This window comes from Geodermatophilus sp. SYSU D00766 (assembly GCF_054049915.1).
In genome coordinates, this window is record NZ_JBJGYI010000005.1 from 165,964 (window position 1) to 210,517 (window position 44,554).

Annotated in this window: 39 protein-coding genes (1 of these 39 cut by a window edge); 16 read left to right on the forward strand and 23 right to left on the reverse strand. The window is 76.2% G+C overall.

The window, feature by feature from the left end; all coding sequences use genetic code 11:
• Positions 1 to 1,598 carry the 5' portion of a LuxR C-terminal-related transcriptional regulator gene (locus tag ACI8AD_RS06990; protein WP_456869802.1) on the reverse strand. Its footprint begins 1,045 nt before the window's first position, so 1,598 of the gene's 2,643 nt are visible here — the first part of the coding sequence; its start codon is at positions 1,596 to 1,598; its stop codon lies off the left edge, out of view.
• 390 nt (positions 1,599 to 1,988) lie between these two features.
• Here ACI8AD_RS06990 and ACI8AD_RS06995 point away from each other — a divergent pair, with 390 nt between their 5' ends.
• Positions 1,989 to 2,192, forward strand: coding sequence for a hypothetical protein (locus tag ACI8AD_RS06995; protein WP_456869803.1), 204 nt, complete (start codon positions 1,989 to 1,991; stop codon positions 2,190 to 2,192).
• Between the two features lie 33 nt (positions 2,193 to 2,225).
• On the opposite strand, the gene ACI8AD_RS07000 is transcribed toward ACI8AD_RS06995, so the two are convergent.
• Entirely contained in the window at positions 2,226 to 4,847 is a 2,622-nt protein-coding gene (locus tag ACI8AD_RS07000) for a LuxR C-terminal-related transcriptional regulator (protein WP_456869804.1), read from the reverse strand.
• Between the two features lie 287 nt (positions 4,848 to 5,134).
• Here ACI8AD_RS07000 and ACI8AD_RS07005 point away from each other — a divergent pair, with 287 nt between their 5' ends.
• The 5 genes from ACI8AD_RS07005 (at position 5,135) to ACI8AD_RS07025 (ending at position 9,363) form a co-directional block, all read left to right on the forward strand.
• A complete protein-coding gene (locus ACI8AD_RS07005) occupies positions 5,135 to 5,620 on the forward strand; it encodes a DUF1269 domain-containing protein (protein ID WP_456869805.1) in 486 nt (161 codons plus the stop codon).
• 70 nt (positions 5,621 to 5,690) lie between these two features.
• A complete protein-coding gene (locus ACI8AD_RS07010; protein ID WP_456869806.1) occupies positions 5,691 to 6,365 on the forward strand; it encodes a GAP family protein in 675 nt (224 codons plus the stop codon).
• The gene (locus ACI8AD_RS07015; protein WP_456869807.1) at positions 6,352 to 8,100 is read left to right on the forward strand and encodes a SulP family inorganic anion transporter; all 1,749 of its coding nucleotides are present in this window, start codon (positions 6,352 to 6,354) and stop codon (positions 8,098 to 8,100) included. Before ACI8AD_RS07010 ends, ACI8AD_RS07015 begins: the two co-directional genes overlap by 14 nt.
• A complete protein-coding gene (locus ACI8AD_RS07020) occupies positions 8,097 to 8,810 on the forward strand; it encodes a GAP family protein (RefSeq protein WP_456869808.1) in 714 nt (237 codons plus the stop codon). The genes ACI8AD_RS07015 and ACI8AD_RS07020 overlap by 4 nt, the downstream gene beginning before the upstream one ends.
• Positions 8,811 to 8,889: 79 nt before the next feature.
• Positions 8,890 to 9,363, forward strand: coding sequence for a DUF7144 family membrane protein (locus ACI8AD_RS07025; protein ID WP_456869809.1), 474 nt, complete (start codon positions 8,890 to 8,892; stop codon positions 9,361 to 9,363).
• Between the two features lie 38 nt (positions 9,364 to 9,401).
• Here ACI8AD_RS07025 and ACI8AD_RS07030 read toward each other — a convergent pair whose 3' ends face one another.
• The 3 genes from ACI8AD_RS07030 to ACI8AD_RS07040 all read right to left on the reverse strand — a co-directional run bounded on the left by ACI8AD_RS07030 (position 9,402) and on the right by ACI8AD_RS07040 (position 12,270).
• Entirely contained in the window at positions 9,402 to 9,782 is a 381-nt protein-coding gene (locus ACI8AD_RS07030; protein ID WP_456869810.1) for an ATP-binding protein, read from the reverse strand.
• A 289-nt stretch (positions 9,783 to 10,071) separates the two neighbouring features.
• A complete protein-coding gene (locus ACI8AD_RS07035; protein WP_456869811.1) occupies positions 10,072 to 10,392 on the reverse strand; it encodes an anti-sigma factor family protein in 321 nt (106 codons plus the stop codon).
• A 51-nt stretch (positions 10,393 to 10,443) separates the two neighbouring features.
• The gene (locus ACI8AD_RS07040) at positions 10,444 to 12,270 is read right to left on the reverse strand and encodes a glycoside hydrolase family 15 protein (RefSeq protein ID WP_456869812.1); all 1,827 of its coding nucleotides are present in this window, start codon (positions 12,268 to 12,270) and stop codon (positions 10,444 to 10,446) included.
• 115 nt (positions 12,271 to 12,385) lie between these two features.
• On the opposite strand from ACI8AD_RS07040, the gene ACI8AD_RS07045 reads away from it, so the two are divergent.
• Genes ACI8AD_RS07045 through ACI8AD_RS07055 form a run of 3 tightly spaced genes read left to right on the forward strand, consistent with a single transcriptional unit; the run spans position 12,386 to position 16,796 of the window.
• Positions 12,386 to 13,786, forward strand: a complete 1,401-nt coding sequence (locus tag ACI8AD_RS07045) for a dihydrolipoyl dehydrogenase family protein (RefSeq protein WP_456869813.1) — start codon at positions 12,386 to 12,388, stop codon at positions 13,784 to 13,786.
• Positions 13,787 to 13,799: 13 nt separating this feature from the next.
• Positions 13,800 to 15,065 carry a cation:proton antiporter gene (locus ACI8AD_RS07050; protein WP_456869814.1) on the forward strand — a complete coding sequence of 422 codons (1,266 nt, stop codon included), beginning with the start codon at positions 13,800 to 13,802 and terminating at the stop codon, positions 15,063 to 15,065.
• 15 nt (positions 15,066 to 15,080) lie between these two features.
• Positions 15,081 to 16,796, forward strand: a complete 1,716-nt coding sequence (locus ACI8AD_RS07055; protein WP_456869815.1) for an MOSC domain-containing protein — start codon at positions 15,081 to 15,083, stop codon at positions 16,794 to 16,796.
• Between the two features lie 122 nt (positions 16,797 to 16,918).
• Here the strand turns inward: ACI8AD_RS07055 and ACI8AD_RS07060 are convergent, their stop codons facing one another.
• From ACI8AD_RS07060 to ACI8AD_RS07075, 4 genes are read right to left on the reverse strand one after another with little or no spacing between them, the layout of a single operon-like run.
• Positions 16,919 to 18,532 carry a GMC oxidoreductase gene (locus ACI8AD_RS07060; RefSeq protein ID WP_456869816.1) on the reverse strand — a complete coding sequence of 538 codons (1,614 nt, stop codon included), beginning with the start codon at positions 18,530 to 18,532 and terminating at the stop codon, positions 16,919 to 16,921.
• Between the two features lie 12 nt (positions 18,533 to 18,544).
• Positions 18,545 to 19,474 (reverse strand): cyclase family protein, encoded by a 930-nt coding sequence (locus ACI8AD_RS07065; protein ID WP_456869817.1) that lies wholly within the window; start codon positions 19,472 to 19,474, stop codon positions 18,545 to 18,547.
• Positions 19,471 to 20,292, reverse strand: a complete 822-nt coding sequence (locus ACI8AD_RS07070) for a glucose 1-dehydrogenase (protein WP_456869818.1) — start codon at positions 20,290 to 20,292, stop codon at positions 19,471 to 19,473. Before ACI8AD_RS07070 ends, ACI8AD_RS07065 begins: the two co-directional genes overlap by 4 nt.
• Positions 20,289 to 20,969 carry a hypothetical protein gene (locus ACI8AD_RS07075; protein ID WP_456869819.1) on the reverse strand — a complete coding sequence of 227 codons (681 nt, stop codon included), beginning with the start codon at positions 20,967 to 20,969 and terminating at the stop codon, positions 20,289 to 20,291. Before ACI8AD_RS07075 ends, ACI8AD_RS07070 begins: the two co-directional genes overlap by 4 nt.
• A 194-nt stretch (positions 20,970 to 21,163) precedes the next feature.
• Here ACI8AD_RS07075 and ACI8AD_RS07080 point away from each other — a divergent pair, with 194 nt between their 5' ends.
• Positions 21,164 to 23,425 (forward strand): LuxR C-terminal-related transcriptional regulator, encoded by a 2,262-nt coding sequence (locus ACI8AD_RS07080; protein WP_456869820.1) that lies wholly within the window; start codon positions 21,164 to 21,166, stop codon positions 23,423 to 23,425.
• A 17-nt stretch (positions 23,426 to 23,442) separates the two neighbouring features.
• On the opposite strand, the gene ACI8AD_RS07085 is transcribed toward ACI8AD_RS07080, so the two are convergent.
• The 7 genes from ACI8AD_RS07085 to ACI8AD_RS07115 form a co-directional block, all read right to left on the reverse strand.
• A complete protein-coding gene (locus ACI8AD_RS07085; protein ID WP_456869821.1) occupies positions 23,443 to 24,180 on the reverse strand; it encodes an SDR family NAD(P)-dependent oxidoreductase in 738 nt (245 codons plus the stop codon).
• Positions 24,181 to 24,230: 50 nt separating this feature from the next.
• Entirely contained in the window at positions 24,231 to 24,920 is a 690-nt protein-coding gene (locus ACI8AD_RS07090; protein ID WP_456869822.1) for an RNA polymerase sigma factor, read from the reverse strand.
• A gap of 87 nt (positions 24,921 to 25,007) precedes the next feature.
• Positions 25,008 to 25,586 carry a YetF domain-containing protein gene (locus ACI8AD_RS07095; protein WP_456869823.1) on the reverse strand — a complete coding sequence of 193 codons (579 nt, stop codon included), beginning with the start codon at positions 25,584 to 25,586 and terminating at the stop codon, positions 25,008 to 25,010.
• A gap of 24 nt (positions 25,587 to 25,610) precedes the next feature.
• Positions 25,611 to 26,159, reverse strand: coding sequence for a redoxin domain-containing protein (locus ACI8AD_RS07100; RefSeq protein WP_456869824.1), 549 nt, complete (start codon positions 26,157 to 26,159; stop codon positions 25,611 to 25,613).
• Positions 26,156 to 27,763, reverse strand: a complete 1,608-nt coding sequence (locus ACI8AD_RS07105) for an SMP-30/gluconolactonase/LRE family protein (protein ID WP_456869825.1) — start codon at positions 27,761 to 27,763, stop codon at positions 26,156 to 26,158. Before ACI8AD_RS07105 ends, ACI8AD_RS07100 begins: the two co-directional genes overlap by 4 nt.
• Before the next feature lie 26 nt (positions 27,764 to 27,789).
• Positions 27,790 to 28,992 carry a heme-binding protein gene (locus tag ACI8AD_RS07110; RefSeq protein WP_456869842.1) on the reverse strand — a complete coding sequence of 401 codons (1,203 nt, stop codon included), beginning with the start codon at positions 28,990 to 28,992 and terminating at the stop codon, positions 27,790 to 27,792.
• Between the two features lie 5 nt (positions 28,993 to 28,997).
• Entirely contained in the window at positions 28,998 to 29,963 is a 966-nt protein-coding gene (locus ACI8AD_RS07115) for an SMP-30/gluconolactonase/LRE family protein (protein ID WP_456869826.1), read from the reverse strand.
• Positions 29,964 to 30,267: 304 nt separating this feature from the next.
• On the opposite strand from ACI8AD_RS07115, the gene ACI8AD_RS07120 reads away from it, so the two are divergent.
• The 3 genes from ACI8AD_RS07120 to ACI8AD_RS07130 are packed head-to-tail and all read left to right on the forward strand — an operon-like array spanning position 30,268 to position 31,864.
• Entirely contained in the window at positions 30,268 to 30,459 is a 192-nt protein-coding gene (locus ACI8AD_RS07120; protein WP_456869827.1) for a hypothetical protein, read from the forward strand.
• Complete coding sequence (locus ACI8AD_RS07125) at positions 30,456 to 31,046, forward strand: DM13 domain-containing protein (RefSeq protein WP_456869828.1); 591 nt, start codon at positions 30,456 to 30,458, stop codon at positions 31,044 to 31,046. The genes ACI8AD_RS07120 and ACI8AD_RS07125 overlap by 4 nt, the downstream gene beginning before the upstream one ends.
• Before the next feature lie 26 nt (positions 31,047 to 31,072).
• Positions 31,073 to 31,864 carry a DUF427 domain-containing protein gene (locus ACI8AD_RS07130; RefSeq protein ID WP_456869829.1) on the forward strand — a complete coding sequence of 264 codons (792 nt, stop codon included), beginning with the start codon at positions 31,073 to 31,075 and terminating at the stop codon, positions 31,862 to 31,864.
• Between the two features lie 25 nt (positions 31,865 to 31,889).
• On the opposite strand, the gene ACI8AD_RS07135 is transcribed toward ACI8AD_RS07130, so the two are convergent.
• The 7 genes from ACI8AD_RS07135 to ACI8AD_RS07165 all read right to left on the reverse strand — a co-directional run bounded on the left by ACI8AD_RS07135 (position 31,890) and on the right by ACI8AD_RS07165 (position 38,869).
• Positions 31,890 to 32,273 (reverse strand): VOC family protein, encoded by a 384-nt coding sequence (locus ACI8AD_RS07135; protein WP_456869830.1) that lies wholly within the window; start codon positions 32,271 to 32,273, stop codon positions 31,890 to 31,892.
• Positions 32,274 to 32,379: 106 nt separating this feature from the next.
• The gene (locus ACI8AD_RS07140) at positions 32,380 to 35,652 is read right to left on the reverse strand and encodes a heavy metal translocating P-type ATPase (protein WP_456869831.1); all 3,273 of its coding nucleotides are present in this window, start codon (positions 35,650 to 35,652) and stop codon (positions 32,380 to 32,382) included.
• Between the two features lie 98 nt (positions 35,653 to 35,750).
• The gene (locus ACI8AD_RS07145; RefSeq protein ID WP_456869832.1) at positions 35,751 to 36,221 is read right to left on the reverse strand and encodes an N-acetyltransferase family protein; all 471 of its coding nucleotides are present in this window, start codon (positions 36,219 to 36,221) and stop codon (positions 35,751 to 35,753) included.
• 94 nt (positions 36,222 to 36,315) lie between these two features.
• Complete coding sequence (locus tag ACI8AD_RS07150; protein ID WP_456869833.1) at positions 36,316 to 36,759, reverse strand: hypothetical protein; 444 nt, start codon at positions 36,757 to 36,759, stop codon at positions 36,316 to 36,318.
• 28 nt (positions 36,760 to 36,787) lie between these two features.
• Positions 36,788 to 37,021, reverse strand: coding sequence for a heavy-metal-associated domain-containing protein (locus ACI8AD_RS07155; RefSeq protein ID WP_456869834.1), 234 nt, complete (start codon positions 37,019 to 37,021; stop codon positions 36,788 to 36,790).
• A gap of 61 nt (positions 37,022 to 37,082) precedes the next feature.
• The gene (locus tag ACI8AD_RS07160) at positions 37,083 to 37,217 is read right to left on the reverse strand and encodes a hypothetical protein (RefSeq protein WP_456869835.1); all 135 of its coding nucleotides are present in this window, start codon (positions 37,215 to 37,217) and stop codon (positions 37,083 to 37,085) included.
• A gap of 122 nt (positions 37,218 to 37,339) precedes the next feature.
• Positions 37,340 to 38,869: an MFS transporter gene (locus ACI8AD_RS07165; protein ID WP_456869836.1), complete on the reverse strand. Its 1,530-nt coding sequence runs from the start codon at positions 38,867 to 38,869 to the stop codon at positions 37,340 to 37,342.
• 155 nt (positions 38,870 to 39,024) lie between these two features.
• Here ACI8AD_RS07165 and ACI8AD_RS07170 point away from each other — a divergent pair, with 155 nt between their 5' ends.
• From ACI8AD_RS07170 to ACI8AD_RS07180, 3 genes are all read left to right on the forward strand, one after another.
• Positions 39,025 to 41,748 (forward strand): helix-turn-helix transcriptional regulator, encoded by a 2,724-nt coding sequence (locus ACI8AD_RS07170; RefSeq protein ID WP_456869837.1) that lies wholly within the window; start codon positions 39,025 to 39,027, stop codon positions 41,746 to 41,748.
• A 72-nt stretch (positions 41,749 to 41,820) separates the two neighbouring features.
• Positions 41,821 to 42,237, forward strand: coding sequence for a hypothetical protein (locus tag ACI8AD_RS07175; protein WP_456869838.1), 417 nt, complete (start codon positions 41,821 to 41,823; stop codon positions 42,235 to 42,237).
• Positions 42,238 to 42,281: 44 nt separating this feature from the next.
• Positions 42,282 to 44,554 (forward strand): AAA family ATPase (locus ACI8AD_RS07180; protein WP_456869839.1); only part of this gene is annotated, 2,273 nt, incomplete at its 3' end.

Sequence of the window (44,554 nt, forward strand, 5' to 3'; positions counted from 1 at the left end):
GCCGAGGCGATCCGGCCGGCCGTCGTCAGCTCGCGGTCGGCCTCCGCCAGCTTCCCCTCCATGAGGAGGACCGCTCCGCGGCTCTCCCTCAGCAGCAGGGTCACGTCGTCGTCACCGGTGACGCGGTCGCTGGCGTCGAGCGCCGCCGACGACAGCCCCAGGTCCACGTGGCGGGCGCGCTCGAGCGCCTCCAGGGCGCGCAGGCGGCTGCCGGTGGGCTCCTCTCCCTCACCGGTGGGCTCCTCGCGGGCGCCCGGCCGGGGCCCGGGGAGCACAGCAGCGGGGTCCCCCAGGGCCAGGTGCGCGAGGTTCTCCAGCCGGCGGGCACCAGGGGAGCTGCGCACCCCCGGATCCGCGCCGGCGACCAGGCGCTGCAGCGCACGGGCCCGGCCGTCCGCCAGCAGCGTGGGGCCGTGCCGGATGAGCATCCGGACGGCGAGGTCGCCGTCTCCACTGGCGAGCGCGTGGGTGAGCGCCCACTGGACCTGGTCGTGCTCGGCGAACCAGCAGGCGGCACGCGCGTGCGCCTCCGCGAGCCGCCCCGGGTCGGTCCGCTGCATGCCGAGCAGCAGGTGGCTTCGCAGCAGGGCGTGCACGCGGTACCGGCGTCCCGGGCCGGCCAGCCGCACCACGAGGGCGTTGCTGCGGTAGAGGTCCTCCAGCACCTCGGCCGCGGCGGGTTCGCCGCTCAGGGCGACGGCCAGCTCCGGCGTGAGCTGCTCGGGCACCGCGCAGACGCGCAGCACCGCGCGCTCCACCGGGCCGAGCCGGCCCAGGACCTCTGCGGCGAGGTAGTCGGCGACCGCCCGGTCGTCACCGGCGAGGTCCTGGACCACCGCACGGGGATCGGCGGCGCCCGCGAGGGTCAGCGCGGCGAGGCGCACGCCCGCCGCCCAGCCCTCCGTCCGCTCGACGAGCAGGCTGAGCCGGGCCTCGTCGAGGACGACGCCGTGGTGGCCGAGCAGCTCCCGGACCTCGCTCCGCTCGAGCGCGAGGTCCGCCGCCCGGATCTCGCGCAGCTGCCCCGACAGGAGCAGCCGCTGCAGGGCCAACGGAGGGTCGCGGCGCGTGGCCAGGACCAGCCGCAACCCGCTCGGCCTCCCGCGGAGGAGGTCGTCGAGGTCCGCGAGCACGTCCGCGGCGTGGATCTCCTGCACGTCGTCGAGGAAGAGCCACAGCGGTGGCCCCGACGGGTCGAGCAGCTCCTCGAGCCGGACGAGCGGCGGGACCTCGCCGAGCAGGACGGTCGACGCCTCGTACGTGGCCGCGGTCAACTCGTCCGGCGAGTCCCCGACCGCGGTGCGGACGGCGGCCAGGACCCCGGTCCAGAAGACGACCCGGTCGTTGTCGTTGCCGTCCAGGGACAGCCAGGCGACCCGGTGACCGCTCCGGGCACGGTCCTTCGCCCACGTCGACATGAGGGTGGTCTTACCGGCGCCGGCGGGCGCGGCCAGGAGGGTCACCGGTGGCTCGAGCCGCTCCTCGTCCGCGGTCCCGATCGAGGACGGCCGGGCCGGGGCGAGCTGGAGCAGCCACGTGCGGTCGATCACCGAGCGACCGACGCGCGGCCGACGCAGCTTGCTCGCCGGGATCCGCATCGGCCCGACCTCTCCTCGGTCGTGTCCGGTGGGCGCAGGCGCGGGGCCTCGTCGGCCTGCGCCCGGTCCGCCTCGGCGGATCGTCCCGGGTGTCCCGGGGGCCCACTTCACCCGTCACGGGCGAGTCCGGGCGGGCACGCCGACGGGTGAGCGCCGGGGCACCCCGGGCGGGGTCCCTGACGGCCGCCCACCCCGCGGGTGTGCTCGAGCGGGGAGGAGGACGTCCGCCGGGCCGTGCCGGTGGGGCGGTCCTCATCCGGTGCGGGTGATCCGGTGGCGCGGGCCGACGGCCGAGGCTGCCCGACGTCACGGGGGCCACGGAGCCGACCGGGAGCCGGCCACCGCCCCCGACGGCGCAGCCCGCCGGGCCCGAGTTGCGGAGGGAAGACCGTGACGCGCTACGAGTTCCTGCTTCCCGGCCGGCTGTCGGACGACGTGTGCGCGGCGTTCCCGGAGCTGACCGCGCGGCCGGGGAGCACCGGTGGCACCGTGCTGTTCGGGCCGGTCGGGGACAGCTCCCACCTGCACGGCCTGCTGGCCCGCTTCCAGTCCCTCGGACTGACCCTCGTCGAGCTGCGTCAGCTGCCCGACTAGCCCGGACCGACGCCCGCGAGGGTGCGAGCGGCCTCAGAGCAGGCCGCGGCGCCGGGCGGTGGTGACAGCCTCGCGCCGGCTGGACGCGCCCAGCTTCTGGTAGATCGAGCGGACGTGCGTCTTGACGGTGTTGACCGACACCTGGTGGCGGGCGGCGATCTCCTCCAGGGTCAGCGGCGCCGGCAGGTCGGTCAGGAGCGCCAGCTCCCGCGGCGTCATCGGCACGAAGGGGTGGTCCGGCCGGGTGCGGGCCGCCGTGCGGATCCGCTCCACCACGGGATCGAGCCGGCCGAACCGGCCGGCGTGCTCGTCGAGCAGGGCGGGGATGCCGGGCACGTCGAGGAAGCCGCGGAAGGCGTTCATCTCCACTCCCGTCGTCAGTGCCTCGGTCAGCGCCTCGTGGCTGCGGGCCGACTGGCCGGCGACGGCGGCGAGCTGTGCCTCGAGCAGCCACGCCTGCTGCTGGAAGATCGGCATGAGGCACCGGAGCCTGCCGTCGAGGACCGGCGCCAGCCGGCGACGAGCAGCGTCGTGGCGGCCGCGCACCAGGTGCTCGAGCGCCTGCAGCGTGGCCAGCTCCCCGCCGGGTCCGGCGTGGTGCCCCAGGTGCTCCAGCGCCTCGGCCGCCCACTCGGGACGGCCTGCCAGCCAGGCGCAGCGGTGCTGGTGGAAGGCGAGGTGGATCGCCACCAGCGGTGAGAGCCGCTCACCGCCCGCACGGACCCAGCACGCGCCCAGCCGGCGGGCCGCCTCCAGCGGGTCCCCGCCCGACTCGAGGTCGACCACCGCGCTCAACCAGCGGATGGACAGCTGCATCGTCAGGTTCGGCGAGTCGTGCAGGACGGCCGCCGCCCGGGCCGCGAGGTGCCGGGCGCCCGCGCCGTCGAGGCGCTGCCGGGCGCAGCGCGCGGCCATCACCAGGACCGCCCCGACGTCGGCGCCGCGCAGGCTGCCCAGGCGTGCCGCCACCCGGACGGTCTCCTCGGCGTGCTCCCAGGCGGCCTCGAACCGGCCGCTGGTGGTCTCGAGCGCCGTCAGTCCGGTCAGCGCACGGACCAGGGCGTGTCCGTTGCCGGTGCTGCGGGCCAGGTCGGCCGCCTCCCGCCAGCCGGCTCCGGACTCCTCCACCCGGCCGGCCAGGTACAGCACCCGCGCACGGACGAGCAGCAGGAGCAGCCGCAGGTCGGGGTCGGCGACACCGGTGACCTCGGTCGTGGCATCGAGCGCGGCCGGTGACAACGCGAGGTGGTGGCGGGCCTGCTGCAGGGCGACGAGCGCGTCCAGCGGGTCGGTGTGCGGGCCGGTGGGGGCACCGTCGGCCGGTACCGGTGCGGTCAGCGCGGGCGTGTCCTCGACCTCCAGGGCGGCGAGCACGGCCAGCCGGGCCACGGCCGCGTCGGAGCGCAACGCCTCGGGAGCCGAGCGGATCAGCCGGTGAAGCACGGGCCCCCGACCGTCGGCGAGCAGTGCCGGCCCGTGCACCGTGAGCATCTCCGCGGCCAGGGCGGCGTCGTCGGTCTGCAGGGCGTGGCCGATGGCCCAGACCAGGTGCCCGCGCTCGGCGCACCAGACCGCCGTCCGGCGGTGTGCGACCGCCAGCGCCACCGGGTCGCTGCGCCGCAGCCCGGCCAGCAGGTGACCGCGCAACAGGCCGTGCACCCGGTACCAGTCGCCGTCCTGGGCCAGCCGGACCACCAGCACGTTGTCCCGGTGGAGCCGCTCGAGCACCTCCCCGGCGCTGCTGTCCCCGGTGAGGAGGACCGCCAGCTCGGCGGTCAGCTGCTCGGGCACCGCACACAGCCGCAGGACCCGACGTTCGGCCTCGCCGAGACCGGCGACGACCTCGGCGGCGAGGTAGTCCGCGACCTGGCGCTCGTCGCCGGCGAAGCGCTGCACCGCCACGTGCGGGTCCGGGGCGTCGGCGAGGGCGAGCGCGGCGAGCCGGACTCCTGCCGCCCAGCCCTCGGTGCGCTCCACCAGCAGCCGCAGGTCGTCGTCGGCCACCTCGACACCGTGCTGGCCCAGGACGCGGCGCACCTCGTCGGGGCCCAGCGCGAGGTCGGAGGCGCGGATCTCGCGCAGGCCGCCGGCCAGGCGCCACCGGTGCAGGGACAGGGCCGGGTCGCGCCGCGTGGCCAGGACGAGGTGCAGCCCGTCGGGAGGACGGCGGACGACCGCGTCGAGACCGCCGAGGACCTCTGGGTCGTCGACCTCCTGCAGGTCGTCGAGGAGCAGCCACAGCGGTGCCGGTGCCTGGGCGATCAGGAGCTCGAGGCGGACCGCCGGGGGCGGCCGCCACGTGCCCGCACCGGCAGGCGCGACGCCCGCCGCGTCCCGGGGCGACGTGGCGGTCGTGCCGCGGACCGCCTCCATCACCGTGGCCCAGAAGACGTCCGGGTCGTTGTCCCCGCGGTCCAGTGACACCCATGCCACGCGTGCGCCGTGGTCGGCGCGGTCGCGCGCCCAGCTCGACATCAGCGTCGTCTTCCCGGCGCCGGCCGGTGCCGAGAGCAGCGTCACGGACGTGTCCGCCGCCCCACCGCCGTCGCCGTCGCCGTCGTCGCCCGGCGCCCGGGGGCGGTGGAACAGCCAGGTCCGGTCCAGGACGGCCTGGCTCAGCCGGGGACGGCGCAGCTTGCTCCTCAGCACCCGCATCCCGTTCGACCTCTTCTCGATCGATCCGGTCCGTGAGGCCGCCCCCCAGCCCCTGTCCCACCTTTCGACACGACTTCGTGTCGGGGGAAGACCTCGGATGCACGGTCGGTGAGCACACGCGGCGCCGGGCGGCAGCGCACCACGCAGCGTGAGGGGTCACTGACTCCGGGCAGGGCCCGGTCCGGCCCGCGGTGTGGGCGCCGTTCATCCGCCACAGGTGAGGGAGCGGCGGGGGTGTTTTCCCAGGGTGTGGGCACCCGACGTCCCCACCCCGAGGAGAAGGCGACATGGCCACGCTGACCGTCTGGCGGTTCGACTCGCCGCAGGGCGCCGACATGGCGCTCGACACCCTGACCGACCTCCAGAAGCAGGAACTGATCACCGTGCACGACGCGGCGACCGTCTCCTGGTACCCCGACCAGAAGAAGCCCAGGACCCACCAGGCCAACAGTCTCGTGGGCGGCGGCGCCCTCGGCGGTGGTTTCTGGGGACTGCTGCTGGGCCTGATCTTCTTCGTCCCGCTGCTGGGCGCTGCGATGGGTGCCGCCTTCGGGGCGCTCGCGGGGGCGATGGGGGACGTCGGGATCGACGACGACTTCATCCGGGAGGTCCGCGACCAGGTCACCCCGGGCACCTCGGCGCTGTTCGTGATGACCTCGGACGCCGTCCGGGACAAGGTGCGGGCCGCGTTCGAGCCGCACCACCCGCACCTGATCACGACCAACCTCTCCGGCGAGGAGGAGCAGCGGCTGCGCGCCGCCTTCGCCGACTGACCTGCTCCCGCACACCGGTGCCTGGATCCGCCGGGCGCCGGTGTGCCTTCCGCGGTGGAGGAGGTGGACCGTGGGCGAGGTGCTCGGGCAGCTGCTGCCGTACGCGGTGGGTGTGGCCATCAGCCCGGTGCCGGTCATCGCCGTCATCCTGATGCTGCTGGCCCCGCACGCCCGGGGCGCCAGCGCCGGGTTCCTGCTCGGCTGGGTGGCCGGCATCGTCGTGGTCACGACGCTGTTCGTGCTGCTGGCCGGCGTCGTCGAGCCGGCCGACGGTGGACCGTCGCCGCTCGTGTCGTGGGTGAAGGTCGTGCTCGGCGGACTCCTCCTGGCGGCCGGGGTCGCGCAGTTCCGTGCTCGTCCGCACCGCGGTGAGCAACCGGCGCTGCCGAGGTGGATGAGCGCGATCGACGAGGTGACGACGGGCCGTGCCCTCGGTCTGGGCGCCGTGCTGTCCGGGATCAACCCCAAGAACCTGGGGCTGTGCCTCGCCGCCGGGTCCACCGTCGGCTCCGCGGGCCTCGGCGCTGGGGGAGCGGCGGTGGCGGTGGGGGTCTACACCGTCCTCGCCGCCTCGACCGTGGCCGTGCCGGTGCTGGCCTACGCGGTGGCGGCCGAGCGGATGCGCAAGCCGCTCGACGGGCTGCACGGCTGGCTGGTGCAGGAGAACACCGTGATCATGGGCACGCTGCTCACCGTCATGGGCGCCGTGGTGGCCGGGCACGGGATCGCCGGTGTCGCGGCGTGAGCCGGGGTCCCGGCGGCTGGGCGTGCTCGTGCCGGCCTCACTGGCCGGGTACGAGGCGCGGTGGCTGCGCGCCGACGTCACCGCCGGCCTGACCGTGTGGGCGGTGCTGGTCCCGGAGTCCTTCGCCTACGCGACGATCGCCGGCGTCCCTCCGGTGGTCGGCCTCTACGCCGCGGTGCCGGCGCTGCTGCTGTACGCCGTCCTCGGCAGCAGCCGGCACCTCGTCGTCGGCCCGATGTCGGCCACCGCCGCGCTGTCGTTCGGCGTCGTCGCCGCCTTCACCGAGCCGGGCGGGGAGGACTTCGTCGCGTTCACCACGGGGCTCGCCCTCGTCGTGGGGCTGCTCGGTGTGCTCGCCGGCCTGCTGCGCCTGGGGTTCGTGGCCACCCTGATCAGCGAGCCCGTGCTCAAGGGCTTCGTCGTCGGACTGGCCCTGACGATCATCGTCGGCCAGCTGCCGGCGCTGCTGGGCGTCGAGGGCGTCTCGGGGGAGTTCCTCCCCAAGCTCACCGGTGTCCTGGGTGGTCTCGGCGACGTGCACCTGCCGACGCTGCTGGTCGGGGTCGGCAGCCTGGCCGCCGTCCTCGCGCTGCGCCACTGGCTGCCGCGCCTGCCGGGGTCGTTGGTCGTCGTCCTGGCCGGCGTGCTGCTCATGACCGTCTCCGACCTGCCCGACCGCGGGGTGGAGGTGGTCGGCGCGATCACGCCGGGCCTGCCGCAGCTGGGGCTGCCGGCCGGTCTGGACCCGGCCGACTACGCCGACCTCGTCGGGCCCGCGCTCGGCGTCCTCGTGGTCGGGTTCGCCGAGGGGCTGGGCGCGGCCAAGACCTACGCCGCCCGACGGGGCTACGACGTCGACACCGACCGCGAGCTGCTCGGCCTCGGTGCGGCCAACGTGGGCGCCGGCCTCGCCTCGGGGATGGTGGTCAACGGCAGCCTGTCCAAGACCGCGGTCAACGGTGCCGCCGGTGCCCGCTCCCAGCTGTCCGGCATCACCTGCGCGGTGCTGGCCCTGCTCACCCTCCTCTTCCTCACCGGGTTGTTCGAGCAGCTACCCGAGGCGACCCTGGCCGCCGTCGTGGTGGCCGCGGTCGTCGACCTGGTCGACGTGGCCGCCCTGCGGCGGCTGTACCGGGTGTGGACCGGTCAGCGCGCCGGCCGGCCGCGGTGGCTGACCGCCCGGACCGACTTCGCGGCGGCGGCCACCGCGCTCCTGGGCGTGCTGCTGTTCGGCACGCTGCCGGGCCTGTGCATCGGGGTGGGCGTCTCCCTGCTGCTGGTCCTGGCCCGGTCATCCCGGCCGCAGGTGACCCGTCTGGGCCGGATCGGCGGCGAACGGGGTGGATCGTGGGTGGACCTCGAGCGGCACCCCGGCGCCGAGGAGGCTCCCGGCACGGTCGTGTTCCGCCTGGAGTCCGGCCTGTTCTTCGCCAACGCCGACCACGTGCGCGCCGCCGTGCGGGCGCTGCGGGACCCCGGCGTCGAGCGGGTCGTCTTCGACGGGCAGACGACGCCGTGGATCGACGTGACCGGCGCCGAGACCCTGCAGCTGCTGCGCGGGGACCTCGCGCGCGACGGTGTGCACCTGGTCGTCGTCCACCCGGTGGGACAGGTGCGCGACGTCCTGCACCGCGCCCTGGCGGAGGCGGAGCGTCCCGTGGTGTTCGACAGCGTGGACGGCGCCGTGGCCGACGGGCAGGCCACCGCCTGGCCGCGGACGGGGTCGGCCCCGTGACCGGCCTGCTGGGCGCGCTGGTCGCCCAGGGCATCGGCGTGGCGATGAGCCCGCTGGCCGTCGTGGTGCTCCTGGCGCTGCTGGGCACCCGCAATGCTCGGGTCAACGGGCCGGCCTTCGTCGCCGGCTGGGTCGCCGCCACCGTCGCGGTGCTGCTGGCCGGCGTCGCGCTGGTGAGGGCGTTCGGCGGAGGACGACGAGGCGGGCCGCCGGCCTGGCTCGGCCCGCTGCACCTGGTCCTGGCCGCGCTGCTGGTGGCCGGTGCCGTGGTCGTCTGGCGTCGGGGCCGGGCGAAGGTGCTGCAGGCCGCGTTCGCGCCCACCGCGGGTGCCACCGTCGTCGCCGCACCCGCCCTGCCGGCGTGGCTGGCGTCGGTCGAGCGCTTCCGACCGGGCCGCTGCGCCCTCATCGGAGCGGCGGCGTTCCTGCTGAACCCGGTCGACGTCTCCTGCACGGTCGGCGCCGCCGTCGACGTGGCCACCATCGACGTCGGCGCGGTCGGGGCGTGGATCGCCGCGGCCGTGTTCGTGGTCATCGGCAGCGCGGCGGTCGCCGGCCCCGTCGCCTGGTACCTCGCCGTGCCCGACCGCGCCGCGGCGTCACTGCAGCGGTTGCAGGCCTGGATCGCGCGCCGCACGCACGTCGTCAACGCCGTCGTCATCGGTCTCATCGGCGTGATGCAGCTCGGCAAGGGCGTCAACGCACTCTGACGGCCCCTCGCGGCGCCCGTGCACCGCGCTCGCCCGCGATGGGTGAGGCGCCGGCCGCAGGCGTTCCGACGATGGGCGCATGACCACCAGTCAGCACTCCGGTCCGCGCACGGACACCGGCACCTCCGGCACCGCGCGGACCCCGGTCGGTACGCGAGGCACCACGGCCTGGGTCGGCATCGCCTGGTTCGCCGGCGCGATGGCGATGATCAGTGGCCTCGCCAACGTCATCAACGGCCTCATCGCCATCTTCGACGACGAGTACTACACCGTGACGGCCGGCGGCGAACTGCTCGTCTGGGACTTCACCGTCTGGGGCTGGGTGCACCTCCTGCTCGGTGTGGCGCTGTTCGCCCTCGGCGCCCTGCTCGTCGCACGGCCGACACCCGGCGTCCGGGTGACCGCGGCCTCCCTGGCCGGCCTGAACGCCGTCGCCCAGCTGGCCTACCTCGGCGTCTACCCCGTCTACTCGATCGTCGTCCTCGCGCTCGACGTGCTGGTCATCTGGGGACTGCTGGCCCACGGCCGGGACATCGAGGAGTCCCTCGCCTGAGCCGGTGCCGTCGGACGGCAGCCCCTCGGGCTCGGCGCTCAGGCCGCCTGCACGCAGGCCCAGACGTGCTTGCCGTCGTCCTCCACGGTCCAGCCGCGGACCCGGCACAGCCTGGCCACGAGGTGCAGGCCCAGGCCGCCGTCTGCCGGATCGCGGTCGACGGCGGGCACGGGCGGCTGCTCGACCGCGGCGTCGATGACGTCGACGAACCACCCTCGGCCGGTCGCGGTGGTGCGGACGTGCACCGGTGACCGGCCGTGCCGCAGGCCGTTGGAGGTCAGCTCCTCGTAGACCAGGAGCAGTCCGTCGAGGTCCACCGGCGCGCGGCGTCGCAGCCAGTCCGTGCCGACCATCCTCCGCAGACCGTTCCGCCCCAGCGTGAGGTCGATGGGCGTGCGCAGCTCCACGTCCCAGGTCACGGGCGGACACAGGGGGGCCAGGGGGAGCGGCTGTCGCGGCCACCACGTCTGCTCCATGGGTCACCCTCGGCTCGGGTCGTGCGCGGCTCGGGGCGTGAGCGCCCCGGCGCCGGGCGGACGGTCCGGGTGGGGGTCAGGACCGCCCACACAGGCCGTTTCTGTTCCGGATCAGGAGCGTAACCCCCCGTTGCTCGGGGTCACCTCGCGTTCGGTCAGGACACCGAGAGGCGTGACGCCGCGACGACGACCGGTGCCGGACGGTGACCACCGAGCCGACCGGCCCGCCTCGTCAGGACGGCGAGGACGACGGTGAGGAGCCCGGCGGCCACCCGTCGCCGTGCAGGGCGGTGAACACGTCGAGCAACCGCTCCCGGGCGGGCGCGGGGAGGGTGGGGGTGGGCAGCGCCCGCGCCGCGGCCGTGGTCGCGCGGATCTGCTCGAGGTAGACCCGGCAGGCGTCACAGAGCTCGAGGTGTTCGGCGACGGCGCGCTCGACCTCCGGGGGCAGGGCTCCCTCGAGGTGGTCGGTGACGAGCTCCACGAACTCCCTGCAGGCGACCTCCACGACGTCAGGTCCGGCGGCCGGTCGGGGTGCCGGGGGTTCAGCCACGCTGCTCTCCTTCCCCCGCGGCGTCGCGGTACACGGTGCGGGCGGGGGACGTCACCGGGCCTGCTCGGCCTGGTGGATCGCCCACGCCGCGTTCACCAGCCCGATGTGGCTGAAGGCCTGCGGCACGTTGCCGAGCTGCTCGCCGGTGACCGGGTCGACCTCCTCCGACAGCAGGCCGAGGTCGTTGACGAACGCGGCGGCCCGCTCGAACACCTCGCGCGCCCGCTCCACCTGGCCGGACAGCGCCAGCGCCTGGGCCAGCCAGAAGGTGCACAGCAGGAACGTGCCCTCCTCCCCGGCCAGGCCGTCGACGCCCTCCTCGGTGCGGTAGCGGTAGACGAGTCCGCGCTCGTCGGTCAGGCGCTCGGCGACGGCGTCGATGGTGGCCAGCATCCGGGGGTCGTCCGCGGGCAGGAAGCCGACGATCGGCAGCATGAGGTTGGAGGCGTCCAGGGCCGTGCCCCCGAAGTACTGGGTGAAGGCGCCGGCCTCCTCGTTCCAGCCCTGCTGCAGCACGGTGTCGGCGATCTCCTCGCGGACCTTCGCCCACTCGTCGACGCGGTGCTCGCAGCGCAGCTCGGGAGCGAGCGCGATCGCCCGGTCCAGGGCCACCCAGCACATCACCTTGGAGTACAGGAAGTGCTTCGGTTCGCCGCGCACCTCCCAGATGCCCTGGTCGGCGTCCCGCCAGCGGACGGCGGCGGTGTCGGCGCACGCGGCGAGGAACCACCGCGTCTCGTCGTCGAGCGCCGGCAGCTGGTCGGCGAGGCGGGCGGCGGCCCCCAGCAGCTCGCCGTAGACGTCGACCTGGCGCTGGTCCCACGCGCCGTTGCCCACCCGCACCGGGCGGCTGTCGCGCCAGCCGCGCAGGTGCCCCAGGGTCCGCTCGCTGAGGTCGTGCTCGCCGCCCACGCCGAACATGATCTGCAGCGACATGTCCGGGCCGATGCCGCCGGCGCCGGCGGTGGTCATGAACGCGAAGAAGTCCTCGGCCTCGTCGGGGCAGGCGGCGACCCACAGTGCCTCCATGGTGAAGCTGGCGTCGCGCACCCAGGCGTAGCGGTAGTCCCAGTTGCGCTCCCCGCCCACGCCCTCCGGGAGGGACGTCGTCCCGGCGGCGACCACGGCGCCGCTGGGCTGGTAGGACAGCCCCTGCAGCACGCGGCCGCTCAGGTGCACGAGGTCCGCCCACGGGCCGTCGTAGGACTGGTGCAGGTCGCACCAGGACTCCCACGACGTCAGGGTGCGGTCGAGCAGCCCGGCCAGCTCCTCCTGGGACCAGACGTGCGCGGCCACCTGGTCGCCGAGCGTGCTGCGCTGCAGCGCCAGGTGGACGACGTCGCCCTCCCGCAGGTGCAGCCGCGCCCGGGCGCGCCCGTCGGCCAGCGTGGCCTCGGTGGGCACGGTGAGCACCAGCCAGTCCGCCCCGCCCCGCGCCGCCACCCCGCCGTCCACGTGCGACAGCAGCGGTGCGATGAGCCCGTACTCCGGCCGCGGCCGGTAGTCGACCAGGACGTCGACCTCGCCGGAGGTGCAGGCCAGCCGGCGGACCAGCACGTGCGGGACGTCGGTGCCCAGCCGGTGCCCGTGGTTGTCCGGGCCGAGGCCGAGGGCGTCGGTGAGCTGCAGCTCGCCGCCGGCCGTCCGGAACGTGGTCTCCAGTGCCAGCGAGCGCCCGGCGTAGCGGCGGGTCGCCGTCCACTCCGCCTCCGGCTGCACCGACCAGTGGCCGGCGTCGTCGTCGAGCAGGGCGGCGAAGACCGCCGGACCGTCGAAGCGGGGGAAGCACAGCCAGACGACGGTGCCCGCCCGGTCGACGAGCGCACAGGAGTGCCGGTCGGACAGGAAGGCGTGGTCGGCGATCGGGGTCGAGCTCATGGGGGTCTCCCGGGGTCGGCGGTCTCACCGGTGCAGTCGTGCCGGACCGGCGGGCCGTTACGCGTAACGCCGGGCGCGGGGTGGCGGACGACGGCAGCGAGTCCGAGGAGGCCCGATGTCCGAGATCCGTCCCGCAGCGCTCGAGGTCGACGTCGTCGTGGTCGGGGGAGGCCCGGCGGGAGAGGTGGCCGCGGGCCGGTGCGCCGACCGCGGCCTCGACACGGTGCTGGTCGAGTCCGAGCTGGTCGGCGGGGAGTGCTCCTACTGGGGGTGCATCCCCAGCAAGACGCTGCTCCGGCCGGGCGAGGTGCTGGCCGCGGCCGGGCGGGTGCCGGGCGCCGCGGCGGCCGTGACCGGACCGGTCGAGGTGGCGGCCGCGCTGGCCCGGCGCGACCTCATGACCTCCGGCTGGATGGACCACGGTCAGGAGCGCTGGCTGGCCGACCACGGGGTCCGGCTGCTGCGGGGCACGGGGCGGCTCACCGGCCCCCGCCGGGTGTCGGTGGAGGGCGGCCCGACGGTGGCGGCCCGGCGCGCGGTCGTCCTCGCCACCGGCAGCGGCGCGGCGGTGCCACCGGTGCCCGGGCTGGCCGAGGTGGGCGCCTGGGACAACCGGGCGGCCACCGCGGCCAAGGCGGTCCCCGAGCGGCTGGTCGTGCTCGGCGGCGGCGCCGTGGGGCTGGAGCTGGCCCAGGCGTTCTCCCGGCTCGGCGCCGCGGAGGTGACCGTGGTCGAGGCCGGCCCGGCGCTGCTGCCCCGCGAGGAGCCCTTCGCCGGCGAGCAGGTCCGGGAGGCCCTCGTGCGGGAGGGCATCGCCGTGCACCTGGACACGCGGCTGACCGGGATCCGGCGCGACGGCGCCGACGGGCCGGTCCGCGCGACGCTGAGCACCGGGCGCGAGGTGACCGCCGACGAGGTGCTGGTGGCCACCGGCCGCCGGCCGCGGACGGCCGACCTCGGGCTGGACAGCGTCGGGCTCGAGCCCGGCCGGCCGGTGGCGGTCGACGACCGGCTGCGCGCCACCGGCGTCCCCGGCGGCTGGCTGTACGCGGTCGGCGACTGCACCGGCCTCGCGCCGCTGACCCACATGGGCAAGTACCAGGCGCGGATCGCCGCCGACGTGATCACCGGCAGGGACGTCCGCGACCGCGCCAGCCGCGACGCCGTGACCCGGGTGACCTTCACCGACCCGCAGGTGTGCGCGGTGGGGCTCACCGCTGCCGAGGCGCGGCAGCGGGGGATCGCCGTGCGGGTCCTCGACGTCGGCACCGGCGACGTGCCCGGCGCCTACGTGCTCGGCGACGGGCTGGGGGGCACGACGCGGCTGGTGGTGGACGAGGCGTCCGGCGTGCTGGTCGGCGCCACGATCACCGGCAGCGGCGTCCAGGAGCTGCTGCACTCGGCCGCGGTGGCGGTCGCCGCGCGCCTCCCGCTGAGCGAGCTGCGGCACGCCGTCCCGGCGTTCCCCACGGTGGCCGAGGTCTGGCTGCACGCCCTCGACGCGGCCGGTGTCTGAAGGGAGACCCCCGGTGCCCGACCTGTCGTTCACCAACCTGCTCGTCGTCGCCGCCGTCGCGGCGGCGGTCCCGCTGGCGCTGGGGTGGGCCCCGCGGCTGCGCATCCCGTCGGTGGTCCTCGAGATCGTCGCCGGGGTGCTGCTCGGCCCGTCGGTCCTCGGCTGGGTCGAGGCCGACGTCCCGGTGCAGGTCCTGGCCCTGTTCGGGCTCGCCTTCCTGCTGATGCTGGCGGGGCTGGAGATCGACCTGCGCGGGCTGCGCGGGCCGCTGCTCGCCCTCACCGGCCTGGGCTACGCGGTCGGTGCGGTGCTCGCCGTGGGGGTGGGGCTGGCGGCGCAGGCCGCGGGCTGGACGACGGCGCCGCTGTTCCTGGCCGTCGCCCTGACGGCGACCTCGCTCGGCCTCGTCGTCCCGGTGCTCAAGGACGCCGGCCGTGCGGGGGACGCCGTCGGGCAGACCGTCATCGCGGCGGCCTCGGTCGCCGACTTCGCCGCGATCGTGCTGCTGTCGCTGCTGTTCTCCACCTCCGGTGGGGGCGCGGGGACGACCGCCGCCGTCCTCGCGGGCTTCGGGCTCCTCGTCGTGGTGCTCGCCGTCGGTGTCGGCCGCGTGCGGATGTCGATGCGGCTCGGCGACGTCCTCGTCCGGCTGCAGGACACCACGGCCGAGATCCGGGTCCGGCTGGTCGTGCTGCTGCTGGTCGCCTTCGCCGCGCTCGCCGAGCGGCTGGGGCTGGAGGTGATCCTGGGCGCCTTCCTCGCCGGCGCGCTGGTGGGGCTGGTCGACCGGGACTCCTCGTCCCACCCGAGGTTCCGCGCCAAGCTCGACGCCATCGGCTACGGGTTCCTCGTCCCGGTGTTCTTCGTCAGCAGCGGCGTGCAGCTGGACCTGCGCGGCCTGGTCGAGGAGCCCGCCGCACTCCTGCGGGTGCCGGCGTTCCTCGTCGCCCTGCTCGTCGTCCGCGGGATCCCCGCGGTCCTGTACCGCCGCACGCTGGGAGGGGCCGGCTCGCTGGCCGCCGGCCTGCTCCAGGCCACCTCGCTGCCGTTCCTGGTCACCGCCGCGCAGATCGGCGTGGAGACCGGCCGGTTGTCGGCGACCACGGCCGCGGCGCTGGTGTTCGCCGGGCTGCTCTCGGTGCTGGTGTTCCCCGCGGCCGCGCTCGGCACACTGGGCCGTCCGTCCACGACCGCGGTCCCCGAGCCGCGTCCGGCCCCGGCCCGCGAGGCCGGCGCCGTGGACGCCGGCCCGGTCCGGGGAGGCCCGGCGCGGCCCTGATCGTCCGGAGGTCCCATGACCCCGTCCGGCCGGCTGGTCGCGGTGTCCGTCGGCCGCCCGCGCACGGTCCCCTGGCGGGGCAGGCAGGTCGAGACCGCGATCTGGAAGACCCCCGTCACCGGCCGCCGGTGGGTGCGCCGGCTCAACGTCGACGGCGACGCACAGGCCGACCTCGTCGGTCACGGCGGCGAGCACCGCGCCGTGTTCGTCTACCAGCGGGAGTCCTACGCCCACTGGGAGCGCCACCTCGGCCGGCGGCTGCCCGACCCCGGCACCTTCGGGGAGAACCTCACCGTCGAGGGGCTGGCCGACGACGAGGTCTGCGTCGGCGACCGGCTGGCGATCGGCGGCGCGGTCCTCGAGGTCACCCAACCCCGGGTCACCTGCCACAAGGTCGGGATCCGCCTGGACGAGCCGCGGATGCCGGCGCTGCTGACCGCGCACGGCCGTCCCGGCTTCTACCTGCGCGTGCTGCAGGAGGGCGAGGTCGGGGCGGGTGACCCGGTCCGCGTCGTGCACCGCGACCCCGCCGGCCTGACGGTGCGCCGCGTCTCGCAGCTGCTGTACACGCCGGCGCGGGACGAGGCCACGCTGCGCGCGGCCCTCGGCGTCGCGGCCCTGTCGGAGGGCTGGCGGGAGTCGTTCCGGCAGCTGCTGGCGGCCGGCGACCGGCCGGGCAACGCGGGGCTGGCGCCGCAGGCCGCGGCCGATCCCGCGTACCCGGGGTTCCGCCCGTTCACCGTGACCCGGGTGGTCCGCGAGTCGGCGCTCGTCGTCTCGGTCCACCTCGTCCCCGGGGACAGCGGCGCGGCGCCCCCCTGGCTGCCCGGCCAGTACGTGTCCGTGCGCCTGACCGACGCCGACGGGCCGGTGGTCCGCAGCTACTCGCTGTCCGTGCCGGCGGGTCCGGAGCTGCGGATCTCGGTGAAGCGCGAGGGCCGGGGGAGCGGCCTGGTGCACGCCCTCGCCGTGGGCGCCCGGGTGGAGGTCGCGGCGCCGCGGGGGAGCTTCGGCTTCGACCCGCACGCCCCGGGTCCGGCCGTGCTCCTCAGCGCCGGCATCGGGGTCACGCCGGTGCTCGGCTGCCTGCTCGCCCAGGCCGCCACCCGGCCCGAGCGGCGGCTGGTCTGGGTGCACGTCGCCCGCTCACCGGCGGAGCACTCCTTCGCCGCGGAGGCCGACGCGGCGCTGGCGCGGATGCCCGCGGCCGTGCGGCACGTGCGGTACACGGCCCCGGGCGCCGCGGCGTCGGCGGACGCGGCCGGCCGGCTCACCCTGGACGCCCTCGGCGAGCTGGGCGTGGACGCCTCCCACGCCGCGTACGTGTGCGGGCCGGACGGGTTCGCCGCGGACGTGCGGCGGATGCTCGACGCCCTGGGGGTGCCGGGCGCCGCCGTCCACGTGGAGTCCTTCGGGACGGCGCCGGCAGCAGGCGGGACGCCGGCCCACCTGCCGGAGCCCCCCGCGCCGGGCGGGGCGGCGGTGACCTTCGCGCGGGCAGGGGTCACCACCGCCTTCGACCCCGCGCGGTGGGCCAGCCTGCTGGAACTGGCCGAGGCCTGCGACGTGCCGGTGCGCTGGTCGTGCCGCACCGGCGTCTGCCACAGCTGCGAGACCGCCCTGGTCGACGGCGCCGTCGCCTACGACCCCGCACCGGTGGAGGCGCCGGGCGGTGAGCTGGTCCTGGTCTGCTGCGCCCGTCCGACCGGCCCGGTGACCCTCGACCTGTGAGGGCGGCGTGCCCGCGGTCAGGCGGCGGCGGGCGGCGGCGGGCCGCGAGATCCGCGGTCTCGTGGCCTTCAGCGGCTGATCACCACGAGACCGCCGATCTCGGGGCTGGAGGAGCGCCCGGGTCAGCGGACCACGCCGACGGCCGGACCGGCCTCCCGCGGTGCCGGCAGGCCCACGGGCGCGGCGGCCTGGACCCCGAGCCGGCCCGCGATCTCGTCGGCCACCCGCAGCGCGTTCGCGATGATCGTCAGCGTCGGGTTCACCGCCGTGCTGGAGACGAAGAAGCTCGAGTCGGCGACGTAGAGGTTGTCGACCTCGTGCATCCGGCAGTCCAGGCCCAGCGGCGCCGTGGCCGGGTCCGGGCCGAAGCGGATGGTGCCGTTCTGGTGGGCCACCCCTCCGATGCCGAGCTGCCCCCCGGCGTACTGCCGGTTCTCGTAGACGTCCGGCTCGCAGTGCAGGGAGTCCAGCAGGCCCATCAGCCGCATCCGCAGCCGCGCCACCTCGGCGGCGTTGGTGCGGGTGTAGCTCAGCCGGATGCCCCCGTCGCGGTCCACGCTCACCCGGTTCTCGTCCAGCGGCAGGTCCTCGGTGGTCAGCCAGAAGTCGATCGAGTGACGGGCCAGGTCGCCCGGGTCCCGCGCGTCGGGGACGTCGAAGCCGATGAGGACCGCGTCGCTCTTGCCGTTCATCTGGATCGAGCCGACCGGGTACTCCCAGTCGGGGTCGAACGGGTCGGACCAGTAGAGGTCGTTGACCCCGAGCGTCTTCTGGAAGCGCGTCGGGTTGGGGGTCTTCGAGAACGCGACCAGCCCGGAGTTGTTGTGCAGCATCAGGTGCCGGCCCACGTGCCCGGACCCGTTGCCCAGCCCCGCCGGGTGCCGGTCGCTCGCCGAGGCCAGCAGCAGGGCGGCGGAGTTGATGGCACCGGCCGCCAGCACGACGACGTCGGCGGTGTACTCCTCCCGCTGCCCGTCGCGGTCGACGACGACGCGGCCGACGCTGCGCCCGGAGGGGTCGGTCTCCAGCCGCACGACCCGCGCCCGGGTCCGCAGCGTCACGTTCGGGTGCCGCAGCGCGGGCTCCACGGTCATGACCTGCGCGTCGGCCTTGCCGTTCACCAGGCACGGGAAGCCGTCGCAGGTGGCGCAGCGGATGCACGCCGACAGGTGCGGCGCGGCCTCGTCGAGCAGGATGCCGTTCGGGAGCGAGAACGGGTGCAGCCCGGCGGCGGTCAGGTCCGCGCGCAGCTGGGCGATGCGCGGCTCGTCGCTGATCGCCGGCCAGGGGTAGGGCCCGGCGGCGGGCGGCTCGTCGGGGTCCTCGCCGCGGGTGCCGTGCACCTGGTAGAGCTGCTCGGCGCGGTCGTAGTACGGCGCGAGGTCGGCGTAGGAGATCGGCCACTCCGGTGAGACGCCGTCGACGTGCTGCACCGGGCCGAAGTCCCGCTCGCGGAACCGGTAGAGGATCGCGCCGTAGAACTTGGTGTTGCCCCCGACGTAGTAGTGCTGCTTCGGGGTGAACCGGCGGCCGTCGGCGGCGTCGGTCCACTGGCCGCTGTTGGCGTAGCGCTTGTCGGCCCACAGCGCCTGCGGGTCCCAGTTCTGCGGTTCGCGGTGCAGCCAGTCGCCCCGCTCGAGCACCAGCACCCGCTTCCCGGTGGGGGCCAGCGCCCAGGCGACGGCACCACCACCGGCACCCGAACCGATGACGACGACGTCGGCGTGCTCGGCCATGGCGTGGCCTCCTCAGGTGATCGCGAGCGGGGTGACCCAGGCGCCGGTGGCGCCGCGCAGCTTGGCGTGGCTGACGACGAGCAGGAACTCGCGCAGCCCGTCGGCGGCGGCCTCGGCGAGCCGCAGGTTCTCCAGCACGACGACGCCGTGCCGGACGTTGAGGGTCTGGGGGACCACGAACGGCTCGTCCGGGTCCTCCGCCGGCACCGGGCCGTAGCTCCAGGTGTCGCAGCCGGTGAGCGCGACGCGGTGCGCGGCCAGCCACCCGGCCAGCTCCGTGCCGGGCCCCGGCTCCCCGGCCGAGTAGCGCTCGCCGTCCTCCCACAGCGAGCCCCAGCCGGTGTGGAACAGCACCCCGTCCCCGGGCCGCAGCTCCCGGCCGCCGAGGGCGGCCTCGGCGTCAACCACCGTGACGACGTCGCCGGGGCCCAGCCGCTCGACGCCCCGCACCGCGGCGACGTCGAGCAGCAGCCCCCGGGTGAGGACCTGCGGCAGCGTGTCCACCCCGAGCCGGTTGGTGCCGTGCTCCTCGGCGATGTCGGACAGCCGGTGCCCGTTGTAGGTGCGGTCGCCGACCTGCAGGTGGTTGAGGGCGTCCAGGTGGGTGCCCATCTGCTGGGTGGCGGTGATCTGCTCGACCACCCAGTTCACCGCGTTGCGGCCCCAGCCCTCCGGGCCGCCGCCGGGGCGGCGCCGGTTGACGTGGTGGGCGTTGGTGGTCAGGTAGGAGCGGAAGGTGCGCCCCGGGAACGCCGGGACGTCGGCGTGCAGCACGTGCGCGAGGTCGTGCACCCGCCCCTCGCGCACCAGCCCGACGGCGGCGAGCACCGTCGCCGGCGTGATCTCGTTGAGCGCGCCGGCCTGGTCGAGCGGGCCCCACCGGGAGGGGAACCACCCCGCCGTCCGCTCCTCGACCGACGGCCGGTCGTCCAGCGTCGTCACTCCGAGGACCAGGTGGTCTCGAACGACGGGTAGAGGGTCAGCCCGCCGTCGACGAACAGCGTCTGGCCGGTGACGTAGGCGGCCTCGTCGGAGCAGAGGAACGCCGTCGCCGCCGCCATCTCCTCGGCGCCACCCGCGCGGCGCATCGGGATGTGGCTCTCCACCATCTGCTTCTTGACCGGGTCGTCGATCCACGAGCGGTTGATCGGCGTGACCGTGGCACCGGGGCCGATGCCGTTGACCCGGATGCCGCGGCCGGCGTACTCCAGCGCGAGCGTGCGGGTGAGGTTCTGCATACCGCCCTTGGAGACGGAGTAGCCGACGAACCGCGGCTTCGGGATGACCTGGTGGACGCTGGAGACGTTGACGATGCTGCCGCCGCCCCCTGACGGCAGCCAGGAGCGGATGGCCTGCTGCGCGCACAGGAACGCGCCGCGCAGGTTGACCGCGAGGACCTTGTCGAACGCCGCCACCGGGAGCTCGTCGGTGTCGCCGGCGATCTGGATCCCGGCGTTGTTGACCAGGATGTCGATGCGCCCGTACTCCGCGTGCACCTGCTCGAACATCGCCGCGACCTCGTCCTCCCGGGAGACGTCCGCGGCGACGAGGACGGGACGGGTGCCGGCGGCCGACATCTCCTTCATGCAGATCTCGACGCCGTGCTCGATGGCCTCCCTGGTCTCCTCGGCGCCGTCGGGCGGGCCGACGTAGTTGATGGCGACGTCGACGCCCTCCTCGCCCAGCCGGATGGCGATCGCCTGCCCGATGCCGGAGCTGCCGCCGGTGACCAGTGCCTTCCTGCCCTGCAGACCCTTCACGTCCCGCTCCCTCGGAGAAGTGACCGCCCGTGCTGGAAGAACCGGACGGCGTCGTGCGTGCTGGTGATCCGGTCCGCCGTGACGGCGGCGCCGAACGGTGCGTTCCAGAACCCGTCCCGGGCCGGCGGTCCGCCGTGCGGGCCGACGTAGAGGTAGGGCTCCGGGGAGGCCTCGTCGCCGGGGGAGCAGCCGTAGTTGACCGCGCCGAGCGTGACGCCGAGGTCGAGGTGCTCGGGCCACAGCACCGGCTCCACCGGCTCGCCGGCCGCCGTGGCGAAGCGGCGCAGCGCCGCCTCACCGAGCGCGAGCCAGCCGGCGAGCCGGCGGGCGGCGGCCGGGTCCACCGGCAGCGGCGCGTCCGGGTCGGCCGGTGTGGCCGGTGCGTAGCTGCCGCGCAGCCCGAGCTCGACGCCGGCGACCTGCGCCGCCCGGCCGAGCGTGGTCAGCGGCTCCGAGCGGGTGCCGTCGCGGCCGGTGACCACGAGCTCGCCGCCCACGACGGCGAGCTGCCGGTCCCCGAGACCCACCGTCGTGGCCAGGCCCCCGGGCCACGCCCGCAGCCGGATGGTGCCCGCGGCGGCGAACTGCCCCGCTGCGAGGACGTGCTCGGCCACCCGGTGCCAGCTCTCCCGCGTTGCCGCCAGGACCTGCCGGACCTGCGGTGCCGTCGTCGTCATGCCCCGGAGTCGCACCGGGGGGCCGTGGCGTTACACCGGCCGGCTCCCGGGGTCCCTGGGCAGATGCGGCCGGAGTGCCCTGTCGCGGCCGGTGTCCTCCCTGCCAGGCTGCGCACCACCCGAGGGGTGCGCCTGCGGCGTGCCGGGAGGGAGCGGGCCGGGCCATGAGGCCGTCGTCGGTGCAGCAGGTCCCCGTGGCGCCCGTGCCCCGGGGGCCGGTGCGGCTGCCCGGGCCGCGGACGGGCGGCACCGGACCCGTCCTCACGACCAAGCTGTTCGTCCCGGCGCTGGGCACCCGCCCGGTCGAGCGGCCGCGGCTCTACGACCGGCTCGCCGCAGCGGTGCACGCGAGGCTGACCGTGGTGGTCGCCCCGGCCGGGTGGGGGAAGAGCACCCTCGTCGGCCAGTGGCTGCGCGGGCTCGGGCTGCGCAGTGGCTGGCTGTCACTGGACGCCGCCGACGACGACGTCACCCGCTTCTGGCGGTACCTGCTCCTCGCCGTGCACCAGGCCGATCCGTCCGTCGCCGCCGCCGCGCTGCACCGGCTGGACGCGGCCGGCGCCGACGTCGAGCGCGACGTCCTGCCGGAGCTGGTCAACGAGCTGGCCGACGCCGAGCAGGACCTGGTGCTGGTGCTGGACGACTACCACGTCGTCGAGAGCGCAGCGGTGCACCGGTCGGTCGCCACGCTGCTCGAGCGCGCGCCGGGAGCGCTGCACCTCGTGGTCGTGTCCCGGACCGACCCGCCACTGCCGCTGGGCAGGCTGCGGGTGGCGGGCACCCTGGTGGAGATCCGCGCCGACCAGCTGCGCTTCACCGCCGAGGAGGCGGCGCGCATGCTCCACCGGGCCGCGGTCCCCGACCTGTCCGCCGACGAGGTGCAGCGGCTCGTCGCCCGGACGGAGGGGTGGGCGGCCGGGTTGCAGCTGGCCGGGCTGCGGCTGGCCGACCGGGCCGACCGGCAGGCCCGGCTGGAGTTCGTCGACCGGTTCACCGGCGCCGACCGGCACGTCGTCGAGTACCTCGGCGAGGAGGTCCTGGGGTCCCTGGCGCCGGACCTGCGGGACTTCCTGCTGCAGACGTCGGTGCTGCCGCGGCTGTGCGCACCGCTGGCCGATGCCGTCACCGGACGCGACGACGCCGTCCGGCTGCTGGACCGGATCCGGCGGGCCGGCCTGTTCCTCAGCGCGCTCGACGAGGAGGGCCGGTGGTTCCGCTACCACCAGCTGTTCCGCGACCTGCTGCGCTACGAGCTGGAGCTGTCCCGGGTCGCGGACGCGGAGGTGCTGCACCACCGGGCGGCCACCTGGTTCGCCGACCACGGGGAACCCGGGGAGGCGATCGGGCACGCCCTCGCGTCGGGGGACGCCGGTCTCGCCGGCGAGCTGGTCGGCCAGGCGTGGCCGGCGCAGTTCAACCTCGGCCACCTGCAGACCGTGCAGGGCTGGCTGGACGCGCTGCCGCCGGCCCAGGTCGCCGCCGATCCCCGGCTCACGGTGGCCCGGGTGTGGCTGCACCTGGACCGCGGACGGCTCGACGAGGCCGGCGCCGTCCTGGCGGCTGCCGACTCCGTCGCCGCCGACGACCCGCACGTGGGGGTGCTGCGGGCGCTGCACGCGTTCAAGACCGGTGACCTGCCGCGGGCCACGGAGCGGCTCGCGGCACTGGCCGGCCGGCCCGCCGACCCGTTCCTCCTCACCGTGCAGCACCTGGTGAGCGGGTTCTGCGCGCTGTGGCGAGGCGAGCTGGACCGGGCGGCGGAGCGGCTGCGCTGCGCGGCGGCCTCGGCCGAGGACTCCGACAACCGGCTCGCCCAGGTCTACGCCCTCGGTGGGCAGGCGCTGGTCGCGGTGCTCGCCGGGGACCTGCGGGGGGCCGAGGCGGTGCTCGCCCGGTGCTCCGACGTCGTGTCGGGCGCCCACGTCGACGCCCACTTCGTGGCGATGGTCCCCGCCCTGGCCGCGGCGCGGCTCGCCCTGGGCCGCGGACGGTGGCGTGAGGCCACCGTCGCCGCCGAGGCCGCCGTGGACCTGGCCGGCCGCGGCGCCGGGCGGGTGGAGCTGGCCGCCGCCCTCGTCACCGCCGCGGAGGCGGCCCGACTCGCCGGAGGGGGTGCCGGCGCGGACGCCGGCGAGGCGCCGGACGCCCGGCTCGCCGCCGCCGTCGCGGTGCTCCGCGGCTGCGCCGACCCCGGTCCGACCGTCCGGGACTGGCTCGCCCGCGAGCAGCGGGCCCGCCGCACCCACCCGTCGGCGGCGCTGGCCGAGCCGCTCACCGAGCGCGAGCTCGCCGTCCTCACGCTGCTGCCGACGACGATGTCGCAGCGGGAGATGGCCGGTTCGCTGTTCGTCAGCCCGAACACGGTGAAGACGCACCTGCGGTCGGTGTACCGGAAGCTGGGCGCGGAGTCCCGGGACGACGCGGTGCTGCGCGCCCGGTCGCTGGACCTGCTCTAGGACCCGCGACCGGCTGGTCACCCGGCCAGCCAGCCGCCGTCGGCGACGACGACGGACCCGGTGACGTAGCCGGCCTGCGGCGAGCAGAGCCACACCGCGACCGCCGCGATCTCCTCGGGCTCGGCGATCCGGGACAGCGGGACCCGCTGCAGCAGCTCGGCGCTGACCTCGGACGTCATCGCGGTCCTGGTGACGCCGGGCGCGACGGCGTTCACCCGGATCCCGGCCCCGGCGAGCTCGACCGCGGCCGCCCGCGTCAGCCCGTTCACCCCGTGCTTGGCCGCGATGTAGGCCGCGTTGTCCGGCATGGCGGCGCTGCCGAGCATCGACGAGGTGTTGACGATCGCGCCGCCGCCCTGCCGGCGCATCCGGGCGATCTCGGCGCGCATGCAGTGCCAGACGCCGACGAGGTCCACCTGCAGGACCCGCAGGAACTCCTCGGGCGGGTACTCGTCCAGCGGCAGGAACGGCCCGGCCACGCCCGCGTTGTTCAGCGCGGCGTCCAGCCGGCCGAACCGGTCCACCGTGGCGTCGACCGCGTGCTCCACGGCCGGCAGGTCCCGCACGTCCGCGACGTGGACCTCGGCGGCACCACCCCCGGAGCGGACCAGGTCGGCGGTCACCGCGAGGCCGTCCGCGTCGGTGTCCAGGAGGGCGACCGCGGCGCCGGCACCGGCGAACCGGACCGCGCTGGCCCGGCCGATCCCCGACGCCGCCCCGGTGACCAGGACGGCAGAACCGGTGAGGTCGTCCATGGCCGCTCCCGGGCTCGGCGGTGGGTCCCGGAGCCAGGGTGCACCGGCGGTCAGCCGCGGTGGAGGTCCTCGAGCGCGGCGCGCAGGGCGGCCCGGCCGCGGTGCAGCAGGACGCGCTGGTTGACGGCCGACAGGCCCAGCGCCGCGCAGGTCTCCTCCGCCGACATGCCCTGAACGTCGCGCAGCTGCACCACCAGGCGCTGGCGCTCGGGCAACCCGGCCAGCGCCCGGTCCAGCTGCTGGGCGAGCTCCCGGTTGAGCAGCCCGTCCTCGGGCTGCTCCCAGGGCCGGGGCGCGCCGGTCGACGTCCAGTGCCCGGGGTACGCGCCGTCCGGCCCCTGGAAGCGGGCCGGGTCGACCGTCGGGCCCGCCGGTGGTGCGCCGGTGAGCTCGGCGGAGGACACGACGCGGGAGTCCCGCACCCACCGGCTCCTCGCCCGGTTGACCAGGATGGAGAAGGTCCAGCTCCGCACCGTGGAGCGTCCCTCGAACCGGGCGATCCCGCTGACGACCGCCAGCCAGGTCTCCTGGACGACGTCCTCCGCGGCGTGCCGGTCGTGGACGTAGCGCCGGGCGACGGAGAGCATCACGGGCGACCACGCGTCGACGACCTCCGCGAACGCCGCGGCGTCCCCCGCGCGCAGCCGGTCGAGCAGGGCCGCGTCCACGGTGTCCCTGGCGTCGGTGTCCCTGGCGACGGGATCCCTGGAGTCGAGTGCCTGGCGGCTGGGCGACGTCATCGTTCCTCCCCGGGCCGGCTGGGCGTCAGCCTCGCCCCGCCGGGGACCGGTACGCCTCGCCCGGCGGGCGATCTCACCCGGGTGAGATCAGCGCGCGGCGTCCCGTCCGGCCGCGAGCCCGTCCACCGCGCGGTGCAGGGCGTCGAGTCGCCGGTGGAGGGCGTCGACGTCGCCGCGCGTGGCCGACATCCGGGCCGGCTCCAGCCAGACGACGATGCTGCCGCCGGGACTCAGGCCCGCCTCCGCGACGTCGTCGGCGCCGTCGGCGCCCTGCACCCGCAGCGCGGCCTCGACGTCGGCCCGCCGCAGACCCTCCCGCCGCAGGGCCCGGTCCAGGAACCGGCCGTGCCGGACCAGCGTGACGTCCGACCCCTCGAGCACCCGGACCGCGCGCTCCGAGCGGGCGATCAGCCGCACCACCACCGCGTTGACGGCGACGAGCACGGCGGCGGCCAGCAGACCGCCGGTCAGGCTGTCGTCCGGCCCGATCAGCGCGTCCTGGACGACGTTGGACAGCAGCAGCACGACGACGAGGTCGAAGGAGTTCAGGTGGGCGAGGTTCCGCTTCCCCGCGACCCGCAGCAGCAGCGCGAGCGCCGCGTAGACGGCGAGGGTGCGCAGGACCTTCTCGGCCGCGGGGACGTCGAGGGCCCAGATGTCGGACACGGCGCGGTCCCGGGCGGCACCGGGTCACGCCGAGGCCCGCGCCCGGCTCCAGGCCGCGCGTGCCTCGTCGGTGGTGGGGTCGAAGTCGGCCTTGGTGCGCCGGAACAGGTCCTGCAGGTCCCGCCAGAGCTGGTCGGCCGACGGGCGCCCCCAGAACCAGTAGCCGCAGTACACCCGGTCGATCACCAGGCCCGGGGCGAGCACCAGCGTGTGCGGCACGGTGGCCGCGTGGTGCGGATCGGTGTACTCGTCGATCTCCAGGGCCCGCTGGACCGCCAGGTCGCCGTCGGACAGGAAGGTCCACCACGCACCGGTGGAGCTCTTCAGCTTGTACGTGTCGTGCAGGTCGTTCGGGACCACGGTGACCAGCGTCGTGAAGGCCAGCGGGAGGACCTCCTGCAGCCGCAGCAGCTCCCGGTGGTGGGCCCGCTCGCGGGGGCAGTGCTCACCCCGGCCGAGCTGCAGCACCATGGCGTCGGAGCCCTGCAGCCGCGACAGCCGCCACCGGGTGCCGTTCTCGTCGGGCAGCTCGAAGTCCGGCAGCACGGCTCCCGGTTCCAGTCCGGTGCTCACCGGTCCTCCTCCGCCCGGTCCGCCGTGCCCGGCCGGACGCCGCCGACCCGGGTCCGGACGCGGTAGACGCTGGTCATCGCCGTCACGTACAGGGTGCGGCGGTCGGCGTCGCCCCAGGTGGCGTTGTGCGGGCTCTCCGGCAGGTGCAGCGTGCCCAGGTGCCGGCCCTCGGGGGTGAGCACCCAGATCCCGGACGGCCCGCAGACGTAGAGGTTGCCGGCCCGGTCCACCTCGAGGCCGTCGACGGCGTCCTCGCCCTCGGCGTCGGTCGTGTCGACCAGGACCCGGCCGCCGGACAGCGACCCGTCGGCCGCCACCTCGTAGCGGACCACCACCTTGGCGGCGGGGTCCCAGTTGCCCACGTAGAGGTACCGCTCGTCGGGGGACAGCGCGATCCCGTTGGGTCCGGCCAGGTCGTCGGCGAGGAGCCGCACGACCCCGTCGCGCACGCAGAACACGCCGCTGAACGGGAGCTCCCGCTCGGCGTCGGCGGCGCCGCCGGGCAGGCCGAACGGGGGATCGGTGAAGAACAGCGTGCCGTCGGAGCGGTACACCAGGTCGTTGGGGCTGTTGAGCCGCCTGCCCTGGTACCGGTCGGCCAGGACGGTGACGTCGCCGTGCGGCTCGACGCGCAGCACCCGCCGGTTGCCGTGCTGGCAGAGGGTCAGGCGTCCCTGCGGGTCGAGGGCCAGCCCGTTGGAGCCGGGCTGGGCGAAGCGGCCGATGTCGGCGCCGGCGTAGCCGCTGTGGGAGCGGAACACCGTCACCGGGCCGCCCGGACGCCAGCGGTAGACGTGGTTGGTGTTCGGGGAGCTGAACAGCAGCGCGCCGTCCGGCGTCCACACCGGGCCCTCGGTGAACTCGAAGCCACCGGCCACCCGCTCGAGCGCGGCGCCGGGCTCCAGCACCGCGTCGAGCGCCGGGTCCGCACGCGTCACCCGGAGGTCGGCCCGCTCGGTGCGCCGCGCCTGCTCGGGACGGTAGAGGTCGAGGGTCGCGACGCGCAGCCAGACGTAGTTCCGCGGAGACGCCGAGATGGGGCCGTTGGCGCCGAAGACGGCGATCCGGAACGTCTGGCCGGGCCGGGCGTCGTCGGTCAGCACCACCCGGTTCGGCGCGTTGAAGCCGGCCACCACCTGACCGCCGGTGTCACCCAGGGCGACGGGGAGCCGGCCGTCGACCCACACCTCGGCGTAGTCGTCGACCACGACCTCGAAGACGACGGTGCACCCGGTGGGGTCGAGGTCCCCGACCCGCTCGGGGACGGTCACGCCGAGCCGGTACCAGCCGAAGCAGACCCGGCCCCCGGCCAGGCGCAGCTGCGTCTCGGCAGGCGAGAGCACCCGCCAGCCGGAGTCGTCGAAGTCGGCGGCCCCGGCGTGCGGCAGCACGTCGAACGTCCGGTTGGGGACGTCGCCCGGGCCGAGCGGGTCGTCCGGCGACCCGACCTCGACGAAGTCGATCTCCTCGACCCGGGCATCGGCGTACCGCCAGGTGGCCCCGACCAGCGCGGCGCCCTCGTCGGTCTGCAGGTCGACCACGGCGGCCGCGGGGCCGGGGAGGAGCTGCGTCGGCCGGGGCAGGTCGGCCGTGGTGCTGAGCACGGTCGGGAGCGGAGGAGCCGCCACGGCTAGGCCACCACCTTCGTCACCAGGTACAGGAACGGGTCGGAGACCTCGACGAACTGGTGCGGCACACCGGCGGGCACCACGAGGACGTCGCCCTCGGCCAGGGCGTGCGAGGTCCCGCCGACGATCGACTCGGCGCGCAGCTCGCCCGGTGCCACCTCCCGGGCCGCGTGCATGGTGCCGCCGGTGACGACCGTGGCCCGGCCGCGGACCACGCGCATGACGTCGACGACGGCGGCGTGGTACTCGACGGCTCCCGGTGCCGTGCGCCGCCCGGCGTCGACCTGGTAGCGGTCGGTGTCGACGAGCAGGCCGCCCTGCCGGAACACCTCCTCGACGTCGCCGCCAGGGACGTGGACGGCGTCCCGGGTGCCCGCGCCGGACGCGGCCCGCTCGCCGGCGTCCCGGCCGAGCTCGGCGAGCTCCTGGTCCTCGTCGGCCGAGGAGGCCCCGCTGACGCCGACCGCGCCGACGACGTGGCCGTCCACCTCGATGGGCATGCCGCCCTGCAGCGGTACCGCGCCGGCCAGGTGCAGGGCCGACGGCCGCCCGCCGGAGGCCTGCCGCTCGAAGTCGCGGCTGGGCCGCCGGTAGAGCGCCGCGGTGCGGGCCTTGTCGCTGGCCACGCCGACGCTGGCCACCTGCGCCGCGTCCGGGCGCCACAGGAACACCAGGTCCCCGCCGGCGTCGACCGCCGCCACCACCGGGGCGACGCCGCGGGCCGTGGCCGCCTCGGCGACGGCCCGGACGGCCACCTGCGCGGCCGTGGCGCCGAGCGCCGGGACCTCCCGCGCACCCGTCACCGCGGACGCCCCGGCCAGGGAGACCGACTCGTCCTCGTCCGGTGTCTCGCCGCTGGTCCCGATCGCCCCGACCACCTCGCCGTCGACGGTGAGCGGCACGCCGCCGGTGAGGGCGCGCGCGCCGTGCAGGGCCAGCGCGCCCAGCCGCCCGTCGGTCACCTGCTGCTCGATCTCCCGGCTGGGGCGGACGAAGACCGCCGCGGTCCGGGCCTTGTCGATGGCCACCTGGTCGCTGGCGGCCTGGCTGCCCTCCGTCCGCCGCAGCGCGAGCAGGCGCCCCGAGGCGTCGACGATCGCGATGACGACCCGGTGGCCGTGCTCGGTCGCGTGCTTCTCCGCGGCGGTGAGCACGGCGTCCACGCCGGCGCCGTCCAGGACCTTGCGCGTGCGGACCGCGGTCATGGCGGTCACGCTCCTCTCGTGTTCAGGACGGCCACCCAGACGGCCGTGTCCGCGGTGATGAACAGCCGGTCGCGGTCGCGACCGCCGAAGGTGAGGTTCACCGCACCGCCGGGGACGGCGATGCGGCCGAGCAGCGTCCCGTCGGGCCGGAGCACGCGGACGCCGTCGCCGCAGCACACGTAGACCCGGCCGGCGGTGTCGACCGCCAGCCCGTCGGGCGTCCCCACGGGGGTGACGTCGAGGAGCCGCCGAGCCCCGAGGGCGTCCCCGCCGACGACGTCGTAGGCGTGGACGGAGTGCGGCCGGCCGGGATCGACGCTGCCCGGCCCCTGCACCGCGCCGCTGTCGGCGACGTAGAGGACCGACCCGTCAGGGGAGAAGGCCAGCCCGTTGGGCTTGTCGAGGTCGTCGGCGACCACCCGCAGGTCGCCGGTCCCCGGGTCGAACCGGTACACCGCGTCCGGCAGCCGGGGGGCCGGCCGGAAGTGCTGCAGGTGCCCGTAGGAGGGATCGGTGAACCAGACCGTCCCGTCCCGGCGCACCACGACGTCGTTGGGGGAGTTCAGGGGCCGCCCCTCGTGGCGGGCGACGACGGCGGTCGTGGCCCCGGTGCGGGGGTCGAGGGACGACAGCCGCGCCGGGGCGTCGAACCCGCCCTGGTCGCACACGAGCAGGCCGCGGGCCCACGCGGTCATCCCGTTCGGCACGACCGCGGCGGCCGGCACGGTGCTCACCCGTGCGGCGTCCAGGCCGGCCCGGTCACCGTCCAGCGCGATCCGCCGGACCAGTGCCCCGGGCGGCCGGCCCACCGGGGTCGTGGTGACGTAGAGCGCGTCCTCCTCCGGCAGGTACGTCGGGCCCTCGTGCGCGTCGCACCGGACGAGGACCTCCAGCGAGGGACGCCTGCCGGTGACGGCGGCGAAGTCCCGGTCGGCCGCGACGAAGGCGTCCGCCGCCGTGGCGGTCACCACGCACCGGTCCGGGGGTGCGGCCCGTCCGCCCGGCCGGTGTGCGGTCCGGTGTCCCCAGGAGCCATGCCACGCCTCCCGTCTCCGTGCCCGCCGCCGGTCGGCGGCCCGTGCAGGTGCTGTCGCCGGTCGGCCGCCGGCGTTTCACCGGGAGCCCGGCGGCGGGCAGCTGTAACCCCTCGGGGGCCTGCGGTGACGACGGTGGTGGAACGGCGTCCCCTGGAGAGGTCGGGAGTGGTCGGACATGTCGCGCAGCACGACGGACGGTTCCCGGCTCCACGAGCTGGCCCGCCGCCAGCAGGGGCCCGTGGAGGTGGCGCTCCTGTGGGACCGGAGGACCGGCGGGGCGGTGGTCGTCGTCTGGAACTGGAGCACCGGGATCTGCCTGCAGCTGGAGGCGGGCGCCGACCAGGCCGCCCACGCCTACGCACACCCCTGCGCGTACGCCGCCGCACGCGGCGTCCCCGCCGCCGACATCCGCCGGGCCGCCCTGTCATGACGCGGACCGGCGAGGCCACCGGTCCCGCGCACGCAGCGGCGCGGCCCGGGGAGCGGCCGCGGCTCCTGCGCAGGAGGTGGGTCCGGCTGACGGCTGCCGGGCTCGCCCTCCTCGCCGTCGGGGCCGTGTTCTGGTTCCAGCCGCAGAAGCTGCTCTACGACCAGCGGGTCGACGAGGCCCTGCCCGCGGCGGTCCCCTCGTCGTCCCTGGCACCCGGATCGGTCGCGCCGCCGGTGACGGAGCCGGTGGAACTGGCCTCCGGCAGCTTCACGTCCCGGGAGCACGAGACCGTCGGCACCGCTCGGCTCCTCCGGCTGCCCGATGGCGGGCTGGTCGTCCGGTTCGAGGGGTTCGCCACGTCCAACGGACCGGTGCTGGTCGTGTGGTTGACGCAGAACCCGGCCGGCGGCCCGGCGGACGGGTTCGACGACGACCACGTCGACCTCGGCCCGCTCAAGGGCAACGTGGGCGACCAGAACTACCCGGTGCCCGCAGGCGTCGACGGCACCGCGTACACCGGTGTCGTCGTCTGGTGCGACCGCTTCGACGTGCCCTTCGGGGCAGCCGACCTCTCCCCGGCCGGCTGACCGTGCGCCCACGAGATGGAGGAGACGTGACCGCTCCGTTCGCCCCGGCGGGCCGGGACCACCCCGTGATGGCGGCCACGGCAGGTCGCGTCGAACCCTCACCGCGGCGGGTCAGCGCCACCCTGGGCGGCCGGACCGTCTTCGACTCCGTCCGTGCGCGCTACGTCTGGGAGAAGTCCGCCTACCCGCAGTACCACGTCCCCGTCGACGACGTCGACGACGCCGTCCTGGTCGACGAGGGCAGGCAGACGCCGTCCCGGTGGGGACCGGCGCGCCGGTACGGCCTGCGGGCGGGAGAGGAGGAGCGGCCCGGCAGCGTGCAGGTCTTCGGCGCCGACGCCGTTCCCGGGGTGGCCGGGACCGCCCGCTTCGAGTGGGCCGCGCTCGACGCCTGGTACGAGGAGGACGAGCAGGTCTTCGTCCACCCCCGCAACCCGTACGTGCGGGTCGACGCGCTGCCCTCGCACCGCCACGTGCGCGTGGCGCTGGACGGCCGGCTGCTCGCCGACACCACGCGCCCGGTGCTCGTCTTCGAGACCGGACTGCCCACCCGCTACTACGTCCACCGCACCGACGTGGCCTTCGAGCACCTCGTCCGGACCGGCACCCGGACGGCGTGCCCGTACAAGGGGGTCACCTCCGACTACTGGTCCCTGCGGGACGGGACGACGCCGGCACCCGGGGACGTCGCCTGGTCCTACACGTTCCCCACCCGGCAGCTCCTGCCGATCGCGGGCCTCGTCGCCTTCTACAGCGAGCGGGTCGACGTCGAGGTCGACGGCGTGCCCGTCCCGCGGGCCTGGTCCGGACCCGTGTGACCGGGAGGTGCGGACGGGCGCCCGGTCAGCCGGCCTGGTCGACGCAGAGGATGTTGCCCTCGCTGTCGGTGAACCAGGCCGCCCTGCCCATCCCCGGGATCGAGGCGATGGCGCCGGTCCACTCGACCCCGGGCATGTCGTAGTGCTCGAAGCGCACGCCCTTGGCCTCGAGGTCGCGGACCTGGGACTCGATGTCGTCGACGTGCACCTGCGCCAGCGTGTGCCCCGCCTGTCCCGCGAAGTCGGTGCGGTAGACGCTGAACGCCGTCCCGCCGGCGGTGCGGTAGGTGAGCTGGACGCCCTCGACCTCCGCGACGGGGGTGAGGCCCAGCTTGTCGGCGTAGAAGTCGCGCGCCCGGTCGAGGTCGCTCGCGGGGATGTTGGCCTCGACTCGGCTGTCGTTCAGCATGGCCGCCTCCGGTCGGCTCGGTGCTGTTCCCCCGTGCGGACGGCAGGACGGTAGACCCGCGGCCGGACCGGAGGAAGGGTCCGTGGTCACTGCGCCGCTGCCCGGGTCAGTGGGCCTGCACGGTGAACGGGACGGTGACCACGGTGCCGTCGGCCAGGCGGAACTGCGCCCACAGCCGGTAGGTCCCGGCGGTCGGGAACTCGGCGTGCACGTCGAGCTCGGGTCCGAAGGTCTGTCCCGGGAGGGCGAACACCGGCCGGCCCGACGCGTCCTCGACCTCGGCGTGCTCGTGGGCGAACGTCGTCGCGCCGGCCCGCATGACCACGACGTGGCCGGCGGCGGCCAGGTAGGGCTGCAGGTCGTCGACCGGGCGGCCGGTCGAGGCGTCGGTGAGCGTGAGGCGCAGGTCGCTGACGCCTCCCGCCTCGGCGTCGCCCGCGAGCTCGACCCGCACGCCGTCGACGACGACGCTGCGCGGCCCGGCGGCCAGGACCACCGGCTCCGGCGCGGGGCCGGCGACGGTGACCACCTGCCGGGCGTGGACGTCGGCCATCTCGCCCTGCCGGCGGAACTCGGTGTTGACGACGTACCGGCCCGCGGTCGGGAAGGTGACGTCGACGGCGAGCTGCCCGGGCTCGCCGGTGGGCCGCGGGTGGACGTGGGCGAACGTGCCGAGGTCCTCCCGGGTGGTGATCAGGTGCATCCACGCCTCGTGGCTGCGGGTCAGGTCCTCGACCGGCTCACCGGTGGCGCCGTCGACGACGGTGGCGACCAGCCGCGCCGGCTCTCCCGGGCGCACGTCGTCGGGCAGGTCGAGGCGGACCTCGAGCCCGGCGTCGGCGGCCTCGGTGGCCGGCACCTCGGCGGTCATCATCACGCTCATCGCCGGCCGCATCGGCATGCCGGTGCCCTGGGTCCAGGCCAGCTGGCCGTTCAGGCCGCGCTCGGCGACGTCCATCCGCGACACGGCGGTCAGCCCGGCGCCCAGCGCGAGCGCGACGACGGCGACGGCGGTGAGGTGGGCGTACTGGCCGACCCGCTCGCGCAGCGGCGGGGACAGGATCTCCGCGGCGGTGGCGGGGCGGCGGAAGCGGCGCAGCCGCAGCGCGTTGGTGACCACGCTGACCGAGCTCATCGCCATCGCCGCCGACGCCAGCACCGGGTCCAGCAGCAGCCCGTCCCACCAGTACAGGGCGCCGGCCGCGACCGGGACCAGCAGCAGGTTGTAGCCGAAGGCCCAGCCCAGCCCCTGCTTCATCGTGGTCACCGTGCGCCGGGACAGCGCGATCGCCGACACGATGCCGCGCAGGTCCCCGCCGACGAGGGTGACGTCGGAGGCGGCGATGGCGACGTCGGCGCCGGTGCCGATGGCGATGCCGACGTCGGCGGCGCTGAGCGCGGCGGCGTCGTTGACGCCGTCGCCGCAGAAGGCGACGACGTGCCCCTGCTCCTGCAGCCGGCGCACCTGCGCCGCCTTGTCTGCCGGCAGCACCTCGGCCAGCACGTGCTCGATGCCGACCTGCTCGGCGATCGCGGCGGCGGTGGTGGCGTCGTCGCCGGTGAGCATCCACACCGACAGGCCGAGGGCCTCGAGCTGGGCGACCGCCTCGGCCGACCCCGGCTTGACCGTGTCGGCGACCGCGAGCACCGCGGCCGGTCCGCCGTCGACCGCGGCGTACATCGGGGTGCGGCCGGCCGCGGCCTCGCCGGCGGCGGTGGGCTGCAGCGCGGTGACGTCGACGCCGCGGGCGGCCATCAGGGCCCGGTTGCCCACCAGGACGTGCCGGTCGCCCACCACGGCGTCGACGCCGTGGCCGGGGACGGCGTCGAAGGAGCGCAGCGGCGGCAGGACCAGCCCGCGGTCGGTGGCGGCGGCCACGATCGCCTCGCCGACGGGGTGCTCGCTGCCGGTCTCGGCGGCCGCCACCAGCGCCAGGAGGTCGTCCTCGGCCCACCCGCCGGTGGGGGTGACCCCGGTGAGGGCGGGCCGGCCCCGGGTGATGGTGCCGGTCTTGTCCAGGACGACGGCGGTGACCCGGCGCGCGGTCTCCAGCGCGTCGCCGTCGCCGATGAGGACGCCGAGCTCGGCGGCGCGGCCGGTGCCGACCATGACCGCGGTCGGGGTGGCCAGCCCCAGGGCGCACGGACAGGCGATGATCAGCACGGCGATCGTCGTGGTGATCGCCATGGTCATCGAGCCGTCGTCCGGTCCGAACACCGCCCAGGCGACGAAGGTGGCCGCCGCCAGCCCCAGCACGAGCGGCACGAACCAGGCCGAGACCCGGTCGGCGAGGCGCTGCAGCGGCACCTTCGCGCCCTGCGCGTCCTCGACCAGGCGCACGATCTGGGCCAGCGCGGTGTCGGCGCCGACGGCGGTGGCCCGCAGCACCACGGTGCCGGTGCGGTTGAGCGTGGCGCCGATGACGGTGTCGCCGGTGGTCTTGTCCACCGGCAGGCTCTCGCCGGTCAGCATGCTCTCGTCGACCGCGGTGGCGCCGTCGGTCACGACGCCGTCGACCGGGACCTGCTCGCCGGGCCGCACCCGGACCAGGTCGCCGACGACGACCTGCTCGACCGGGACGTCGACCTCGGCGCCGTCGCGCAGCACGCGCGCGGTCCTCGGCGCGAGGCCGACCAGGGCGGTGACCGCCGCGGCGGTCTGCCGCCGGGCGCGGGCCTCCATCCACCGGCCCGCGAGGACCAGGGCGAGGACGACCAGCGCGGTCTCGAAGTACACGTGCAGCGGCAGCCCCCACCGCTCGGCGGCCGCGGGCCAGAGGGTGACGAAGGCGCTGTAGCCGTAGGCGACGCCGGTGCCCAGGGCGACCAGGGTGTTCATGGTCGTCGACCGGTGCCTCGCGGCGGTCCAGGCGGCACGGTAGACGTCCCGGCCGGCCCAGAACTGCACGACCGTGGCCACGACGAGGACCGCCGGCATCAGCCAGTCCATGGCGTCGAGGTACAGCGGCACGTACATCAGCACCATCAGGCCGAGGCCGACGGCGAGGGTGACCTGCCACCGGCGCTTGAGCGAGGTCAGGTGCGCGTCGTCACCACCGTCCGGGACCTCGGCCGGGGCGGCCTCGGGCGGGGCCTCGCGGCGCGGGGTCGCCGAGTAGCCGGCGCGGGTGACCGCGGCGGTCAGCTCGGCCAGGCCGACCCGGGCCGGGTCGAAGCGGACGGTGGCGGCCTCTGTCGCCAGGTTCACCTCGGCGCGGGCCACGCCGTCGAGGCGGTTCAGTGCCTTCTCCACCCGGCCGACGCAGGAGGCGCACGTCATGCCGCCGATGTCGAGGGTGCAGCTGGCCGGCTCGGTCGCCGTGGCGGGGGCGGCCGGTGCGGTCGTCATCGCGGTGGTCGTCATCGCGGTGGTCGTCATCGCGGTCTCCTGGGGGCGACGTGATCGGGCTCGGGCGGGATCGTCCGGCGGGGGTCGGCGGCCTCGGACCGGCGGGATCGCCGGGTCCGGCGGGCCGCTCAACCCACGGCGGTGTACGCGGCGGGTGTCCAGGCCGCGACGACCTTGGGCCGCAGGGTGGCGCCGAGGCGGCGGTAGAACCGCTGGGCGTCGACGTTGTCGGCCTCCACGCCCCAGCGGACGAGCAGCTGCTCGGGTGCGGCGAGGGCGGCGAGGGCGGCCATCAACCGCCGGCCGACGCCGCCGTCGCGGCAGCCCGGGCGGACGTAGAGGTCGTCGAGGTCCAGCACGTCGCCGCCGGTCCACAGGTGCAGCCGGCGGACGGCGGAGACGTAGCCGACGGCCGCGCCGTCGCGCTCGGCGAGCAGGACCAGCACGTCCGGACGCCCGAGCAGCTGCTGCCACCGCTCGTCGGTGACGTGGACGTGCTCGGCCTGGTCCTCGTGGGCGGCGATCTCGCGGACCATCGCGGCGACGGTCGCGGCGTCGGCGGGGGTCGCGCGGCGGATGGCGGTGGCGGGAGGGGACACGGCGGGCTCCGGTGTCAGCAGGGGGCGGTGTCAGCAGGGGGCGGTGTCAGCAGGGGGCGGTGTCAGCAGGGGGCGGTGTCAGCAGGAGGCGGGGTCAGCAGGAGGCGTACTCGGACGGGCGCAGCAGCATGGCCGCGGCCATCGCCGGGAGCATCAGCACGTGGCCCCACAGCAGTAGGGCGCCCTCGCCGATGAGCCCGAGCGCCAGCGGCACGAACAGCACCAGGAACGGCAGGTACATCGCCGCGCCCATCTCGGCGATCGGCCGCCAGCGGTGCCCGCGGACCCTCATCCACGCGGACATGCCGACGGTCATGTTCGTGGCCATGACCAGCGCGCCGGTGTAGGGGTCCGCCATCAGCCAGGAGGCGTCGACGGCGTCGAGGGCGACGGTCCACACCGGGTGCAGGGCCACCATGCCGACGGCCATCGCCACGACCATCTCGAGGAAGTGGAGGGCGAACCTCCGGGCGCTCGGGCGGTGCGCGGGGTGCGCGGCTGCGGCCGGGGTGTCCCGGGTGGGCGTCGGGGTGGTCACGGCCGGCCTCCAGGGGGGTGGGCGGGGGTCACGGGAGGAGGGCGTAGCCGGCCTCGTCGACGGCGGCGGCGATGTCCGCGCGGTCCACGGGGTGCTCGGCGGTGACGGTGACGGTGCCGGTCGCCAGGTCGACGGCGACCGACCCGACGCCGTCGACCGCGGCGATCTCCTCGGTGACGGCGCGGCGGCAGTGGTCGCAGGTCATGCCGGTGACGGTGAAGGTGGTCGAGCCGGTGAACGTGCGGGGCGTGCTGGACAGCATCGGGAGCTCCTCGGGTGTGGGTGGTGGGTCGGGGACGGGTGTCGGTGCGCGGGGAGGGCGGTCAGGGGCAGCACCGGCGGGGACGGCGGCGCCAGGGCCGGGAGGGCCGCAGGCACCGGGTGCGCCGGGCCCGGTCGGCGTCGCCGATCAGCTCCTGGGCGCGGGACCGGGCGAGGTACTCGTGGGCGAAGGACACGTCGGGCTCCTGGGGGGGTGTCGGTGCGGACGGGGACGACCCTGCGGGTGGGGGGAGGTGCTCACACCGGGGGAATCGCCGGGATCGCCGGCCCGGGGAGGACCGGCGATCCCGGCCGCGGCTCAGTGGCCGTGGGGGCCGTGGCCGTGGGGGCCGTGACCGTGGGCGCCGTGGGCCCCCGCTCCGGCTGCCGGCCGGCCGGCGGGCACGGCGAGCAGGGTGAGCAGGAACAGGCCGGCGAGGACGACGGCGGTGGCGACGAAGGCCCGGCCGTAGCCGTCGACGAGCCCGGTGCGGGTGGCGAGGTCGCCGGCGATCGCGGTGAGCCCGGCGACGCCGAGGGCGGCGCCGATCTCGTGGCCGGTCATCATCAGCCCGGACGCCAGCCCGGAGCGCTCGGCGGGGACGTCGCTCATCGCGGCGACGGCGATGGCCACGAACATCGGGCCGACGCCGGCGCCGACGAGCAGGAAGCCGGGGAGGACGTCGGCGGCGTAGGAGGTGCCCCCGGCGCTCGCGGCCAGCAGCAGCACGCCGGCGGCCATGACCACCAGGCCCCCGAGGATCAGCGTGCGGGCCCCGAGGTGGCCGATGGCCTTCGACGCCGCGGCGGCGGCCAGGGTGATCGCGCCGGCCAGCGGCAGGAACTGCAGCCCGGCGACGACCGGCGAGGACCCCACGACGGCCTGCAGGTACAGCGAGCTGAGGAAGATCGCGCCGACCACGGCACCGGTCACGCCGGCCATGACCGCCGACGCCGAGACCAGCGAGCGCATCCGCCAGGTCGCCGGGGGCACCAGCGGGTCGGCGGCGCGGCGCTCGAGCCGGGCGAACGTGGCGAGCAGCACCGCGGCGGCGGCGAGCGCGATCCACGTGCGCGGCGCGGTCGGTCCCGCCGAGCGGATGGCCTCGATGCCGAACACCAGCGCCAGCAGCCCGGTCACCAGGGTCAGCGCGCCGGGCACGTCGAGGCGGCGCAGCGCGCCGGGCTGCGCGCCGCCGCGGGCCACGGACCGCAGGGTGCCGGCGACGACGACGACGCCGATCGGCACGTTGATGAAGAAGACCGCCCGCCAGCCCAGGGCGCTGGTCAGCGCGCCGCCGAAGAGCACACCGGCGGCGATGCCCAGGCTGCCGACGGTGCCCCAGACGGCGAGCGCGGTCTGCCGCTGCCGGCCGGCGTAGGCGGTCATGATGATCGACAGCGCGGCCGGGGTCAGCAGCGCGGCGCCGGCGCCCTGCGCCGCCCGCGACAGGATCAGCGTGAGCGGGGTCTGCGCCAGGCCGCTGACCAGCGAGGCGGCGGTGAACAGGCCGACGCCGGCGAGGAACGCCCCCCGCCGGTTCAGCAGGTCGGCGATCCGCCCGCCGAGCAGCAGCAGGCCGCCGGAGAGCAGCACGTAGGCGCTGATCGTCCACTGGTAGTCCGCGGCGGACAGCCGCAGGTCCTCGCTGATCGACGGCAGCGCGACGTTGACCACCGACACGTCCAGGATGACCATGAACTGGGCGGCGATCATGAGAGAGAACACCGCCCACGACCGGCGCGGACCGTCCTCGTCGACGGTCGCCGGGGTCGGTGAGCCCGGCGCGTGGTGGGTCGGGTGCCCGTGGGCGTGCGCCGCCGGCTCGGCAGCGGAGTGGATCGACATGGTCGCCTCCTCGATGGCAGGTCTCGGTGCGCCTGCCACCGTCGCCGCCGGCGGCGCCCGGTCTCGCCGGGAATTTCGCCAGGGTGGGTCCTGCGTCGTGGGTCCCTGCGCCGGGAAACGACTCGATCCCGTCCGGATCGGACTAGGGTCTCGCCGTGTTGTCCGGCCGGGACCGCGAGCGCGAGGCCGTCGCGGCGTTGGTGGACGAGGCGTGGGCCGGGCGGGGCGGGGCCCTGGTGGTCCTCGGGCAGCCGGGCGTGGGCAAGTCGGCGCTGCTGGCCGACGCGGTCGCGCGGGCCGACGGCATGACGGTGCTGCGCACCCAGGGCGTGGAGTCGGAGTCCCCGCTGGCGTTCGCCGCGCTGCAGCGGCTGCTGCGCCCGGTCGTGCGCGACGGCGTGCAGCACCTGCCGCAGCCGCAGGCCCGGGCGCTGCGGGCGGCGTTCGGCGAGGTCGACGACGGCCCCGGCGACCGCTTCCTCGTCTTCCTGGCGGCGTTGAGCGTGCTCGCCGACGCCGGACAGCACCGCCCGGTGCTCGCCGTGGTCGACGACGCCCACTGGCTCGACGACGCCTCCGCCGCGGCGCTGCTGTTCGTGGCCCGCCGCCTGCAGGTCGAGCGGGTCGCCCTCCTGTTCGCCGCCCGGGACGCCGACGTGCGCACCTTCGACAGCGGCGACCTGCCCTCCCTCTCCCTCGGCGGCGTCGACGCCGAGGCGGCCGGTGAGCTGATCGGCACCCGTGCCGGGGTGTCCGTCCCCGCGGACGTGCGCGACGCGCTGCTCGCGAGCACCGGGGGCAACCCGCTGGCGCTCGTGGAGCTCGCGGAGGCCCTGACGTCCGAGCAGCTGTCCGGCCGGGCGCGGTTGCCCGCCCGGCTCCCGCTGACCGGGGGCGTGGAGCGTGCCTTCCTCGACCGGTACCGGCGGCTGCCCGAACAGGCCCGGACGGTGCTGCTGGTGGCGGCGGCCGACGACTCCGGCCGGGCGGGGGTCGTGCAGCGGGCGGCCGCCGCCCTGGGAGCGGGGGAGGACGCGCTCGTCACGGCCGAGAGCTCCGGTCTCCTCCACGTCCGCGACGCCACCGTCGACCTCCGGCACCCGCTGGTGCGCTCGGCGGTCTACGGCGCCGTCACCAGCACCGAGCGCCGCCGGGTCCACCGGGCCCTCGCCGCCGTCCTGACCGGCCCCGAGGAGGCCGACCGGCGTGCCTGGCACCTCGCGGCCTCCACCGAGGAGCCGGACGAGGCCGTCGTGGCCGAGCTCGACGCCGCCGCCGAGCGGGCCCACGCCCGAGGTGGTCTGGAGGCGGCCGCGTCCGCCTGGGAGCGCGCGGCCGAGCTGTCCCCGGCCGGGGACGGCCGGGCCGGGCGGCTCTACGCCGCGGCCCGTGCCGCCTGGCTGGCCGCCCAGCCGGCCCGGGCCCGGGCGCTGGTCGACGCCGCCCGGGCCCAGGCCCGGGACCCGCTGCTGCGCGCCGACGTCCTGCGGCTGCGGGCCCGCATCGAGTGGAACACCGGCTCGCTGCACACCGGGCAGCGCATGGTGCTCGAGGCCGCCGCGGAGGTCGCCGCCGACGACTCCCAGCGGGCCCGCGAGATGGCCATGTTCGCCGTGGCGCTCGCCGCGTTCGGGGCACGTTCGGGCAGCCCCGTCGACCCCACCGCCCTGGTCCCCCCGCCGGTACCCGGAGCGCCGTTGCGCGCCCGCTGCTTCTCCGGTCTGCTGCACGGCCTCGACGCCGCCGTGCGCGGCGACTGGCAGACGGCCACGGGTCCGCTCGACGAGGCCTTCGCCCTCGCCGAGCACCTCGCCGAGGACGACCAGGACCTGCTGCCCAACCTCGGCATCGCCGCGGTGTACCTGGGCGACGACGCGCTGATCCGGCGGTACCACGAGCAGCTGCTGACCCGGGCCCGGAGCACCGGCGCGGTCCTGATGACCCTCTACTCCCTGGCCCGGCTCGGGTTCGCCGAGCTGACCAGCGGGCGGTGGACCGCTGCCCGCGCCGCGGCCGCCGAGGCGCTGCCGCTGGCCGAGCAGACCGGGCACCGGGGGCTGGCCGCCCTGCCCACGGCCTGGCTGGCGTTGCTGGCCGCGCTCCGCGGCGACGACGCCGTCGACCGGCACCTCGCCGATGCCGAGCAGATCTGCGCCGAGCACCCGCTCGGCATCCTCGCCGAGGTGGTGCCCGACGTCCTGCGCTGGGCCCGCGGCGTGCGCGACGCCGACGAGCCCGCCGCCGCGCTGCACCAGCTGGAACGGATCCGCCACCCGATCACCCGCCGGCTGGCCGCCGCCGACCGCATCGAGGCCGCCGTGCGCGCCGGGCAGCCGGACCTGGCCCGCGTCTGGGTGGCGGAGCTGGCCGGCTTCGCCGGGGCGACCGGCTCCGCCTGGGCGCAGGCCGTGGCCGAGCACGGCCTGGCGCTGCTCGGCGACGGCCCGGAGGCCGAGCGCCACTTCGAGCAGGCCCTCCTCGCCCACGCCGAGGCCGAACGCCCGCCCGACCGGGCCCGCACCCAGCTGGCCTACGGCGCCTTCCTGCGCCGCTCCCGTCGCCGGGTCGACGCCCGTCCCCACCTGCGCGCCGCCCTGGAGACGTTCGAGGACCTCGGTGCGCCGCGGTGGGCCGACCGCGCCCGGCAGGAGCTGCGGGCCTCCGGGGAGACGACCCGTCGCCGCGACGTCTCCACCGTGGTGGACCTCACGCCCCAGGAGGTCCAGGTGGCCCGGCTGGTGCGCCAGGGGCTGTCCAACCGGGACGCCGCCGCCCAGCTCTACGTCAGCCCCCGCACGGTCGACTTCCACCTGCGCAACGTCTTCACCAAACTCGGCGTGAGCAGCCGCACCGAGCTGGCCGCCCACCCGCTCGACTGATCCCCCGGCGCGCGACCGGCCCGGCCGTTCCGCCGGTGCGGCCGCCGGCGGGACGTCCCCAGCATCGAGCGGGTGCGGAGCAGCTCGTGGACGCCGGTCGAGCCGGTGACCGACCCCTCCGCCGTCCTGACGCTGGTCGGGGTGCAGCTGCGGCTGCGCGGCGGTGCCGACGCCGGCGTCGTCGTGGCCTGGGCCGACCGCATCCGTCCGGAGCTCGACCGCGCACCCGACCTGGCCGGTTACGTCCTCCGGCTCGCCGCCGGTGAGCTGTGGGTGGTGTCGGCCTGGAGCCGCCGGGCATCCCTCGCCGCCTTCGCGGGCGGCGCCCTGCACACCGCCGCCCAGCGGGAACTCCGTCCGCTGGTGCACCCCCCGGTCACCGACGTCTGGCGAGCCACGCCCACCGAGCTGCCGCCTCCCTGGGAGGAGGTCCGCCGGCGGCTCTCCGCCGCGGAGGAGCGGACGCGCGCCCGCCTGGGGGACCGGTGACGGGCCCGGCCCGCCCGCACGACGGGTGGGTACCGTCCAGGCCCGTGCTGGCCGGACGGGACCCCGAGCGCGCGGCGATCGCCGCCCTGCTCGACGGTGCGCGCACCGGCACCGGGGGCGCGCTGGTCGTCCGCGGCGTGGCCGGGGCCGGCAAGTCGACGCTGCTGGCCGATGCCGTCTCCTCCGCCTCCGGCATGACGGTGCTGCGCACCTCGGGCGTGGAGTCGGAGTCGCCGCTGGCGTTCGCTGCGCTGCAGCGGCTGCTGTGGCCGCTGCGCTCCTCCCTCGCCGCGCTGCCCGAGCCGCAGCGGACGGCCCTGGGCGCCGCGCTCGGCGAGGCCGCCGGTGAGGGCGACCGCTTCCTGGCCTTCCTGGGCACGCTGAGCCTGCTCGCCGACGCCGCCGAGCGACGTCCCGTGCTCGCCGTCGTCGACGACGCGCACTGGCTCGACGACGCCTCGGCCGCGGCCCTGCTGTTCGTCGCGCGCCGGCTCCAGGTGGAGCGGGTCGCGGTCCTCTTCGCCGCGCGCGACGGCGACACCCGCCGCTTCGACGCACCCGACCTGCCCACGGTCGTCCTCGGCGGGGTGACCGGGGCGGACGCCGACGCGGTGCTGCGCGCGCGGGCCGGTGGTGCGGTCGACCCGGGCGTGCGCGACCGGCTGGTGACCGCCACCGGCGGGAACCCGCTGGCCCTGGTGGAGCTCGCCGCGGTGCTGACCGCCGACCAACTGGCCGCGCGAGCACCGCTGCCGGCGCAGCTGCCGCTGACCGGCGGCGTGGAGCGGGGCTTCCTGGACCGGTACCGGCGCCTCGGCGAGGCGGCGCAGCGGTTCCTGCTGGTGGCCGCGGCCGACGACACCGGCCGGCCGGCCGTGGTGCGCGACGCCGCCGAGCGCCTCGGGGCCGGGGAGGACGCACTGGACGAGGTCGAACGCGCCGGGCTGCTGGGCGTCGACGGGGAGGTGCTCGTCCTCTACCACCCCCTGGTGCGCTCCGCGGTCTACCGGGCCGCCACCAGTGCGCAGCGCCGGGCGGCACACCGCGCGCTCGCCGCGGCGGTCGGCACCGACCCCGATCGACGCGCCTGGCACCTGGCCGCCGCCGCCGACCGGCCCGACGAGGAGGTCGTCGCCGCCCTCGACGGCGTCGCCGAGCGCGCTGCCGCCCGGGGCGGTCACGAGGCCGCGGCCGACGCCTGGGCCCGCGCCGCCGAGCTCACCCCCGGCGGCGAGGCGCGCGGCCGCCGGTCGTACCTGGCCGCGTCCGCGGCCTGGGCGGGTGCTCATCCCTCCCGCGCGACGGCCCTCGCCACCGCGGCCGCGGCCGAGGTGACCGATCCGCTGCTGCGGGCACGGCTGCTCCTGCTGCAGGGGCAGCTCGAGTGGAACACCCGCTCCCTCGACGACGGCTACGACCTCGTCCTGCAGGCCGCGCAGGTCGCCGCCGGTGCGGACCGGGCCCTGGCGCAGCAGTTGGCCATGCTGGCCGCGTCGCTGTCGGCGTGCGGGGCGCGGTCACCGCGCGCCGTCGACCTCACGACGCTCGTGCCCGCGCCGGCGCCGGACGCGCCGCCTCGATCACGGGCCGCACGGGCGCTGATGCACGGCTTCCTCGCCGCCGACCGTCAGGACTGGGCGGCCGCCGCCGAGGCGTTCCGGTGCGCCTTCGCCCTCACCGACGCCGACCCGGTCGACGACCACGTGCTGCAACCCAACCTCGGCGTCGCGGCGTGGCTGGTCGACGACGACGAACGGGACCTGCGGCTGCACGAGCAGCAGCTGACCGCCGCCCGCCGGGCGGGTGCCCTCACCATGGTCGAGCACGCCCTCACCCGCGGCGCCCAGGTCCAGATCGCGACGGGCGCGTGGGGGAGGGCCGCGGCCGCGGCGGCAGAGGCGCTGCCGCTGGCCGCTGCCACCGGCCACGCCGGCCTGACGGCACTGCCGACCGCGGAGCTGGCCGTGGTGGCGGCGCTGCGCGGGGACGACGCCGCGGACCGTCACCTGGCCGAGGTGGTGGCCGTCCGCGAGACGCACCCGGTCGGCATCTCCGACTTCCTCGTCATCGACCTGCTGCACTGGGTGCGCGGCCTGCGCGCCGCCGGCCGACCCGCCACCGCGCTGCACCACCTCGAGCGGATCGCCAGTCCCCGGCTGCGCCGGATGGCGGCGCTCGATCGCCTGGAGGCCGCCGCCCGGGCCGGCCGCGACGACCTCGCCCGCGCGTGGCTGGCCGAGCTCGAGGGCTTCGCGGCCGGTACCGGCGCGCCCGCCGCGGTCGCCGTCGTCGAGCACGGGCACGCCCTGCTCGCCGA

Coding starts and splice junctions, on each gene's coding strand:
- ACI8AD_RS07135 (WP_456869830.1), bottom strand. CDS start 32,273: ATGCTGAACGACAGCCGAGTCGAGGCCAACATCCCCGCGAGCGACCTC.
- ACI8AD_RS07155 (WP_456869834.1), bottom strand. CDS start 37,021: ATGCTGTCCAGCACGCCCCGCACGTTCACCGGCTCGACCACCTTCACC.
- ACI8AD_RS07075 (WP_456869819.1), bottom strand. CDS start 20,969: ATGACGACGACGGCACCGCAGGTCCGGCAGGTCCTGGCGGCAACGCGG.
- ACI8AD_RS07005 (WP_456869805.1), top strand. CDS start 5,135: ATGGCCACGCTGACCGTCTGGCGGTTCGACTCGCCGCAGGGCGCCGAC.
- ACI8AD_RS07060 (WP_456869816.1), bottom strand. CDS start 18,532: ATGGCCGAGCACGCCGACGTCGTCGTCATCGGTTCGGGTGCCGGTGGT.
- ACI8AD_RS07000 (WP_456869804.1), bottom strand. CDS start 4,847: ATGCGGGTGCTGAGGAGCAAGCTGCGCCGTCCCCGGCTGAGCCAGGCC.
- ACI8AD_RS07125 (WP_456869828.1), top strand. CDS start 30,456: ATGACGCGGACCGGCGAGGCCACCGGTCCCGCGCACGCAGCGGCGCGG.
- ACI8AD_RS07140 (WP_456869831.1), bottom strand. CDS start 35,652: ATGACGACCACCGCGATGACGACCACCGCGATGACGACCGCACCGGCC.
- ACI8AD_RS07045 (WP_456869813.1), top strand. CDS start 12,386: ATGTCCGAGATCCGTCCCGCAGCGCTCGAGGTCGACGTCGTCGTGGTC.
- ACI8AD_RS07165 (WP_456869836.1), bottom strand. CDS start 38,869: ATGTCGATCCACTCCGCTGCCGAGCCGGCGGCGCACGCCCACGGGCAC.
- ACI8AD_RS07085 (WP_456869821.1), bottom strand. CDS start 24,180: ATGGACGACCTCACCGGTTCTGCCGTCCTGGTCACCGGGGCGGCGTCG.
- ACI8AD_RS07110 (WP_456869842.1), bottom strand. CDS start 28,992: ATGACCGCGGTCCGCACGCGCAAGGTCCTGGACGGCGCCGGCGTGGAC.
- ACI8AD_RS07090 (WP_456869822.1), bottom strand. CDS start 24,920: ATGACGTCGCCCAGCCGCCAGGCACTCGACTCCAGGGATCCCGTCGCC.
- ACI8AD_RS07025 (WP_456869809.1), top strand. CDS start 8,890: ATGACCACCAGTCAGCACTCCGGTCCGCGCACGGACACCGGCACCTCC.
- ACI8AD_RS07055 (WP_456869815.1), top strand. CDS start 15,081: ATGACCCCGTCCGGCCGGCTGGTCGCGGTGTCCGTCGGCCGCCCGCGC.
- ACI8AD_RS07040 (WP_456869812.1), bottom strand. CDS start 12,270: ATGAGCTCGACCCCGATCGCCGACCACGCCTTCCTGTCCGACCGGCAC.